The organism is Rheinheimera sp. KL1 (genome assembly GCF_001275035.1).
In the GTDB taxonomy this organism is placed as follows: Bacteria; Pseudomonadota; Gammaproteobacteria; order Enterobacterales; family Alteromonadaceae; genus Pararheinheimera; species Pararheinheimera tangshanensis.
Genome location: NZ_LAMX01000010.1, coordinates 57,672 through 115,342, shown reverse-complemented (window position 1 = coordinate 115,342; position 57,671 = coordinate 57,672). Strand labels below are relative to the sequence as shown.

Genomic DNA, 57,671 nt, shown 5'->3' with positions numbered 1-57,671 from the left:
CTGAGACCATTGAACAGATCAATTTCGAAAAAGAATGGATCAAAGTAGGACACGTTCAATTTCAAACCGAACTGGCTCTGACCCCAGAACAGCGCGCCCGTGGTCTGATGTATCGCGATAGCGCAGAAAACGGCATGTTATTCGTGTACGATGAAGCCCGAGTGCTGTCGTTCTGGATGCGTAACACCAAAGTGCCCTTAGATATAGCCTATATCAAAGCTGACTGGACTATAGAGCCGGTACAGTTTTTGTATCCTTACGATGAAAAAGGCAAAGCTTCACAAGGGCCAGTAATAGGCGCTTTGGAGATGCCGCAAGGCTGGTTTAAAGCCCAGGGGTTAGCGGCAGGTACAAAGATTATCCGTTGTGGTAAGAAGTGTGAGTGAGAGCAACTGCTGATGACCCCCTAAAGAGCCATAGACTCAGAGATTAAAAGGTTCCTGATCATCCCGCAGCAGCAGAATTTCGCTAAAACCCATCTTTACAAAAGCGTTTTTGCGATAGTCTTTGAGCGCACCTGTGCCTTTGGATGTCATCGCCACTTGCTGCTCCATCTTGCGAAATGCGGTTAAGTCTATGCCTTCGGCTGCGGCTACAGCTTCGAAGCTATCGGCGTATTTGTCGTAGCTGAATGGAATTTTTTTCCACTCCCCTTTGTATTTATAACTGATATGCCGTGCCATCTTCCAGCTCCTTATGTTGTGTAAACTGCTGTTCTTGCTGAGCTAAGGTCTGCTGTTGTTTCAGCGCTGGTGCCGCATACATTTGCTCTACATAAGGGCGTAGCTCTTCAGGCAAAGACGCCATTTTGGTTTGATACCACAGGCTTTCTTCTCCAGGGTCCAGCTCCATATCCATTTGCGCTGCTAAATAATTGACCGGATATAAACGATAGCCAGCCCAGATCTGCCGATCTATTTCCGCCGCTAGCATTTGAGGGTTCTGGAAAGTGGTCTGAATAGCTTCACCAAAATGCACATGCACCCGGCCTTTTTGGCCCACTATGCCCTGCACTATGCTTTGGATATCTTCCATCTCCGACTTTTTGTATTCACCTGTACTTGCTAATTGATGCAGCTCGTTGGCTTTAGCCTGATCCAGCGGGTCAAATTCATAGGATAAACACACTGGCACAATATTAAGCGACTGCATATAAGTCGCAAAATCCAGACCACGTTTTTTCCCTTCGATATAAAACATTTTTAAGATAGCTTCATCGGTTTGATCCAGGCCATCTTTAGCCCGGCCCTCTTTTTGCGCTATCCAGATCGAATGGCCTGTTTCGAGTGAGTCTTTGATATACGCCGACAAATGCCCCAAGGCTTTGAGCATCTCGCGTGGGGCTTTGATCGAACGTTTGACGATAAAACTTTTATTAAGCTTCATCAGTTCTGTAGCACAAGGCATTTTCAGCAGGTTATCGCCAATAGCAATACGTACAGTGTCCATGCCTTTTTGATGTAAACACCAATTGACCAGCGCCGGATCCATAGCGATATCTCTGTGATTCGAGATAAATAAATAGGATTGTTTTGGATCCAGATGTTCAAGACCACTGACGCTGACGCCAGCAGAGCTGTTGTGCAGACTTTGCTGCAAAAAGTCCGCCACCATATGCTGCACATCAGACACGGTGCGCAAACCTTTGGCTTTACGCGCCAGTAACCAACGCAGTACAGGGGTAAACAAATAGCGGATAGTTTTAGGCCAGCTGGCCAGGCGGTAATTTAAAATGGCATGCAAAAAATCGGCGTCGTCTAATAAACGACGAATCGCATCCGGTACTTCATGGTCAAAATAAGGGCGAATATCCTTGAACGGATCCGTTTGATTTGGCACAGCTTTTAAATCCCAGCTTGAAAATGTGCACTATTCTACCTGTTGCCTGAAGGATCACCAGTCTAATCTGGCCCGATCTCTTGAGAGTTGTTTGTTTATTAGGCAATTTTCTTTACATCAAGCCGTCAGGGCATAAAGTGGTGCAAATTGCAGCGGCATCAGGCGGTTTTGTTGCACCCGCACTAACTGACCGGCCGATAATTGCTTACCATTTAATAGCTCCATAGGCTCCAGCAACAGACAATCCACCATAGGATCGGCTTTCGCAACTAGCAGCACTTTTGCACGGCTTAAACCCTCTAGTTTGGCGATACTCATTAAGTGGCTACTGCATTCTATGCTGGAGAAATTAAACAGGTGACTTTTTTGTACCGGAGCTTTGACAAAATTTAAAGCAGCAACAGCGCGCGTTGCGACTGTCAGTAGCTCACTGTCAGGCAATAGACCTTCCAGTGCTTCGGCAAAATCCATCAACAGCTGAGCTTGCTCCATACACAAACTTTGCTGTTCTGGTTTTGACAGCAGCTCTTTGGCACTGAAGGCAGTTTGAATATGATGGCTGTTTGATAACTGTAACAGCAAACGGTCTTGCTCGTCGCAATACTGCCAGCACCAGTCAGGGCATAAAGACAACATAATCAATCCTTATGAATTCAAGATGTTGCCTTTCTACACCTGTTTATAAGCCCTGTTAAAGATTATTTTGGACTAAATATCAGGGATCCAAAATTGATCGGCATATGAGTTATTTCAGGCTCTCGACGATCTCTTTGATCAAGCTTGGGCCTTGATAAATAAAGTTGGAATAGATCTGGACCAGATTGGCACCAGCATCCATTTTATCCTGTGCCGCTTTGGCAGAGTCTATGCCACCGACCCCAATAATTGGCATCTTTGGACCAAGAGCTGCACGGAACTGCCGAATAATTTCGGTACTTTTTTGTTGCACAGGCAATCCACTCAAACCACCCATTTCATTGCCATATTTCAGATGTTGCACCGCACTTTTATCCAGAGTGGTGTTGGTGGCTATGACACCATCCATTTTGCTACGCAGCAATGTTTCCGCCACTTGCTGCACTGCTACTTCGTCCATATCAGGCGCAATTTTGACAAAAACTGGCACATATTTATCTTGCTGTGCCTGCAGATCCAATTGCTCGTTTTTTACCGCCTGCAGTAAATCAAATAAGGCATCGCCAAATTGCAGGTCCCGCAAACCCGGTGTATTGGGTGAGGAAATATTTACTGTAATGTAACTGGCATGCGCATACACCTTACGCATACATTCAATGTAATCGTCTTTGCCCTGCTCGTTCGGTGTGTCTTTGTTTTTGCCGATATTGATACCCAGCACGCCTTTGTAGCTGGACTTTTTAACGTTCTCGACCAGGTAATCCGCGCCTTTATTATTAAAACCCATACGATTAATAATGGCGCTCGCTTCAGGTAAACGGAATAAACGGGGTTTATCATTTCCAGCCTGAGGACGTGGCGTAACAGTACCTACTTCAATAAAACCAAAACCCATCTGACCAAAAGCATCAATGCAATCAGCGTTTTTATCTAAACCCGCCGCCAAACCCACAGGATTATCAAAATGAATACCTGCAACAGTCACTGGCTTTTTCGGTAAATCCTGGCGCCACAGCAAGGATGCCGGGGTATTTTTCAAATGCTTTAAGCTGCCAAGGGCCAGGTGATGTGAAAACTCAGCATCAGTACAAAACATCAAAGAACGCGCCAGTGAATAGAACATAACAACCTGCTTTTAATAATGAATAGTTAGAAACTCTCTGCAAAAAATCGTCTGGAACGATTTTTAACAGCTTTAGCTGGCCCGAAGGGTGCTCTGCAGGATAGCAGAGCATAAAAAGCACCGGCTCTGAAAAGAGCCGGTGTATTCTAGCTGGAAGCTGAATTATTTCACAGGGTCACAGTGATGACTGAGTAACATCAACTCACGCAATGCCACTGAGAATTTGGCAAACTCATGGCTCTTCGTGGTTTTGAACTCAGCCAGCATTTGACGCCAGCGCGCCAGTACCGGCTCATGCTCAGTGATCCAACTGCCGATGACCGCTTCTGCATCACAAGCACCACCACAACCACGAACGACCACTGCAGACAAGGCACGTTGTTGCCAATCCAGCTCTTCACGGTACGAAGCACGAGCCAGCGCCTGCCAATGGTTCGCTACCGGTTGTTGAGTAATTTGCTCCAGGAACCAGTGCAGATCTAACCGATCGCCCAATTTGAAGTAAATTTCCGCTGTTAACAGCAGAGAGTTTTTCTCTGCATCTGCCACCTGAGCAATATCCATCACAGAGAAGCAGGTACTCAGCTGAGCCAAATAACGAGCGACATCTGCAGGTACGCCTTGTTCAATGAAGCTTTGCTCATTGGCGGCCAGTTGTTCAGCTTCGCCCGGAGCCAGTAATTTTTGCAGGTTATTGCTGATTTCAACAAAAGCAGGTTTGAAGAAATCTATCGTCTGCTGAATATCCAGCGCCTTGTTACGATGACGTAAGAACCAGCGTGTCGTACGGCGCATAGTGCGGCGCAACTGGTGGAATAACTTGATCTGCAGCTCTGCAGGGATCACGTTATCCAACTCTTCCAGCTTGTTCCATACCGTCTCCACATCAAACAGATCGCGGGCTATGGTGTAACACACCGCCACTTCAGCAATAGAAGAACCTGTTTCTTCCATCATACGCTGGGCGAAGTTAGCGCCCATGTCGTTGACAATAAGGTTAGCCAGTTTGGTGGCAATGATCTCAGCCTTTAACGGGTGAGTTTCCATCTCTTTGGCATAACTTTGTTGCAGCACTTTCGGGAAAGCTGTAAACAGATGACGTTTAAAGTAACTGTTTTCATAAATTTCAGGCAACACCAGCCACTCTTTCATCACCATCTTGCCATAAGCGGTCAGAATGGCTAGCTCAGGACGGGTTAACCCCTGACCTTTAGCTGTGCGTTCAGCCAAGGCGTCATCTGAAGGTAAAAACTCCAGTTCGCGGTTTAACTTACCGTCTTTTTCCAGCGAATGAATAAAGCGGGTGTATTCCTTCATCTGTTCTGCGCCCAGCACAGAAGAGACAGAAATACTTTGGGTCTGGCGGTAACAATCGTTAATTACTATATCTGCCACATCATTGGTCATAGCCGCTAACAGCTCGTTACGCTGCTTCAGCGTCATATCACCGCTGGCAACCAGAGCGTTTAACAGAATTTTGATGTTCACTTCGTTATCTGAACAGTCCACACCGCCGACGTTATCGATAAAGTCGGTGTTGATGCGGCCACCGTTGGCTGCATATTCAATACGGCCACGTTGAGTAGTACCTAAGTTACCACCCTCACCTATGATTTTAGCTTTAACGTCTTTACCGTTAACACGCAAAGCTTCAGAACCACGGTCACCGACTTCTGCATGAGTTTCATCTGTGGCTTTGACGTAAGTGCCGATACCACCGTTCCAGATCAGATCCACATCCATCATCAGAGCCGCACGAATAAATTCGTTAGGTGTCAGGCTGACTGCATTAGTGCCTAACATCTGCTGCATTTGTGCTGTCAGTTTGATCGATTTCGCACTACGCAGGAATATACCACCGCCTTCTGAGATCAGTGACTTATCAAAATCATCCCAGGTTGAGGTGGGCAGATTAAACATACGCTCACGTTCAACAAAGGTCTTAGCTGCATCCGGATTCGGGTCAACAAAAATATGCATGTGGTTGAATGCAACCTGCAGACGAATATGTTTGGATAACAGCATGCCGTTACCAAACACATCACCGGCCATATCGCCTATACCGACACAGGTGAAATCTGTGGTCTGACAGTCAATACCTACTTCACGGAAGTGACGTTTCACTGACTCCCAACCGCCACGGGCAGTGATCCCCATGCCTTTATGGTCGTAACCGTTTGAACCACCTGAAGCAAAAGCATCACCCAACCAGTGGTTGTATTCCAGTGAAATGCTGTTGGCAATATCAGAGAAAGTCGCCGTGCCTTTATCAGCAGCCACCACCAGATACGGGTCATCTTCATCTAAACGCACCACTTGTTTTGGTGGCACAATCTGGCCTTGCAAAATATTATCAGTCACATCCAGTAAACCGCGGATAAAAGTGCGGTAACAAGCTTTACCTTCGTTTAACCAGGCTTCACGACCACCGGATTCTGGCAGCTTCTTACAAACGAAACCACCTTTGGCGCCCACAGGCACGATCACAGTGTTTTTCACTTGTTGTGCTTTCACCAGGCCCAGAACTTCGGTGCGGAAATCTTCACGACGATCGGACCAACGCAGACCACCCCGTGCCACTTTACCGAAACGTAAATGCACCCCTTCTACTTTAGGTGAATACACAAAAATTTCGAAGAAAGGCAGTGGCAGTGGCATATCCGGGATCAGAGCCGGACGCACTTTAAAGGAAATATAAGGTTTGTCGCTACCATCTTCCGCTTGCTGGAAGTAGTTGGTGCGCACAATGGCCTGAATGATAGCGAGGAAACGACGGATAATACGGTCATCATCCAGGTTCGCTACGTTTTCCAGTTGCGCCAGGATTTCTGTATGCAGAGTCTCAGCATCGGCCTGATTGGTGTCCTCCAATGCAAACTTGGCATTAAAGAGTTTCACCAGCAGATTCGCCAATAGCGGATAACGACCAAAAGTCGATTCAACATAAGCCTGACTGAAAGTCCCGCCGATTTGGCGTTTATATTTAGCAAAAGCACGTAATAACGAAGCTTCGCGGCCTGTTAAACCAGCACCTAAAATTAAACGGTTAAAACCATCGTCTTCCAGATCGCCTTTCCATACTTTGGCAAAAGAGTCCTGAAATGACAGCTGAGCCTGTTCAAAGTCAGCTGGCATAGTGCCGTTAACTTCCATCGCGAAGTTTAAGATCCAGCTGACAGAACCATCAGGGCAACGCACGGCATAAGGGGTTTCACCAATCACACGTAAACCGAAGTTTTCCAGTATTGGCAGCACATCGGATAGATAAATCGGATGATCTTTATGGAACAGGTTTAAACGCACCGCTTTGCTATCGTTGCGGTCTTCCTGCGGACGATAAAACAGCATGTCCAGGCGATGTTCATCGTTCAGTGATTCAATCTTTTCAATGTCGACCAGCGCATCGTTAGGTAACATTTCATCTTTGTACGATGAAGGGAAAGCCGTTAAATACTTGCGGGCCAACTCACGGCCACGGGCTTCGCCATAATGGCCAACCAGCGCAGCTTCCAGCTTATCTTCCCAGGTGCGGGCCGCTTCTACTAGATTACGTTCAATTTCTTTCACATTAAACTCGATATTGTTATCGTTGATACGAACGAAATAATGGGTACGAGCCAATACAGATTCAGAGAAGTAAGTGGTAAATTCCACAGCTTCAGTGCTGCCCAGCGACTGAGCTAAAATCTGTTGCGTATCTTTACGCAGCTGAGTGTTGTAGCGTTCACGCGGCACATAGACCATAGCAGAGACAAAACGTCCAAAGGCGTCTTTGCGCACGAACAGACGGGTCATATCACGTTCCTGCATTTGCAGTACGCCAGTTGATACATCCAGCAACTCATCTGTCGTGGCCTGAATTAACTCATCCCGTGGGTAAGTTTCCAGAATATTTAATAGGGCTTTGTAGGCATGAGTACCGTGGGCAAAACCAGATTTTGCCATCACTTTAGCTAACTTGGTTTTCAGCAATGGAATATCAGCCGCACTGTTGTTGTACAACGAAGATGAGTACAAACCAATAAAGCGGTCTTCACCTATCACATGGCCTTTGTCGTCAAAACGTTTAATACCGACATAGTCGATATAAGCCGGACGATGCACACGGGATTTATTATTAGTTTTGGTCAGGATCAGCAACGACGAACTTAATGCCTGCTTGCGCGCCTGTTCAGGTAAATCAGATAACATTAAATCGCGCGAGGTAGAACGGCGCATTAAACCTAAAGCGCTGTCGTTCACCCCTTCAATTTTATGATCGCCTTCTACCGCTTTGATGCGGTACTCACGATAACCCAACAAAGTGAAGTTATCTTTAGCCATCCAGTTTAAAAATTCTGTGGCTTGCTCCAATTCAGTTGAATTGATAGACCCTGCTTGTTTTGGTAAGTCAGCAATAACCTGCAGCAGTTTAGCCCGGGTTGGTTTCCAGTCCTGCACAGCCAAAGACACATCTTCCATCACAGATTGCAGTTCAGAGGTTAAGGCCTCTACTGCAGTTTTATCCGTCATGCGGTCAATTTCGATATGGAACACGGTTTGTTCCGTACTGGCTTGCTCCACAGTACCCAGCTTAAAAAAGTCCGTGATGTCGTTTTTATCGTTACGGAGCGTTTGCAATGGGTAATGTAATAACAAATGAGCAGTAATGGATTGGCGGCTTAATGCCATCCTTACGGAGTCGACTAAAAACGGGCTGTCTTTCACTACGATTTCAACAATAGTGTGTTTAGATTCCCAACCGTGTTTAGCGATCTCTGGGTTAAATACGCGAATTAAGGCCTTAGCATCGGTATGCCCATTAAAGCTTTGCCATAAGCTAAGGGCAGCGCCATATAAATCGCTGTCGTTGCGGCCAAACAAATCTTCGTGGGACATATTGCCATACAGAGTGTGGGCAAATTTTTCGACCAGTTCGACCTGATCTTTGACTTTAGAGCGAATAAGCTTACTTACATTTTGTAGTAGTACAGAAGGTTGACCGTCTATCAGTGCCATTTTTGTATCCTTTTTTGAAACCTTTGTCTGCAAAGACTTGGTTTACTTACATACAGAGCGTGTCAGGTGCGAAGTTTATTGAGTATTGACGGGCTTTTCGAGCTTTATTTATGTCTTTGTCACTGGTTGTACCAGAAGGGAGATCGATGATTTGACAAGTTATTCACCCGCTGTAAATAGAAAATGGCCTTACGGCCATTTTCTTGTTTAAACATGCAGTTATTTACATAAATAGCGACTAGTTGTTTTTTCGCCAGAAAAAGGCCGCCAGTGCGGGTAACACCAAAATAGCGCCGAGCATATTTACTAAAAACATAAAGGTCAGCAGTATGCCCATATCGACCTGGAACTTCAGTGCTGAGAACACCCAAGTGCTGACGCCTATAGCTAGCGTGATACCGGTAAATAACACTGCACTCCCCGTCTCTTTTAACGCAGTGAAATACGCCTGACGCAGCGGGGTTCCATCACGCAGTAATTGCGTCATGTTCGACAGAATATAAATACCATAGTCGACCCCTATGCCAACCCCAAGCGCTATCACAGGTAAAGTCGATACGGTTAAACCAATTTCCAGTTTAGTCATCAAAGCAGTCGCCAGAATAGACACCACATAAAGCGGCACTATCACGGCCACTGTGGCTTTGATGGAACGGAAGCTGATCAAACACAACACTATCACAGCACCATAGACATACCACATCATAGGGGTTTGGGCTGCGTCCACTGCTTCATTAGTCGCCGCCATTACACCCACAGGACCAGAAGCTAATTTAAACTTCACTTCATCCGTGCTGAGTTCTGCACCCGCTTTTTTAGCAGCAGCCACCACAGTTTCAATAGTCTCAGCTTTGTGGTCGTTTAAGAACAGAATCACCGGCATCACAGAGCAGTCACTATTGAGTAAACCTGTGCTGGTTTCTACTCTGCTCGATGCTTGCACTAAGCTTTCTGTGGTACGCGGTAATACTTTCCATTTGACATTGCCTTCATTAAAGGCTGCGTTGATAGATTTAGACACAGAGGCCAGCGACACGGCAGACTGCACACCAGGTACGTTCTCCATTTGCCACTGGAACTGGTCAATTCGGTTCATCACATCGTGGAAAGTACAACCATTGGCTGGAGTTTCCACCATCACATTGATGTAATCGACAGAAATAGCATAACGGTCTGTGATCAGAAAAGTATCCTGGTTATACACAGAGTCTTCATGCAAGGCCGGAGCCCCCGGATGCAAATCACCAATTTTCAAATAAGCGCTTTGCTGCCACCCTAAAGCAAATAACGCCGCTGTCGCTATTAAAATAACCACAGCATACTTAGGAGTCGCAAAAGCTGACAAGTTATACCAAAACTTCTCAATACGTGGGTGTGGTGTCTGAACCTTCTGCTTGTACTTGTCGCTGAATTTCACATAAGACATCAACACAGGCAATAAAATCAGGTTGGTCAGGATAATGATACCCACACCTAAACTGGCGGTAATGGCAAGCTCACGGATCACTCCAATCTCAATAATCAACAGTGTGATAAAACCCACAGTATCAGACAAAAGAGCAATACCACCGGGGATCAATAGCTTACGGAAGCTTGCCTGAGCCGCAGTTTTAGCATCCATACCCAAAGCTACATTTTTACCTGTCGCATTGATCATCTGGACACCATGGCTGACGCCTATCGCAAAGACCAGAAATGGCACCAGAATAGACATCGGGTCGATACCAAAACCCAATACGGTCAGCATGCCCATCTGCCAGATCACCGCAATCAGAGAACAGGCGATAGGTAACAAAGTCAGCATCACAGAACCGCTGAACAGATAAACCATTATGGCGGTAATGACGATAGCGACAGCAAAAAAAGCCAAAACACCTTTAGCTCCGTCTGCCACATCACCGACCATCTTGGCAAAACCAATGATATGCACAGTCAGATTTTCATTCTGATACTGACCTCGAACTTGCTCTTCAAGCTCTGCAGCGAATTTAATGGTGTCGAGTTTCTGTTGGGTATCAGGATCGACCTCTAACAATTGTGCTGTCACCATGGCACAGCTGAAATCGTCAGCCACCATGCGGCCTACAACACCCGCTTTTTCCACGTTAGATTTAACTACAGCCAAACCTTCAGCTGTTGGGGCAAAGTCGGCCGGGATCACCGGACCACCAGCAAAACCATCTTCGACCACTTCAACAAAACGGGTGCTGGGGCTGTACAGAGATTTCACCAGACTGCGGTCTACACCAGGCAGGTAATAAATCTGATCATGAATTTTCTTAAAAGATGCAAAAAAATCCGGGTTAAAAATATCGCCTTTAGCATCACAAACCGATACCAGAATATTATTGGCTCCCCCAAAATCTTTGGCGTGCTGCATGTAGGTTTGCATGTATTCATGCTTCAGCGGGATATTTTTTGTAAAAGCCGCATCCAGTTTAATTTGGCTGGCTTTGAATAATAAAAACAAAGTAGCGAGTACAAAAAGTACGATGACAGCGATACGATGACGGAATAACACCGTCTCACAGCTGGTTACTATTCGATTCAGACTCATGTTATTCCGGCTTCTTGATTGCTAAGGTTCGAATTCCAGCTTCGGTCACTAATACCAGCTGATCCTTGACTGCGACGGCATTCAAAATGGCTTTACTGTCTTGTGTTGGCATTGCACTAAAGCTGACGCCATCATCCTGACTGACTAATAAAGTACCGGCATTCCCTGTCAGGTAAAGATGCCCTGCAGAGTCTGTCAGTACGCTATTCAATGTTGCGGTTTGAGCCAGTTGTATCTGCTGCCAGCTTTGGCCTAAATCTGTGCTTCTGAACACATGACCACGTAAACCTACGGCAATCAGGCTATTTTTTGGCGTCATCGTCAAACCAAATAAAGAACCGTTATAAAATTCCGGATGACGAGTCCAGCTTTTGCCAAAATCTGTACTGGTAGCAAAAAAACCTGCTTCACCAATCAGATACAACACATTATTGTGCTGATAAATACGGTTGAAATGTGGCAGTACCGAAGCTCTTTCGTCTAGATAAGCCTCAGGGTCTGACTCTTGCAACTCTTTTAAATACTCCTGATCTTCGCTGCCCACCAACTCCAGATGAAATTCATCCAACCAGGTTTTACCACCGTCTGTAGTGCGGTAAAACATACCATAAGCACCAAGCGCTATGCCGTTATTGGCATCAGCAAACAAAATATCAAACAGCGGCTTATCGGTTTCAGGTTTGAATTGCTGTAACTGCCAGCTTTGCCCACCGTCTTGTGTGGCAATGATAGTGGCATCATGCCCTACTGCCCAACCGTGTTTTTCATCCGAAAAATACACTGAGGTAAACAGGCTTTGCACTGGGGTCTGCACTTGTGTCCAGCTTGTGCTGTCTTTACTTAACAGCAAATGGCCTCGATCACCTACTGCAACATACAGCTGATCGTTCACCTGAATTAAATCTGTCAGTACAGCCTTTTCCGCCAAAGGCATCAAATAAGATGGCGTCGGCGCAACGGCTGACTCTGCCTGAATATGAGTTGTCAGCAGCAGAGCTGCGACAGAAGATAAAAGTTTAACCATCATTAGAGTTTTCACTCAGCTTCAATTTAAAAACAAAAACGGTTGGCATCAAGCCAACCGTTTATTAGATGTCTACAGCTTAACGGGTACCTTCACGGCGTAAAGCCGCAGGTGTAAAGTCGTTGTCTGTTAACGGCACAGAGAAGTCATACATCTTGTCTTCGTTGTCTAAACCGATCGCAATATAACGACGGGTATTCAGATCGTGGAAAACTTCCAGCGTACTCCAGTGTGTTGGCACTTCGTAGTAGTTCAGACCGTGAGCTACAGCAACACGATACAACTCGCCTCTGTTGTCATAAAGGTCAGCTACATGAATTTGCCAGCTATCTTCATCAATAAAGAACACACGTTTGCCATAGACATGGCTGGTACCACTTTTCAGGTTGGCTTCTACCACCCAGACGCGGTGTTTTTCCCAGCGTACATAGTCAGGATTAATGTGGCCTGGTTTGATCAGATCCGCATATTTCACATCTTTGCTATGTAATTTATAACTGTTGTAAGGGATAAACAGCTCTTGTTTACCCACTAACTTCCAGTCATAACGGTTTGGTGAACCGTTAAACATATCAAAGTCATCTGTAGTACGCAGACCATCAGAGGCTGTACCCGGAGCATCATAAGCGACGTTAGGCGCACGACGTACACGACGTTGACCTGTATTGTAAGTCCACGCCTGACGAGGTGTTTTCACCTGATCCATGGTTTCATGCACTAACAGCGCAGTACCGGCCAGACGAGCTGGAGTGGTGACAGCCTGCTTAAAACGGAACAGAATGTTTTCTTTTTGTAACGCATCCACAGTGGCATCAGGGGCTGAATACTTGAACATGATTTGTTCATCAAAGCCGATAGTCACATAATCGCCTGACGCTGTAGGTGCAACCTGGCCACCGTTACGGCTGGCCGCTACACCACGAAAGCGTAAGGTGTGGTTCCAAATAGCTTCTAAACCGTTCGAAGGAATTGGAAACGGGATACCAATGGCTGCATTGACAATACCGTTACCGCCTTCAACCAGCTCAGCACTTCCTGCAATTTTCTTTGTCGCATCATAGACATACTGTGGGTAAGACGCAGTACGACGAGTCTGATATACATTCATTTTGTAGCTGTCCGGATAAGCTTCAAACAGCTTGATCTGACCAGGACTTAGCATATTTTTGTATTGCGCCAGATTGGACTTATCAATAGTAAATAGTACTTTATCGCCAGCGAACGGATCGGGGTGGTGATCACCTGGCTTATAACCAGCTGGAGCAGACTGGATACCACCTTCCCACGCTGGAATACTACCATCGGCATTACCGGCTTTTTCCGCGCCGAGCGGCGTCAAATCAGCACCCAAACGGGCAACCTGATCCGGGGTTAACTTCGCAATAGCACCACAGCTAACAACTAGCGCAATAGTGGATGCAATCAGGGTGAGTTTTTTCATAATGGTTCTCGCCTCGTCCCTTAAATAGAGTATTTAATGTTAAAAGATACAAAATCACGGTCAGCTGTATTGTTGGTTGTGCCTACACCACCCCAAAAGGCGTTATAAGAAAACTCAGAAGACCAGCGGTTCAGATAATCAAAAGCCACAGTGTAACCTACAGACTTTTTGTCCTTAGAGAACATAAACAATGGATCCGGTGTAATACCGTTCACGTCATGTGAAAACACCACACGATGCGACATATTGATACCAGCGAACACGTCGTTGAAATCTGCTTTTGCTAATAAACGGTAACCCCAGGCTGATGCGGTCGGGAATGGGTTGGTTTCAGCACCATTGGATAAGGCTGTATGTACACCGTCTTTATTCACAAATGGGCCATTGTTGATCGTGCCCAATAGAGGACCGCCGCTACGGTCTGTATTTGGACCATTTAGACGTAATACAGATTGATCTGGCATATCATTAATTTTGATACCACCCACTTCAGCTAACATAGAGAAGTTATCTGCAATCCACATTGGGCCAAACAAGTGAGTCACAGTGATCTGAGCTTGGGTGGTGTCAGACAGAATATAACCCTGAGCGAATTGGCCCGGACCAACTTTACGACCGTCGTAACGACCAATCTGACTGATCCCTTCCAGTTCAGGACGTAAGCCTGCAATAGCTAACTGCTCTGGCATGCCCGCATACAGAATTTCCACATCATCAATTTGCAGTGGTTCGTCCTGACGGTAAGACAATTCACCCGCAACAGAGGTGCCCTCTACAGTGGTGTTGAAGCTAAAACCATAAAGCTTAATATCTTCCGGATACTGAATTAAACCTTTGGAGAACACATCCAGCTCATTGATGTTTTCTTTATTGATATTTCCTTGGTTTGCAGCCAGATAAGCCAAAGACTGGATCACTCCCAGAGGCTGACCATTGGCATCCACACCTAGACGAAAATCAGAAGCGATACCCGAAATCAGCGGAGTACGGCTATGGTAATTCATGTGATAAACCGCAAATTCAGTGTCGTTCAGTTCAGGAGAAAAATACTCCAGCTTGATACCATACTGACCACCGTCTTCTGGCTCAATTTCACCTGCAGCACCTTGAGGTCTTAAGGTGACTTTAGTGGAATAGGCCAGCATAGCATTCACAGCAGCTGAGCGTTGTGCAGCAGTTGACGCCGGATTAGTCAGGGCAGCCAATAAAGCTGGGGCATTTTGCGACAGCAGGTTCATTTCAGACACTAAGAAATCCAGATCAATGTCCGGGTTACCAGCAAAACCTAACTGAATATTCTGGTTGTATCCACCTTCGCCAGCAAAATCATTGGTAGAAAAATAGGAACCTGGCACTGGTAGATAGCTATTTTTCCAATCGTACTGATAAAACACTTCAGCCGTTAAGTTCTCAGTAACGCCTAAAGAGGCCCAAGCCATACCTACCGGAATATATGCTTCTTTTAATTCAGCACCAGGACTACGGGCTACACCGACGTCGATTGGCGTAATATTGATACCGTGCTGGATAAAGGTGCTTTCACCCCAGCTTAGTACCTGATTACCTACCCGGATAGACAGAGGGTTAGCGCCATCGTTTAACGCGAAGTTGCCATAGACATAAGCATCCAGTACACGGATATCACGACAGGCCAGTTCCTTCGCTTCGTCGTCAGCACAAGGGTCAACTCTGTTTTTGGACAATGGATTGGTGTAAGCCACCTCATGGTCCATTAAGGCTGAATCATAGAAATAAGTGAAGCGACCAAAAAAGCCGATGTCATCTTTGGCAATAGATAATTCGTGCGTACCACGGAAAACTTCCGAGAATACATCACCTTGGTCGTAATTCAGGTTGCCTGCATCACCGTTGCTGGAATAAGCACCTGGCTGAGACCAAATCTGAGAACCTGTATAAATTGGATTGGTAAAAGCGCTGTAATTGGTCCAGTCAAAACGCGGATGGTTGACCTTACTGATGGTATCCCAGTCACGGTCTTCCGCCCGCCAACTGGCACCGTAGGAGAACGTAGAGTCAAACACTACTTCTACGTCATCAAAATTAAAAGTAGCGGCCTGAGCACTGGTGGCCGACAAGGCCAATAGTGCAGAAGCAACACCCATAGCTAAAGTACTTCTGACGAAGGCACCCGGCTTAGTATTCATTCGTTATCTCCCCCCCTGTCCCTGCAGGTATTTTGTTATTTTTTATTTTGAGCCAACCAACTGCTCGGAGGTCAGCTTGTATCGAAGAAATCATTACATCATTTTGATCGGGGCGCAAGGCTTGCGATCAGTCAAATCTGTTGATTTTTATTCAGTTTTTTCCCTTTCTCCCTGTGAAATGCTACTGCTGATACCTGATCCGGTTTGACCAGTTGAATGAAGATCACCTAACTAAATGAAAATAATAGCTAAAGTAGAAGAATTTGCTTGTTTTGTTTTAAGTTGCCGTTTTAAGTAATAACTCTAATTTATTTTCTCTAAAGTCTGGAACTTACCCTGATCGGTCAAGGTTAATACAAAGCGCGCATTGACTCCGGTATGGCTGATGTAAGGCCGAAAATGACGCAGAGGCAATTGCACTGTCTGGCCATTTTCAGCCTGTACCACCACATCGGTGTACAAGCCCTGATAAAAAGCCAGACATTGCTCTACATCAAGCACCAGTCTGAATTTATACTGTCGCATCAGCTTAAACTCTTGCTCACTTTTTCATACAAATCATTACTCAGCTCTTTGCTCAGCATAGTCTGTAACACAGCTTTTAACTGCTGTTGACGAACAGGTTGATAGCGTTTCCATGACAATAAAGGTGTCACTAAACGGGATGCAACCTGAGGATTAATTGCATCCATTTTCAACACTACATCAGCCAATACCTGATAACCTCTGCCGTCTTCTGCATGGAACATGGCCGGATTTTGCTGATAAAAAGCACCAAACACAGCTCGTACCCGATTCGGATTTTGCCAACTGAATTGTGGGTGAGCAGTCAACTGCTCCAAAGTCACAAAAACAGAAGATGTCGGATAAGAGGCACTGAGGTTAAACCATTTATCCAAAACCAATACATCATCACGCCAGCGCTGCTCAAAATCATGCATCAGTGAGGCAAATAATGGGTGAGCTGCGCTTCGACAAGCACGCAAGACAGCTAACTGATCGGTCATATTGTCGCTATGCTGGTATTGCTGGGTTAATAAATCGTCTTTGCCAGCAATAAAGGCCAGGTAATGTAGACAGACCGATCGTAAAGCGCGCTTGGCAACCTGTTGCTCTTGATACTGATAGGCTTCACTACGCAATGACTGATAACAGTTATGCCACTGATCCGCTAATTCTTCCGCCAGTTGTTGCACGAAGCTCTGTAATACCCATACTAACTCCTGTATTGGTATCTCCTCGAACTGCTCTGCCACCATGTCATAAGCTGGTACTGTCAATAACTCAGCAGTAAAAGCTAAATCATCCAGCGGCTGAATTAATAGCTGTCGATAAAACTCAAGTAAGGCAGCCGGTAACTGATAGGTTGTACCCACGTTTTTAGCTTCGATAGCAGCTTTCACCTGACTTTGCCACAACTGCTGTATCGCATCCCAGCGCGCCACACCATCTTTCGCATCGCGGGCTATTTGCAACAGCTCATCCATACTGTACTGATACTGTAATTTCACTGGCGCCGAAAAATCAGCTAAAAGCACAGGTACTGGTTTTTGGCTGACCGCAAAACTAAACTCCTGCTGAGCTTCCGTCATTTCGAGCAGATAAGACTGACTTATTCCATCTGAAAGCAACTCAACCCGCACAGGTAGCAACAGAGGCTGTTTTTCTGCCTGATCGGCAGTGGCCGGAGTGTGCTGTTGCATCAGTAGTTTAAATTCACGTTTTTTCGCATCAAACTGGCTGTATATTTTTAACTCTGGTGTGCCAGATTGTTGATACCAGCGCCTGAACAGGCTTAAATCACGGCCATTGGCATCCTGCATTGCATTGACAAAGTCATCACAGGTCACGGCTTGACCATCATGGCGTTTAAAGTACAAATCCATACCTTTTCTAAAACCGTCCTGTCCCAGTAAGGTATGCAACATACGAATAACCTCAGCACCTTTGTCATAGACTGTGACGGTATAAAAGTTATTCATTTCAAGTACTTGTTGTGGCCGGATCGGATGTGCCATAGGACCGGCATCTTCAGCAAACTGCGCGGTACGAATGGTTTTCACCGCATCGATACGGTTTAAAGTCGCTGATCCCATATCAGCGCTGAATTGCTGATCGCGAAATACCGTCAAGCCTTCTTTTAAACTCAGCTGAAACCAGTCGCGGCAAGTGACCCTGTTGCCGGTCCAGTTATGGAAATACTCGTGACCAATAATGGATTCGATATTAAAAAAATCAGTGTCCGTGGCTGAGGCTTGATCGGCCAGCACATATTTGCTGTTAAAAATATTTAAGCCTTTATTTTCCATCGCGCCCATATTAAAAAAGTCGACCGCAACGACCATGTAAATATCCAGGTCATACTCCAGACCAAAAGTCTGTTCGTCCCACAACATGGCGCGTTTTAGCGACTCCAACGCAAACTGTGCCCGATTTTTATTGCCTTTATCGACATAAAATTCCAACGCCACTTCGCGGCCAGAGCCTGTGGTGTAGCTGCCCTTTAAACAATCAAAGTCCCCTGCCACCAAGGCAAATAAATAGCTTGGTTTTGGAAATGGATCGACCCAGGTGACATGACGACGGCCATCCGCCAGCACTGTGGAACTGACCAGATTGCCGTTACTTAACAGCGCAGGATAAGCCTTATCGTCGGCGATAATATGAGTGGTAAAACGGGCCAATACATCGGGTCTGTCGAGGTAGTAACTGATTCGGCGAAACCCTTCAGCTTCGCACTGAGTGCAATAAGCGCCATTGGACAAATACAAACCTTCCAGCGCTGTATTGGCTTTTGGATTGAGTTCAATCTTAAGCTCAAGTTGTGCTTTGGCTGGTATACCAGGCAAGATCAGTTGCTCAGGCGTGACCTGATAGGCATCTGCATGCAATAACTGGCCATCCACAGAAACAGCTAATAACTTCAGCTCTTGTCCATCCAGAATTAGCGTACCTGCTTTGTCACTTATTGATGCCACCTGATAAACGGCGGTCAGCACCGTCGCTTCCGGATTTAATTCGAAACTAAGCTCCACGTCGGTAATAGTAAATTCTGGGGCTTTGTAGTCACTTAGTTTTTTTGCCTGACGGTTCGATATCTGACTCATCACAAAATTCTCTTTTAATATCTGAAAACAACAAGGCCAGTTAACAACTGGCCTTTTTTTATTATTTACCCTGAACGGCCGCTGTGATTGGCGTGTCCGGTGGTGTTAGTTTTAATACTTTGATGCCCATGTAGGCATAAATCACCGCCAGTACCGGGTTAATCAAATTAAAAAACGCATACATCGCATAATCCAGCGGATTGACATTGAGCACCCCATGCATATAAGCACCACAGGTATTCCATGGGATCAGCGGACTGGTGATAGTGCCGCCGTCTTCTAAAGTGCGGGATAAATTCACCGGAGCTAAACCACGACGTTCGTATTCTTCTTTAAACATCCGACCAGGCATCACTATCGACATATACTGATCTGCAGTCAAAATATTAGTCGCGATACAAGTGGCGATAGTGCTGGTAATTAACGAACCAGTGCTATGGGCTTTATGCAAAATAGCTTCGACAAATTTACGCAATAAACCTATATGCTCCAGCACAGCACCAAACATCATGGCAGAAAAAATTAACCAGCAGGTGTTGAGCATTTTTACCATACCACCACCGTTTAGCAGTTTATCTAATTCTGCATTTTGAGTTTCAATGACAAAACCACCATGCAAGGTAGTCCATACCACTTTTAAGGTGGCAAGCACGCCGTTTAGCTGCGGATCAGCCATTTTAGCAACCAGTTCCGGCTGGAATAACACAGCCCAAATGCCGCCTAACAAAGCACCGATAAATACAGTAGGAAATGCCGGAACTTTTTTAACGGCCATAGCCATCAACACCAATAAAGGCACTAACATCAGAGGACTGATAGAAAAGTGCTGCTGTAAAGCGTCGCTGATTGCCCGGATTTGAGAATCGTCCGCCGCAGCATCGGCGTTAAATCCCATCACAGCAAAAATAATAAGCGCCATCACCAAACTTGGGATAGTAGTCCAGGTCATATGCCGGATGTGATCGAATAAATTTGAGCCAGCAACAGCAGGAGCAAGATTCGTTGTTTCACTGACAGGTGACATTTTATCACCAAAATAGGCACCAGAGACTATAGCCCCAGCCGTAACAGCCGGAGACATCCCAAGCCCGGAAGCCACACCAATCAGCGCTACACCTATAGTAGCGGCCGTGGTCCAGCTACTACCAATACTGATAGCAACCACAGCGCAAAGCAAACAGCTGGCCGCATAAAACCAGGACGGATCCAATAGCTGCAGACCGTAATAAATCAATGAAGGCACAGTGCCGGCCAGCAACCAGGTACCTATTAAAGCTCCCACCGAAAAAAGTATCAGCAACGCCCCCAAGGACAACGAAATACCTTTGACCATCGCCTGCTCTATCTCAGCCCAGCCATAGCCATTTTTTAGCCCTATCACCACGCCAACAAAGGCTGCCACAAATAACGCAATTTGGTTGGCACCATAAGATGAATCGCTACCATATAAAAACACGGAGAGACTCAATAAAAATACCAGTACAAGCAGCGGAATGCTGGCATCCAAAAAGCTAGGTGCCTTGATCTGGCGCGGTGTGGTTTGTAGTTCCATGGAATTGTTCTCTTCTCGATTGGTTAACACCAATTCTGTTGTTATAAAAAGGGGTCAGAGCCAATGACCGCTTGTGCGACTCATTGGCTCTGACCCCTTGGCTTCGTTTATTCTGCGCGTTTTGCCAGATGCCCCAGACTTAACATATCTGCTGTGATCTGAGCTGTCTCTTCAAGCAACGGATCCAATTTTTCTAACACTTCAGGTAAGTCATCCAGGTTTTTCACCGCTGGCAACTTCAATCGTGCTAAACGCTCGTTGACTCGTTTTAAATCACGGGCAGTATTTTCATCTTTTTTCTTCAGGCGTTCCTGCTCATTTAATGAAATGGTTTTTTCATCTTTTTCTTTGTTGTACAGAGCGATATCATCCATCAGATACTTGTATTCAGTTTCTTTACTAAAACGTTCCTGATGTTTTTTCTGTAGCACAGGCAGCGCTTTTTTAATCTCGTCTGATGCAGTGTACTGCGCCGCTGGAATACTATCCCAAGGCAGAGCATTTTCTTCTTTACTCTCACCCCACTCACCCGGTTCTATCGGCGAAGGGAACAAAATATCAGGGATCACCCCTTTATGCTGAGTACTGCCACCATCGATACGGTAGAACTTGGCAATAGTAAACTGCACTGAGCCCAGAGATTCTTCGAACATGTCATAGACGCGGCCTAAACCTCGGTGCTGCTGCACTGTGCCTTTACCAAAGGTATGCTCACCTACAATTAAGGCCCGGCCGTAGTCTTGCATCGCCGCAGCGAATATCTCAGAGGCTGAGGCACTATAACGATCTACCATCACAGTCAGCGGACCATCATAAAACACACTACCGTCCTGATCCTGACTAATGCCAATACGATTACCCGCTTCACGGATCTGTACTACAGGGCCTTTATCAATAAATAAACCTGTTAAAGACACAGCTTCAGGTAGTGAACCACCACCGTTGCCACGTAAGTCAACGATAATTCCGTCGACATTCTGTTGTTTTAAGCTGGCAATTTCTTTTTTTACATCTTCTGTCAGGTTGTTGTAAAAACTTGGAATATTAATCACGCCAATTTTTTTACCCAGCGGACTAAGTTTAGGCTCCAGTACCTCGGCTTTGGCAGCCCGGTCCTCTAGACGGATTTTATCCCGCACTATAGAAATCTGAGTTGGCACGCCTTTGGACGCATCGCCACCTACCAATACCTGCAGACGCACAGTCGAGCCTTTTGGACCTTTGATCAGGTCAACGACATCATCTAAACGCCAGCCGACTACATCAACAAATTCCTCATCCCCCTGAGCGACACCAATAATCTTGTCTTTGGGTTTGATCTTTTTGGTCATATCCGCAGGGCCACCGGGCACCAGACTCATGATGACGGTAAAATCATCATCACTCTGCAGCACTGCGCCAATGCCTTCCAAGGACAGGTTCATTTCCTGCTGGAAACGTTCAGCGTTGCGAGGCGACAAATAAGACGTATGAGCTTCAATACTGCGGGCATAAGAATTCATCACGATTTGGAAAACGTCTTCACTCTCAGTTTGTAATAAACGTTTTTTCGCGTTTTCGTAGCGTTTTTTCAGCAGTTTAGTGGTTTCTTCTGCTGTTTTACCCGCCAGTTTCAGATTCAGCGCATCAAATTTCACTTTCTGGCGCCACAGCTCATTTAACTGCGCAACATCAGCCGCCCATGGCGCGTCTTCGCGTTCAAATTCGTAGCTGTCTTGTTTAGTAAAATCAAAAGGTTTATCCAGCAAGCTAATAGCATAATCGTAACGTTCTAATCGGCGTGTCATGCTCAAGTTGAACATTTGATAAGCAAAGTCAAACTGACCTTTCGCCAAACCATTATCAAATTCGTTGCGGTACTGCTCAAAGCTGTCGACGTCTGATTTCAACAAAACATTACGGAAAAAATCCAGACTTTTTAAATAGCGGTCAAAAACTTTTGACGACAACTCGTCGTCAATACGCAAGCCTAAATAGTGCTCCCGGGTAAAGAAATTGGTAATTCGTTTACTGGCCGTTGCATGTTGCGGTTCCTGCGCCAGATTGGGCACAGGAGAAATAAGCGGCGCAGCTATCACACCACTGCCGATCACCAGAAAAAATGCCGCTAAGCTGGAAATTTTTTTCATTGAACACTCATCTCTGTTAAGCCTGGAACAGCTTATCCCCTTGGGTTTTGATCACCATACCTGAGGCAAGCTGCACCACAACATCATTTTTAACTACTTCAAGTACAGTTGCAGGCACAGGTTTTAACCCTACTTTTAACTGCACCACACTGCCAACTTTTAATGTGGCTGTATTTAACGCAATAAGTTCAACCGCTTGCTCTTGCACCACTTTTTCTGTGGTTTGAGGCTTAGAGTTCAGTTTGGCTGCTTTTGCGGCGACTGAGGCCTTATTTGTTGGAGACTTTTTGTAAGCAGCTTTGTCAGAAGGTGCCGCTTTAGCTTGATCTTTTTGCTGTTCTTTATGCTTAGCTCGTTCTGCCGCCGCTTTGGCTTTGCGCACTTCAGCTGCTTTGGCTTTGCTTTGCTCTAATGTTTCAGCCGCATGCGCAGCTTGTTGTTCATCAATCAGATCACCGGCCTGACCATCCAGGTCAACACGGGCGACACCCACTTTGACACCTGCTAGATAACGCCAACTGGATGTGTATAGACGCAACGCATGACGAATTTGGGTTTTGCTAATGCCATCTTCTTCAGACAACCGCTGTGCTAAGTCCTGAAAAATACCGATTTTCAGAGGTTTAGCTTCACCGCTTTGGCTAAAACACAGTGGAAACTTCTCGCTAAGTTCGGCGAGGATTTGTTTCACATCTTTGCCTGCAGGTTGAGCTTGGATTTGTTCAGTTGGGGTTGTCATGCAAAATTACTCTTCTTCATCAGCGGCATCGTCTAAAGTAATGCCTTCTTCTAATTGGTTATTAACGTAGCAGATAGCCCAATCGACCAGTTCATCTTCATCTGCTTCTAACAAAACTAAACTACCTCGTAGCTCGTTCCAAATCGCGATAAGTAAATGGTCTATTTCATCTGCTGAAAGATCATCCGGCAAACGGCGCCAGACGGCGTGGTAAATGGCGTTGATCCGATCGGCGACGATCTCTTCTTCACCTTCCCAATCGCCTACATCGGCGACTTGGAATAAATAGTCCTGAATATTGACTAAATCTTTCATAAAGTCCGTGCCAAATGCTGTTCAAATAACTGAACCAGCCCGGCTAAACCTTGTTGATCGTCTACATCGAAACGAGCCAGACTTGGGCTATCAATATCCAGTACAGCAATGATCTTGCCATTGTGACGCACAGGTAAAACAATTTCTGAGTTACTGGCGGCATCGCAGGCAATATGACCTGGAAACTCATGGACATCTTTGACCAACTGGATTTCTCCAGTGGCTACTGCTGTACCGCAGACACCTTTGCCTACAGGAATACGCACACAAGCCACTTTGCCCTGAAAAGGTCCTAAAACCAAAACGTCATCTCTTAAAATATAAAAGCCTGACCAATTAAGATCAGGCATTTCATTAAAGAGCAACGCACTCAAGTTTGCCATATTGGCAATCAGGTCTGTTTCGTCTTCGATCAGAGACAGAGCTTGCTGTTGCAGCAGCTGATAAAATTCTGATTTTTGCTCACGCATGAAATATAGGTTCTACCATAACTACGAAGGTCCCTACATTACTTGTTTTGTCGCGAAATTTAAACCTCTGCCACAAAAAGATTTAGCTACCTTTGTTCAATAAATCATCAATAACTGTTCATTTCAAACTCAACCGACACTTCTGCTCTGATATCGGTCTGACCAAAGCTGACTTCAGCGCCATCGGCCATAGCACGAGCCATCTTCATCACAGGAGCCGGCGCGTACCCTTGTTCATTGATTTTTTGGGCAGAACCCAGTTTTAAACCGTTCGCTTTTGCTAACAAAGCAGCCTTAGTTTTGGCATGCTCAAACGCCTGCTGCAGCGCTTTTTGATACAGTTCATCGGACTCACTGACTAAAAATTCAGCCTGATTCATTTGAGTTACCCCTAAATCAGCCGCTTGTTGTAGCACTGTGCTGTACAGGGACAAATCATTTAATGACACAGTGATGTCACGACTGACCAGATAGCGCTGGGGCAACTTGCGCTCTGGATCATGCTGATAATCCGGTTGAATACGCAAAGGCGCATTGTTCAGTTGTTCTTCCTTCACCCCCAGCTTACGCAGGGCTTTGGTTAAAGCAGCTACTTGCTCATCCACCTTTTGTTTGGCATCCGCAACTTTCTCAGAAGTCTGCTGAATTTGCATACTTAAACGCACTGCATCTGGTTTGGCTTGCATCACAGCAGAGCCGGATACTGTGACAGTTTTAACTGCGGCCGTATCGGCTAAAGCAACAAAACTAAGACTACAAACCAATAAGGCGACTACTTTTGCTTTCATTTCTTAATCCTTTTATAAACAGATATCACGGAGTGTACGCCTCTTGGCTGAACGGCTACTTAAAAACTAATTAAGCTTCAGTACCTTATCAACAGCAGACTGAGTTAGAGGATGATAGCCGGCCCGGGCTTGCTGATAAACAGCTTTGGCCCAGCCCAGAGTTTCCGGGCTTTGACTTAACTGCTGATACAAAGGCACCACAAACTTACGCCGTCCTACCCTGACTAAAAACTGCTGCAACGCAGGTTGAGCTTGTGTGTAATTTTTTGCCAGCGCCACTTTAAACCAGGCTGTCGCCACTTCCGCATTCTGACTTCGACTTAAACCAAAGCCCTGATCCAGCTGTTGTAGCTGGGCAATATCGACAGTAGCAGCCAATTGGCCGATAAAATGTAACCAATGGTGAATAGTCCAGCTGTTTGTCTGTAAATCAGTCAACTTGCCGCTTTTTTGCCATAACGCCCTTTGTTGGTCAACCTGTGTAAAGGCGTCAGATACCGGCGCTACAAAAGTGCTGGCTAATGCCGGTTGATACAGCCATTCCAGTATTTCGCCCATAGATACAATGTCCGGATCGTTCAGCAAAGTTTTACGCAGATAGCGCAGGAACTTTTCCGTATCCATAGTTTGAAAGGCAAAAGTCTGAAAATAGTTTTTTAAAAAAGGATCAAAAGCAGCGCGCCCCACTCTTTGCTCTAAAAACTGCAGGAATAACATGCCTTTGACATAAGGCACCTGAGTAAAGGCATCGTCTGGGTCTCGTCCTGTGTAGTCGGTGACTAATAAAGTATCTTTTGGGTCAAGCTGGTCCAGATCGTTTTCCAAATCCTGGACCGACAGCTGACGCTCCAACAAAGCACGTTCAGGCCCGTACACCTGCTCCATAATGCGGTTCTCCACATAGTTGGTAAACCCCTCATTCAGCCACAGTTCGTGCCAGCTTGCATTGGTGACTAAATTGCCTGACCAGGAATGCGCCAGCTCATGCGCTATTAAACTAACCAGGCTTTTGTCCCCTGCAATCACCGTGGGCGTAATAAAAGATAAACGTGGATTTTCCATACCACCAAAAGGAAAACTGGCCGGTAAAATCAGTAAGTCATAACGACCCCAGGGATAGTCGCCATACGACGTGCTTGCGACCTGCATCATCTGCTCTGTATCCGAAAACTCGGCCACGGCTTTGTCCAGCCAGACTTTTTCGGCATAAACCCCAGTACGCTCTGACATGGCTTTAAATTCTAAGTCCCCTATCGCCAGCGCTATCAGATAAGCCGGAATAGCCTGCGGCATACGGAAAAAATAATCGCCGTCTTTGTCGGTATTGGCACTGTTATCCGCACCCATCACGGCCAGTAATTCTTTAGGCGTATGAATACGGGCCTGATAATTCAGCCGCACCGCTGGCGTGTCTTGCAACGGGATCCAACTGCGGGCATGAATAGACTGCGACTGGCTGTACATAAACGGCTGCTGCTTTTCGCTGGTTTGCTCCTTAGTCAGCCACTGCAAGCCTGAGGCTTGTGGGCTGGTATGGTAATAAATACGCACCTTAGGAAATTGCTCTGGAAATTCAATCCGTAGCGCCTGGCCATGAGTGGGTGATTTCTCACCTAAACTGTGGCTCAGCTTCACCCACTTGCCATTAGCTGATTGCCCCATGACGTTTTCAATACTCAGGTCGCGACTATCTAAAATCAGCTCGCGCACATCAGGATGATGCCAGTCCAGTTGCAGCTCAACAAAACCTGAGAGTTGCTGTTTATCAAAATCAGCTGTTAAATCTAAGCTAAGTTGCGGATGACTCACCAGAGCAAAGTTGCTGAAACTATGAGGATCAGCAGCCTGAACTTTAGCCGCCAGGATAAACAACAACAGCACAACAACACGCATTTTATTCTCCGAAACTAATTCTTACGGTAATTCATAGGATTGGCAGGATAATAACAAAGTTCCTGCTGACTCTGGTGACTGAAATGTCGGGTATCTTTGTGTGGAAGTTTCATAAAACCACCAACCCCTTCACCACTGATTAAAGGTACTTTTGAGAGAATACTTTGCAGCAAAGCCGCAAACTGCGCTTCAGCAGCAGGTTCAAGCAAACGGTAATAGTTGTGTATTTTCATATACAAAGGCGTGACTTCAAAAATAATGCACCCCGTATGGCGGATTAAATTCAGTGCAGCCAAATCATCCATAATACCGTCTGGCAATACCAGTTGCTCATCAGGGTCTTTGCCATCTTCAAAATAACTATGCTGGGCGCTGCGATCGTCCAGCTGGCTCTGGCCCAGCTCGTATTTAAGGGCAGTACCTTCTGGCACGACAAAAGGCTGGTCTGTGCTGTCGCGCGCTATATGGATGGTCTGACGGGCATCAAATAAACAGGCTTTGAAAATACCGACTTTGGCGATAGAGCGCGCCAGTTGCACCACATTATTCACCGCCACTGCAAAAGCCTTGTACAGACTTTCGTCAAACAAATTCAGGCTGGAGTCGATATACACCCCGGAGCTTTGCCAATGAATAGCAATACCACCGACCACAGGATAACGGCCTAAACGGCTGACGGCTGCGACAAAAGCTTTTTCAGTCTCGCCCATGCCCTCCAGGTAGTTTTTGTAATAACGTTCCAGTTGCACGTCATCTATGTACTGAATGCCTTCTTCGTCGCTATGTTCACGCAAAAAGGATTTGCGCGATGAATAAACCACAGTATCCAGCTCCTGCGCTTTATCGCTAATCCAGACCGGCAATACTGGCTCTGTGCTTAACAGCGGCAGATCAGGGGTCACCAGATGAGATAAACGTGGCATGGCTTTTAAGAAATAATCACCAGCTTGCTGCCGTAGCAGTAAATCGTCCGACAACATACTATCGAGCATAGTGGCAAATTCCATTGGCAAGCCCAAACTTCTTGCGGGGATCGCTTTACGGCCAAAACGACAGGACTGGCCGGACGCCAGCGCATACAAAGTGCTGGCTACACCTTGCTCATCAAAGCGTGGGCTGGATAAAGCACCAGTTCGCTGCTCTGGGCCAATAAAATATACATCCCCTAAACGGGCATTGGAGGTTTGTAAATCCGACGACATCAACTGCATTACATTGGTAGCTATGTAATGACCTTCACTATCGAGCTGGGCGAAGACTGAAGATCCCCAATCCACCAGACTGATTTGATTGGAGCTATCGTCGTAGACAATATTCGAAGGCTTAATATCGCCATGCACTATAGGTGCGCTTTCGCCGTCTTTTTTATGTTGCCGTAAAGCCTGCAATAAACTGGCGAGCTGAGTGGCAATATCCAGCAATAACCGCACCGGTACCCGGCCATGTTTCAGGCTGTAGTGCTCCAGATCCACACCTTTGGCGCGCCCCATCATTAAAATGCCCTGCTTTTTTACCAACTGATAAGTAAAAAACGGCGGTACATTCGAGTGAGCAGCCTGTGACAACATATAGCCTTCGTCGGCTAGGCGCTCCTGTATATGAGGTGGTAAATTAATGCGGGAGAACTTAAACACCACATCCTGCTGCTTTTGATCAAGGCCAGCAAAGACAAAACCATAAGCGCCCTTACCCACCAGCTCAATTTGTCGGTAACCCAGTTTCTCCAGCTCAGAGATACAAAGCGCCACCCAGTCTTTGAGCTTTTTAGCGTCATTGGCGTTTAGCAGGTAAACCGACTGCTCTTCGGGGATATAGAAGTTACGAAGCTGATGTTTATCCATATATACCCAAGTGACCTCAATATGCGAGTTTCAGAGCCGCTGGGCGCTTGCAATGCAAGGCAGCCTGGCGAAGCAATGTCGACTACCTTGTGAGACAGGCTAACACCGCAGTGCAATCGCCCAGCGACTCCCGAAGGGTGGGTCTAAAAGCGCTTTATGCGGCGTTAACTGTTGTCGCTTTAGAACCACTAAAGCTTTCAACAGCTGCCTTGCCTAAAGCGCTTTTATCTCCCGCTGAATTCTGCATCTTGAAGTCACTTGGGTATAATTACCCTTCGTACTTGAAACTGCCGCTTTGTTGCCTGCGTGCTTTCGCCCCAATCACATAGTGAACTATGTTCATGGGGACTCAATTACTTGTCGCCTCGCTGCAGCTCCAATTACTTTGGGTAAACCCTCCGAACCTAAACTGCCGCTTTGCTGCTTGCGTGCTTTCGCCCTTTAAAAACAAAACCCGGAGGATCTTCTGATCATCCGGGTTTTGTAGCAAAGAACGAAGCCAATGACCAGCTATTTAACAATAGCTTAAACCATCGACAGCAACATGGATGACGGTTGTTCCAGATAGCTTTTCCACAAGTTGGTGAAACGGGCTATGGTGCCGCCGTCGATGACGCGGTGATCGCCAGACCAGCTGATTTGCATCAGAGAGCGGCCTTCTACTTCACCTTTGGCATTAAAACGTGGCAACAACTGGGTTTTACCCAGCGCTACTATCGCCACTTCCGGCTTATTGATGATAGGAGTGGCCACAGTGCCACCAATGGCGCCAATGTTGGAGATGGTGATAGTGCCACCTTTGAGCTCAGCCGGACTGACACGGCCTTCACGGGCGGCGTCTGTTAATTTCGTCAGCTCTTGGGCAATTTGAACGATCGACTTGTTTTGACAACCTTTGATATTCGGCACCAGTAAACCCACTTTGGAGTCGACCGCTATACCAATATTGTGATCATCAAAATACGTCAGCTCTGAACAGTCGCTGTTGACCTGGCTATTCATAATTGGGAACTGCTTGATGGCCAGCGACATGGCTTTCATAAAAAACGGCATCAGAGTCAGCTTAATACCCTGCTTGGCGTATTGATCTTTCAGCTGGCTGCGAAGTGCAATCAGCTCTGTTAAATCAATTTCTTCACAGTAGGTAAAATGCGGAATGGTCGATACAGAATCCTGCATCTGACGCGCCATCGCTGCTTTAATGCCTTTGATAGGCTCAACCCGGCTGCCGCCTGAGCTACTCACTACAGGAGCAACAACTGCAGTGACTGGTGCTTTGGCTGGAGCTGTCACAGCTTTAGCACCACCATTGGCATAAGCTTTGACATCGTCTTTATAAACCCGGCCCTTATCGCCAGAACCTGGCACCAAAGATAAATCAATGCTGAGTTCACGGGCTAAACGACGCACTGCCGGGCTGGCTAAAGCTTTGCCATTGCCAGCAGGAGCTACAGTTGAAGCTGCGGCAACAACGGCTGATTTAGCAGCACAAACCGGGGCAGCAACTGGCGCTGCAACAACAGCCGCAGCAGAAGTCGAAGTACCAGCAATTTCCTGCTGAAACAGCGGGCTATGTACTTTGGCAATTTCACCTTTGGCGTAATGCAGCTTGACCACTTTACCTGCGTATTTGGCAGGGATTTGCACCAGGGCTTTGTCGGTCATCACATCACAAACAGGCTGATCTTCGGCTAATACATCGCCTTCTTTGATCAGCCACTCGACAATTTCACATTCAACAATACCTTCGCCTATATCAGGCAGAATAAAGTCTTCCAGCTGTTTGCCTGTGGCCACAGCGGCTGGAGTTTGAACTGGAGCAGATGAAGCTGCAACAGCAGGCGCAGCGCCCTCTGTGTCCATTTCAAACAAAGGCGCATGCACTTTGGCGATATCGCCTTTGGCGTAATACAGCTTAGTCACCACACCGTCGTACACAGCAGGGATTTGCACTAAAGCTTTGTCAGTCATCACATCACAAACCGGCTGATCTTCAGTGATCCGATCACCTTCTTTCACCAGCCATTCAACGATTTCACACTCAACTATGCCTTCGCCAATGTCCGGCAGAATAAAATCTTTTTTCATCTGGTTATCCTTAGAAGTTCACCGAGCGTTTTATCGCTTCGTAAGTTTTCAGATGATCGGGCACATATTCTTTTTCCAGTGCCAGCGGGTATGGAATATCCAGACCACAAACCCGTTCAATCGGGCTTTCCAGATGCAGGAAGCATTTTTTCTGGATAGTGGATGCGATTTCAGCGGCAAAACCACCTGTTAATGGCGCTTCATGGTTAATGACTAAACGGCCTGTTTTCATCACCGACTCTGCCACAGTATCGACATCCCAGGGCTGAATGCTACGAAGGTCAATCACTTCACAGGAAATACCTTCAGCTTGCGCCATATCCACAGCCTTTTGGATAATCTCCATCTGCGCGCCCCAGGCTAATACAGTGACGTCTTTGCCTTGTTGCAGCACTTCGGCTTTGCCTAATGGAATTTCGTAATAGTCTTCCGACACTTCGCCAACTGAGGCGCGGTACAGTTTCTTCGGTTCAAAGAAAATCACCGGATCCGGGCAGTTGATAGACGCCAATAACAGACCTTTAGCCTGAGCCGGGTCGCGTGGCACCACAATTTTTAAACCTGGGGTATGGGCAAAATACGCTTCAGGCGACTGGCTATGATAATGACCACCCGCAATACCACCGCCGTATGGCGTGCGGAATACTAAACCACCGACGTTAAACTCGTTGCCTGAGCGGTAACGGAACTTAGCAGTTTCATTCACAATCTGGTCAAAGGCTGGGAAGATGTAATCAGCAAACTGAATTTCAGCCACAGGTTTCATGCCCTGAGCCGCCATACCGTTAGCAAAACCCGCTATACCTTGCTCAGTTAAAGGCGTGTTGAAACAACGGGCTTTGCCGTATTTTTCCTGCAACTTGCTGGTCGCGCGGAATACACCACCAAAGTGACCGACGTCTTCACCAAAACAAACCACACCATCGTCTTTGGCCATGGCTAAATCTAAGGCGTTGTTGATCGCCTGCAACATATTCATCTTAGCCATTATTCAAATCTCCCCGCCGTCACCGGATAAGCTTCCGGGTACTTTCTGATATGTGCTTTTAGTTCTTCTAATTGTTCGTTCAACAGTGGAATTGGCGTTTCGTACACATCACTCATCAGATGCTCGATACCAGGCTTGGCCACTTTTTCAGCCACTTTTAATGCATCCAGAATTTCCTGACGCAGCGCATCAGATTTCGCTTTGTCAGCTTCTTCATCCAGCCAGCCTTGTTTTACCAGCCATAAACGGAAACGGGATATCGGGTCGTTTTTACGCCACAGCTCTTCTTCTTCTTTCGAGCGATAACCGCTTGGGTCATCAGAGGAAGAATGCGCGCCCAAACGGTAAGCTATAGATTCAATTAAAATCGGCTCTTCGTGCTCAAGCGCATACTCGCGCGCCATTTGGGTGGCTTTGTACACGGCCAGAATATCAGCACCGTCGACACGAATAGCTTTGATGCCGTAACCCACACCACGACAGGCAATACCATCACCTTTAAACTGCTCGTTGGCAGGCGTTGAAATGGCATAGCCGTTGTTACGGCAGAAGAAAATAACCGGCGCTTTATGCACAGCTGCCATATTTAAACCGGCGTGGAAGTCACCTTCAGAGGCGGCACCTTCACCAAAATAACAAATGGTGGTGTTTTTCAGTCCGCGTAACTTTTGCGCATACGCATAACCACTGGCCTGAGGAATTTGTGTACCCAGCGGTGAGGAAATGGTCATGTAATAAATGTCTTTGCTGCCGTAATGCACTGGCATCTGGCGGCCTTTGCCTAAATCTTTTTCGTTGGAAAACAGCTGATTCATAAACTGTTCCAGACTAAAACCGCGATAACGTAAGGCGCCTTGCTCACGGTACTGCGCCATAATCATGTCTTTATCATCCAGCGCAGCAGCGCTGCCAACAGTGGCGGCTTCTTCGCCTAAACACTGCATGTAAAAACTGATACGGCCCTGACGCTGAGCGGCCAGCATACGCTCGTCCAGTATGCGAATAAACTGCATGCTGTCGTACATTTTAAGGGCTGTGGCTTTATCAAGCTCTGGAGCTTCAGCTCCTGGGTACAAAGAGCCGTCATCCTGCAGGATACGCAGCGTAGGAATTTGTAACGCGTGACCGCTGGTAAACTCAGCTGTGTGCACTGTAGAGATGGTTGCGTTATTGGGGTTAGTCATAGGTGTCTCTTTTGGTTGTATCCGTCAGACTGTGACAAAAAGTTAAACGCATGGTGGCTTGGTGACCACTCTTGGTAACTGAATTGCGTTTCCCCGTTTGCCCTGACCATTATTTTTGTTTTACGTGTTTTAATCAGTATGGCTATTTTCTTCTATTTTTCGGCCGCAACTTTACCTTTACGTAAACTGCATTGCAACCAGAGGCACAAATAAAAACAGCTGGTCCATGCACTAAAGCAGGGCCAGCTGTCAGATATTTTGTACTCTGCTATGCCATGAACCTAAGGCTTAACTCACTTTTCCAGCTACAGAAACAGGTTTTACCATCAGCATGGCGCGCTGACCAATGGCCACTTTAGGGTTAGGGAAAATAATAGCTTCACCCTCCACTTCTACCTTGTATTCCACACCTTCATCACTGGCCAGCACAGTACCGACATCAAAGGTGGTGAAATTTTCAATACTGTCGGCAAAATGCAGTGCAAAGGCTTCGGTAGTTTTGTTGATCGCACGACGTACTTCATAGAGGTTAAAGTCGGCTTCGTTAAACTCCTTTGTGTTCAGCTCGCTGCCTGAAATCAACGCTCTTAACGCAGTAGCGGCTTCAGCAAAACGACTCATATCATTTTGACCAAAAGGCCGTGCCTTACCCAGTTCGATGGTAAAGCCATGCGCCTTGCAGCTTTGGGCGGCAAAATAACTGAAGGTACTGGCCGGAGTTTGCATCAAAAGCACCGTATTGGCACCACAAGCATTGAGGAACTCAAACTGTTGTTTACTCCAGTTTTGGCCATGTAAAAATGGATAAACGGCAAACTTCTCAAAACGTGAGCCACGAATAGCGGTATGCAAATCATATAGTTTACGTTCACGTAAACCTTGCGGAGCCTCTTCATAAAACTTCAACACATAGCCTTCTAGCTTTTTCGCCCGCTCACGCTCCGCACTCTGTATGCCCGGCTCTTCGCTGTGATGACCAGAGAATAATCGGTTTAAATTATCCTGAATCTCCCGTACTCCCGCATTCATCGCCGCTGGGTTACCAAATAAAAACAGCACCCGCTCTGTCAGCAGTAGTTTGCCAGCCAATACGTCGTTTAACAGTGTGGAACAAAGCTCGATAGGCGCAGTTTCATTACCATGCATGCCGCTGCTGAGCACTATGTCTTGCTGGCCACACTGCTTGGGCTGACAATAGATAACCCCTGTATCCCAGATTTGGATTTCCGTGCCGTTTTGAAGTGAATAGCGAACAAAAGGTAAAAAATCGGGATAGGCTAAGGTGAGTTTTAAAAAATCAGGGTTTTGCTGCAGTTGCTGCAACAGAGTTTCAGGCTTCATAGATGCTCCATAGACTAGCGCTTAAACGCTTTTTTAAGTTTGGCTCATTCTAGCTCGGCCCCTGACACACTCCAAGCTGCTTTTGCTTGCAAAAGCAGCTTGGTGCAACTCTACCCGTTAAAGACCACAACTTGCGCCATAAATCGATTGAGCCCATTGTGGGTTATCAATAAAGGGATTGCGGTTTTGTTGCCATTCGTAAATACGGTTGTTGCGACGACTTTCAAAACTATCGACCGGATCCTGGATATGCCATTGCAGCAATACACAAAGTTTTCCCATCTCTGGCGCTGAACTGCCAGTTGGAGCAAAATTGCGTAATATCAGGTCTGGCGTACTGGTTTCATCGCCGCCTTCGTAGCGCACATCCATATAAAACATCATACGGGCCACGTCACCTTTGACGGCATTACGGGGCTCAAAGCTGTCGCTGTCGGTTTTATTTTCCGGGGCTTCAGCCAAAGCTGTGCCGCCCAGATCAAAGTCTTTATTGCCACGGCTGGAATTAATAGACATATCGGCAGGTCGCAAATGATGGATATCGGTATAGGCATATTTGCTTTCACTGGGAAAACCATGGCTTTTTGCCCAGACATGTTCCCGATTCCAGGCATCCAAAGAATTGGTCTGGCCGGCGCGGAAAGTTTTAGCCTCAGAACGGCCAGCATAAAGCAATATCACGTTATTGGTATTATTTGGGTCTTCATCCGTATAGGAAAGTGCATCCCAGACCTGACTATAGGTTAAACGTACGTGGCCGCGCAAAATGCTATTGAGCGCGGCTTTGAGCTCGCTACCAGATTTGCCAACTGCGGCCGCGTAATAGGTGGGCAAGTTAACAACAGGATCAGTACCACCTCCGGTATCGCCACCGCCACTGCAGGTTGCAGTAAATACGCCGATGCCAGGGTTACCATAATTGGCAGACACCACCCAATCTGAGGCCAGATTGCTGTCTGTGGTTTTATTGCGGCTAATGGATTTATCAACAGCATTGATGGACCAACCGGATAAGCCATTTTCCCAGCCGACTGCATCCACTTCCGTGCTGCCATTTTTTAATTTGACGTAATCACCGCTATTGCCAAACGCCAGAGTTAAACCAGCCAGTTGTGGTGTTTTGCCATACAAACTTTGCAGAGCTGCACTGTTTTTTACTATCAGAAAATAGCTGCGTGGCGCCACAGTGCCAGATAAATTAAAGCTACCGCCGTTATCCTGCAGACTATAGCCTTGCAGGTTAATGGCGGTGCAGCTGTTGTTGTAGAGTTCGACAAATTCTTCAGTGCTGTCATTGTTTGGAGCGTCATACAACACTTCAGTGATCAGCAGATTGGCAAAGCTGGCACTGCTGTACAACGCTGCTGCGAGCAATGATAAGGTTGTGATCTGTTTCATTATAAATCCTGTCAGTTCTTGTTGTTGTTTGAGGATCTGCATCCTGCCCCCAGAATTGCTTCGCTTCTCCATCAGAGCACTACAAGATTAACTTAGATTTATGACAAATCGCTTAAATAAAAAACATTTTATTTACTTATCAACTCAAAACTAAGCCCACATCACCAGCACTGCCGCAAGCACGATCAGAGTCAACCCCAGCAGGTCCTGACGTTTGAGTTTTTCTTTGAGTACCAAAACTGAAATCAGCAGCGTAAATAACACTTCCACCTGCCCCAGCGTTTTAACATAAGCCACAGCCTGTAAACTCATCGCGGTAAACCAACCTAAAGAGCCCAAACAACTGGTGAAACTGGTGGCTAACGTCAGTTGTGGCCTTTGCCATAACTTCACTAAGGTCGTTTTGTCGTTCAGCGCAAGATAAACTAACAAAACAATAGTTTGAGTGGTGATCACAAAAAACAGCACCCAGGCCGCTGCAGGTAAAAATGGCAAGCCCAGAGTCAGGCTGGCCTCACGGACCCACAAGGATGTCAATGCAAAGGCCAAACCACTGCCTAAACCTAAGGCCAGAGTTTTGACTGATAACGATTGAATACTGGTGGCTCCTGTTAATAAAAACACAGCTATGCCACCAATAAAAACTCCAACCCAGCCTAATGGGCTGATGTAAGTACCAAAAAACATCACACCTACAATAGCAGCCAGAATAGCCTCGCTTTTGGCAAGACCCACCCCTATTGCATAATTTTTTAACCGAAACAACACCACCATCAAGGCAGTAGCCAGAATTTGCATAGCAGAAGCAGCTAGCACGTAAAACAAAAACCAGAGGCTAAACTGTGGAATGGCATAATCCTGCCATTGGTAAAGTCCGAGTAAATACAAAAGCGCTAAAGGCCCGGCGTAAATGAAGCGGGCTAAGGTCACGCCCATCACAGGCACATCTTTACTTAGTTGTTTTTGTAGCGCATTGCGCATCGCCTGCATAAATGCAGCCAGCAATGTAAAAGGGATCCATAAAGACATACAGACTTCCAAAACTCATAAAACAAAATGATGCCTTGTTAAGAGCCGGAAGGCAAAGTTTTTACCCGCTGTTTAGCTAAAATACTGATCTAACGCCGCAATATCCTCCACCACCCACTGAGCTTCAATACAATCTGTCAGATGCTGTGCAATAAACTGCACAAGACGCTTGGCTGAAGCACTTAACCTTTTGTCTTTTCTCGCCACCAGATACCAATGGCTATTCAAGGGAAAGCCTTTTACTTTCAGTACTTTAAATTGGTCATTGCTTTGCGCCAAAGTGTAAGTGGATAACACTGCCAGCCCCAGACCACTGGCAACGCTAAGTCGGATAGCTTCATTGCTTTCAATTTGCATCGTCTTTGACAGCTCAACCCCCTGGCTGCTCAACCAGGATTCAAACTGCATACGAGTGGCCGAACCCGGTTCCCGCATTAAAAATCGCTCATTTTTTAACTGAGCAAAATCAAGCTCCCCACCTTGTTCACAATAACGAGTCGCCCAATGATCCGCTGGCGCCAGTAATTGCAGCGGGTTTTTGATAATACGACAGGCCTGAACCTGCTCGCCGCTGGGTGGCTGACTAAACAGATACAAGTCATCATCCTGATGAGCAAACCGGTTTAAAATATGAGCTCTGTTGCCAACATTTAATGTCACATCAATTTTGGGATTCATTTTGTCAAAAGCTCCCAGGATAGTCGGCATTACATATTTTGCGGTAGTCACTATGCCTAAGCTTAAAGTACCACTGCGTCCACCTTTGGCTTCTTCTAATAAGGCGGAAAAGTCATCAAAACGACTAAGCACATCAGACGCCGCCTGAAATAATGCATCGCCAACATAAGTAGTGTGTACTTTACCTTCACGGTATTCGAGCAGAGGCTGTCCCACTTCCTCTGCTAATTTTTTTAGCTGTAAGGACACTGTAGGCTGAGTTAAATGCAACAGCCGTGCAGCCGCAGAGACTGAAGCTAAACGCACCACCTGCACATACACCTGCAATAATCTAAAACTTAAATGCCGCACATCCATAGATAATCATAAATACCAAAGTTACAAACAATTAATTATCCAATATACCCAAAGACAGGCAGAATCGCCACCCAATAACAGCTACGGAGTAAAGTCATGCCTGATATTGTGATCGCATTTTTCGCCTTTGGCCTGCTGGCAGGTTTATTAAAGTCAGATTTAAAAGTTCCTCAGTCCATTTACGAAACCTTATCCATCCTGCTGATGCTGGTCCTGGGGCTCAAAGGCGGCTTGGCTTTGCATGGGCAGGCCCACAGCGGCATGATCCCGGATCTGTTAGCCGTTGCGGCTTTAGGTTTGATAATTCCGCTGCTGGCTTATCCAGTATTACGTTACCTGATCAAACTCACTAACTCAGATAGCGTAAGTATTGCTGCTCACTATGGCTCCGTCAGCGCCGGTACCTTTGCGGTTGTTTTGGCTTATGCCGAAAAATCAGGTTTGCCACTGCTCCCCGAAACTACCCTCTATTTAGTGATGCTGGAACTCCCTGCCATCGTTATTATGCTGGGCTTATATGGTGCGCTTAAAGGCCAGGGCAATCAGGCTCATATCTGGCGAGAAGCCCTAACCAGTCGCGGCGTGCTGTTATTAGGTGGTGGTGTTCTGATAGGTTATTTATACGGACCTGAAGGGCTGGAGCCTTTAGCCCCTGCACTGATTGGTGGTTTTAAAACTATGCTGGCGCTGTTTTTGCTGGAAATGGGGCTGTGCACAGCGAAGGTCTGTAACCCATTGCCGATTAAACATTGGCGCTTGATGCTGTTTGCCGCCTTGGCTCCATTTGCCCTGGGCGCTTTAGGTCTGGCTTTTGGTTTACTGTTGGATTTACCTCAAGGCTCATTACTGGTTTTAACTACATTAGCAGCCAGTGCATCTTACATAGCAGCACCAGCTGCGGTGCGCGCCAGTATCCCGGATGCCAATATAGGTCTGGCAATGCTGGCCTCATTAGGTATTACTTTTCCGGTCAACGTGCTGCTGGCCATCCCCGTCTATCAACATTGGGTCGAACTGGCGCTTGGAAACTAAGCTGACACAGTCCAAAGCGAACAAAAAAAACGCAGTCAAACCAGCGGGCATTGCATTTATAAGTTAAAGCAGTAGTATAAGGCCCAACGTCGGTACGTAGCGCAGCTTGGTAGCGCACTTCGCTGGGGGTGAAGGGGTCGGAGGTTCAAATCCTCTCGTACCGACCATTAAATTAACCTGCTTTTAGAGCAGGTTTTTTTATGTCTATAAAAAGACGGTATGTTGAAAATGCAGGGGGTTATTTTCGAGGATTCAACAATTCATATCGCCCATCCAGCTGTCTGAGCGCTATTAATTCATTTGTGTTGTAAAAATTATTGGATTTTTTATAAACAGTTCGTGTACATTTGTTTTCTGATTTAGTGACAATGGTAAGGAACAGTTATGCAAATCAACTTAAATACTCCGGGCACAGCGGCTACATCAACAATACAAACTGTTGCTCCTGCTGCTCAGGCTAAAACCACCACTACAACAGCACCCTCTACTGCAGACACTGTCACCTTATCTGCTGAAGCAAAGGCGAAGCTGGCTGCAGAGCAGCAAGAATCTAAAGCAATAAATCCAACACTGACTACATTAGGCAGTGGTTGGGGTAACGAACCGCCAAAATAATAATTAGGGAACAAATTAAGGGGCATAGTTTTGGGACATTTTATAATCAGTCTCGCTGAATACCTTTGGATCGCGTGTTTACTAAGTTTGGTTATATCTGTATTCGTTCCAGTGGTTCAGTCATCGAGGGCAGCAGCAGTTACTTGGGTTATCATGGGATTAATGATGGACAAGGTAGCGCCAGAACTGATGGCCCTGTCTGCATGGAGTGCGGAAATTGCTCGCCATGCTTGGTATTTATCCTGGGTGATGCTTAATACTATCACTGTGCTCATTATATTTGGTATGCACAAACGTTTTGCTTGGCAATATTCTAAGTTGAGTCAATACATTACTCTTTCCTGTGTATCTATGGTCATTCTGCAGACAGCACGACTAATGGATAGACTTTTATTTAATACGGATGTACTGCCGTCCGTTTACAAATATGGTGTGCCATCCATTAATATCGCCGTTGCTTCAGCAATAGTCATTTGGCTGATCTCTAGCGTGATTAATATGAGAAGAGGAATTCAAGTCTTATGCTAGCTCTGCTTTCTTGTACATTATCAGTGGCTTGTACCATATGCTGCATCTTGATTTACAAACATATTGCATCATCTCCTACGGTCAGACAGATTGAAAGCACTGTTGCAAAGGAAATGAAAGGAAGAGCTCATTGCCTTTGCCTGCAGGCTTATGACGCGGAGAGAATTGCCAATCCGTTTGAACGAAAAAAGGCAACTGAGAAGTTTCAGGACGACTTGCATTTGTATCTTGAAGATTATCAGGCAGAAGTGGCATTACGAATAAAAGAATACAAAGTTCGCAGTATCTCAGCTTATGGCTATATTAGGCTGATGAAATAAAATAACAAAACTGGTTATAAAGTAATTCTTAAAATCTGAAGATCAAACGACTCAAATGGTGGCCTTTCAAAGCCACCACAACTAGTTAGCCCACTGCTTCTCATAGTGATACACGCCAGCTTTGGCCACCTTTAGATTTGACTGATGCTGCTTGTTAAGAAAATTCTGAATATCTTGCTGAACCTGATGCACAGCATCCAGTAATTGGGCTAAAGCAAACTCCTCGGCATGAAACACAAAGGTTTTACTGGCAGGTTCAAGCCAGCAAAACATGGCTTCATTATCCATCCAGGTGATCACCTGATTAAAACCGGTTAAATGATGCGCTTGATAACGACGCAGTGCAGTATTATCCCGCACTGAATGATCCAGCTCATCTGCATGACGCCATAACGCCTCATTCCGCAGTGGATGGTTTAGATCAGGCAGGTTTATTTCACTGCGCAGTGCCATGGCTCTGTGACACAAATCCAGCCCCAGTTCTCCGCAACACTTGGCGGGCCAGAAAATCCGGGATAATTGATAGCTATGGATCAGAATTAAATGCACGGCATCGTACATATCTTCACAAGCCCGACGCTGACAATCCCAATCTTCAGACCAGTCATGTAATTGTTTGATGGCTCTGTCCAGTTGCTGACCAGCCTCAACGACTAACTCAGCTTGCAGTTCTGCCTGCTTCATGTAGACCAATAATTCTTTGGCATCCATTTCAACACTCCTGTAAGACGAGACAACACCCTGATTCGGGTACTCTGTATTTTCAGTGTAGAAAGCAAAAAGTCCTTTGCAAGCTGATAAAACAGAAGCTAAGTTATAGATTTTCCAGTTATTACCTATTAATGGTCCTCAAATAAATCTAAGCTGCTGAGTTCACGTGATATAGCATCTTTTGGATTTTTCAGATTTTTTTGTATTTATTTTCAACAATCTGCTGTTCTATTCAGCAAAAAAGCATGTCACAAGCCATCGGTAATCAAATAAGGTAGCCGCTCAAAACCGGGCTTTCATCAAATAGTTACATCTGTTTTTTAAACTTTGACGTACAATAACCGCCTTTTTCGTTGCTGCTGAGGAATTTTATGCTGGGCTTTTTTGAACGCTTAACCAACCCTTTCCCTGATAAAGAGCCAACTCAGCCACCTCAAGGCCTGTTTGCATTTTGTTTGCATTACAGTCAAGGCATGGTGTTGCCTCTGATCCTGATGTCTATTACGACAGCCTTACTGGCTGCCCTAGAGGTATCTTTATTCGGTTATATGGGACAATTAGTCGATTGGCTGGTAACGAAGAATCCGGCAACCTTCTGGCAGGAAGAGCGGGATACCTTGATCACTATGGCCATAGTGATGTTGCTGGTGTTGCCTGGTTTGGTATTTTTCCACTCAGCCCTGATCCACCAGACCATATTGGGTAACTACCCTATGTCAATCCGCTGGCTGGCGCATCGCTATTTGCTAAAACAAAGTTTAGGTTTCTACCAGAATGAATTCGCTGGTCGCATCGCCACTAAAGTGATGCAAACGGCTTTGGCTGTACGGGAAACTGCCACCAAACTGCTGGATGTCATGGTGTATGTGGTGGTGTATTTTGGCTCTATGTTGTATCTGATCGCCGATGCAGATTGGCGTCTCGTGCTGCCGATGATTGCCTGGTTAGTCATTTACACCGGCTTGCAGTTTTATTTTGTGCCACGGCTGAAACAAGTTGCAACAGAACAAGCCGACGCCCGTTCAGAAATGACGGGTCGTATTGTCGACAGCTACACCAATATCAGCACTATTAAACTGTTTTCACACACGGCTCGTGAGTCAGAATACGCCCGCGATAGCATGCAGCTGTTCTTAGTACCTGTGTACAGACAAATGCGACTGGCTACCTGGCTCAATATTTGTGTGCAAGGTCTGAACTATCTGTTGGTGTTCTCTATTGCCACGCTGGCAATATGGCTTTGGTCTGTGAATGCGGTCACCGTAGGCTCTATTGCCATCGCAGTCAGTCTGGCACTGCGTTTAAATGGTATGTCACAGTGGATCATGTGGGAAGTCAGTGCACTGTTTGAAAACATAGGTACTGTGGCTGATGGTATTGCTACCTTGTCTCAGCCTCAGCAAATCATCGACACAGCTGATGCGAAGCCGCTTGAAGTGCCACAAGGTCAGATTGAGTTTAAGCAACTGAACTTTAACTACGGCAAAGCAGCAGGTGAACATGGCCCTGTGATTGATGGTCTGGACTTGTCGATTAAACCCGGTGAAAAAGTAGGTTTAGTCGGCCGTTCTGGTGCTGGTAAATCCACCTTGGTGAACTTACTGCTGCGTTTTTATGATGTCAATTCAGGCAAGATTTTAATAGACGGCCAGGACATCAAAACCGTATCCCAGGAAAGCCTTCGCGCTCACATCGCTATGGTGACCCAAGATACCTCCTTACTACACCGCACTGTGCGGGAAAATATTTTATATGGTCGTCCTGGCGCTACCGAAGCGGAAATGATCGAAGCAGCCTGTCTAGCCGAAGCCGATGCTTTTATTCAGGAGCTTACCGACCCTAAAGGGAACAGTGGCTACGACGCTCAGGTGGGCGAACGTGGAGTCAAGCTTTCTGGTGGTCAACGTCAACGTATTGCAATAGCACGGGTTTTACTGAAAAACGCCCCTATTCTGATTTTGGATGAAGCCACCTCAGCGCTGGACTCCGAAGTAGAATCAGCTATTCAGCAAAGTCTGACCCAGTTGATGATAGGCAAAACGGTTATAGCCATTGCACACCGTTTATCTACCATAGCAGCTATGGACAGGCTGATCGTTCTGGATCAAGGCCGTATTGTGGAGCAAGGCAGTCATCAGGAACTGATCGCCAAAGGCGGTATTTACGCTCAATTATGGGCGCATCAAACCGGCGGCTTTATTGGTGTGGAATAAATAATAAAGGTCAGAGTCTTGGCTCTGACCTGTTGTTTTTAGCTCAAACGCGGGTCGGTTTCAGCCACCATCGGCTGGTTTAAATGCTCATTTCTGAACTGTAATAATACAGGGAAAGGTTTTAAGTCGACTAAATCGCGGAACAATATCCAGTCGATTAAAGTGAACAGACTGATACTCGGATAGTCCCAGTGCCCAAAATGCCCTGCCCTGATTTGTTGCTCAAGTGCCTCTAGTGTCGCCTGAATTCGCTCATGCTGCAGATTAAAAAACAATTTGTCTTCAGTCACGTCAAAACCTGAGCGCTTACAAAGCAGTAATTCAACCAACGAGTCTGTACAGGCATTAATAGTAGTCAGGCCATTTTCCTGATCCCAGCTCAATGGTGTTAATTTCAGTTTCGAAGCCAAATAACGATAAATTACGCCTGAATCAAAAATAACCTGCTCTCCATCCACTAACACAGGCACTTTGCGTGCCGGATTGTGTTGTACCAACACTGAACGGCCTTCAGACTCAAAAATATTAAGCGCTACAAACTGATAAGGTTGCCCTGCCAGTACTAAACGTAAACGACGAACAAAAGGGGAAGCCACTGAACCTAATAACTGCATAACCTACTCCAATTTCAGATCATGACTTTAGTGTACAACCAGAGCCATCGGCTTAGATAGTGCTGATAGTCAGTTAATTTGGGCTCAGAGCAGAAAGCTTTTTCAATTCAAACTGGTACGCAGCCTGAGCAACTTGCGCAATGATAGCTTCATTGGTTCGGGTTGACTCGGCTGAGTCTTTTACAAAAACTGCAACCAGCAACGACCGTCCATCAGGCAACAGAATGATACCTATATCATTAGTGGCCGCAGTTTTTCCGGCTTTGATACCCGAATAACCAGTTTTATGTGCGACCACAGTACCAGCTGGTAACAAGCCTTTTAACCGCTCTGGTCCTGTGGTGGTTTCGACCATCCACTTCCATAGCAAAGCCTGCGAGGATGCAGACAGCTGTGTTTTTTGCTCAAACTTTTTCAGGATCTCTGCGGCCCCCTTCATCGAGGTCCAGTTTTGATACTGCACCTGATCATCCGCGTGCATCTGCGCTTCATTTGCGACCACAGCGGTCTCCTTTATACCCATAGACTGGATATAGTCATGCAAAGCAGCTGGTCCACCAATCAGTTCAAATAACAAATCACAGGCCACGTTATCGCTGTGCGAGACCGAGTATTGCAGCAGTTGCTGCACTGGAACACTAAACTCGTCTCCCTGATACGCTTTCATTATCGGAGCCCAGGCATTCTGTAAAACCTTAGCCCTGTTTACGATAACGGTCTGATTTAAATCCAGCTTTCCCTGATCAACCTGATGCAGTACCAACATAGCTAAATGCAATTTAAATACACTTTGCATTGGGAATTTTTCAAAAGGATTAATCAGTAAAGGTTCCAGATCGTCAGGCCCCCACACTGCAACGCCTACAGTGGCTTTTTTTTCAATGACTATGGATTCAATTTGCTCTTTTAACAGTGGGGATTGCGCTGAGATTTTGAATGGACTAAATGCCACCATCAGTAGCGTCGAAGCAGTAACTACAGCGTTTATAATGACATTCATTGGTCTGTCCTTGTGATAAGTAGAGATGAATTATACAAAAGGCAGCCAACGCTGCCTTTTTTAAGTCTGATAAAGACTGTTATTCGATTTGCCGACGACCTTCACCACCACGCATCTCCCTGCTTTGCGCACGAGGCTGCTCCATCCTGGGTTGCTGTACCCTTGGTTGTTGATAACTACGCTCTACTCTGGGCGACTCAACACGAGGCTGTTGATAGCTGCGTTCGATACGCGGCTGTTCAACACGGGGCTGCTGATAGCTTCGTTCAATTTTAGGTTGCTCAAATCTGGGCTGTTCAATACGAGGCGTCTGGTAACTCCGCTCTGGTCGCACCGTATCCACTCGTGGTTGTTGCACAGGACGCTCAAATTTCGCTTGTTCAGTCCTTTGGGTCTGGTAAGTGCGCTGAGGGCGGATCATTTCTGCTCCTGGTTGCCTTACGATACGGTCTGGCTCGAGTTCCTGACGCTTGTTATTTTTCAGCTCCTGACGCAACAGCTGTTGCCTGTCCTTCAACTCGCGGGAATTTGTCGGCTCCACCTGAGCGCGTGGACCTTCTTCTTTCGCACGACGCATCAGGTCATCGCCTTTTTTATTGCGTTCAAATTGACGGTCTTTTTCTGCAAAGCGCTGCTCTTTCTGAGTATTCACTTTTCGATCCGGAGCATAACCTTTATTTTCGCGGGTCTGGGCGGCCCATTCTCTTTGCTGTTCTCTATTCTGATAACTGCGCTGACCACTGAACTCACGTGTTGGCTGATAACCCGCGTGGTAGCTCACACCACGCCTGTGGTGCGGGTTATGACGCCAATGATGAGAATTCTTATGGTGAATAATCTGATGACTGCGATAGTAGTAAGGTTCGCGCCAATGATGGTGATGATCGATCACCACAATCTGACGACGTGGCCAGTGGAAACTGCTGAAATAAAAACCAGGGGCGATCTGAATACCCACACCCCAGGAAAATCCGCGATGTACGGCATAACCTACTGGGACATGCCAGTAAACGGGTTGATAACTGCGCCACCACCAGGGTCCGTACACGACGTAAGGGTCGTAATAAGGAATATAAACAACTTGCGGAGAGGCAGGTTCAATGATGATAGTTTTTTCTTGCCTGACCACTTTAATATGTTCTTGCTTATCCAGATTACCTGAAGCATAAGCTTTATTACGCAAAGTCTGGATACTGGTCATCACTTGCGCTTCCTGACCTAAAAAGGCGTCGCCTAAGCGCTGAGTCCAGTCAATATCGTCGCTCATACGTTCCAGCAACTGCGGGAAAGGCACCAAAGCTTTTACGCTTGGGTCCCAATCTTCATCTTCAACTTCCTCCAACGCTTCTTCAGCACTGTAGTTGGGTGTTCTTCCACCCACCTGTTGGCTTTAATGATTTCCAGCGGGTAAGTCGAGGCAATCAGCACATGCGACAATACTGTATCCGGGTACAAAGCAATGGGTGCAAGCATAGCGTCCAGCTCAGCCTGACTAAAACTTTGCACAGTGCTACCGGCACTGGCGGTTTGTTGTGCTGCTACTGGGGCAACCAACAAGGCTGGGAATAAAGCCGCTGAAAGCAAAGGTAAGCATTTCATCAGGGCACGCATTGTAAGCTCCTGCCACTTTTGTGGCCGCTAAAACCCGGATCTAAAAGTAAAAGTGTCGCGAGATCCGACGCCACACTCTAAAAATTTCATCGACTGATGGATTTATCACCAGCTTGCATCAGGTTATAGCAAGTATTGTCTGAACAGCTTCTGAATACTGGCTACAGTTTAGGCTTTGACTTTAAAAAGCGCTGAAGGTTTAAAGCCTGTGACTAACGAAGTGCCCGTAATGACTACAGCCACTCCAACAAAAGTATGCCAGCCTAAAACCTCGTTTAAAAACACATGACCCCAAAATACGCCAAAGACTGGAATTAAAAAGGTCACAGTTAATGCCGGCGTTGCCCCCTCGTCCTGAACTAAACGGAAATAGAGCAGATAAGCTACACCTGTACAGAGTACACCCAGAGCCAGAACTGCAGCAGCTACATTCAGACTGATATCCGTTTGCACCGGCATAAACAACATCACAGGAGCCAGCATCAGGGTTGAGGTCCACATACTGCCCTGGGCATTAGTGTAAGGTGCGACCGATTTTGCTAAACGCGTGTAATGAGTAGCGATGCCATAACAAAAAGCAGCGCCTGCCGCACAACACAGGGCCACTAGAGCTCCGGGTTCCAGCACTACAGGGTCAAAACCCACCAATATGGCTACACCACTGATGCCAAGCACTAAGCCTGTTGCAATTCGTAAAGTTAAAGCTTGCCGGAACACCACTATACCTATCAAAGCCCCCCAGATAGGAGCTGTGGCATTGAGTACAGATAAAACTGACGCTGTTAAAGTTTGCGCTGCATAGGCAAATAACAAAAACGGTAAAGCTGAGTTAAAAAAGCCGAGGATAAAAAAATGCTTCCAATTATTTTTTAAATCCAATTGATGCTTTTTCAACAACCAGCCCATCAACCCCAGAAACAACGCCGCAAACAACACCCGGCCCGTCATTAAGGCTGCAGGCCCTAAACTGCCAACAGCAATACGCATAAACAAAAACGATGAGCCCCAGATAGCAGCCAAGCTAAAAAGACGGATAAAACTGGCAGCTTGCATTAAAAACTCCTGTACGCAATCAAATCTGAGGTTGCTGTTTGAATTAGCCTGACAACTCTTTGGATAAATTCTGTTTTTTTAACTAAGTATTCAGTGAATGCGACAGGAATTGCTAAAAAAATGAAAAAATCTAAAAAAGCCGGGTTGCGAAGCTATGCAAATATATTGCATAATTACCCCGCTTCATTTTTGCTTTATTGCTTCAGCCCATACCACTTTTGTATGGGCTTTTTCATTTCTACGGCGATTGGCGCCGTTAACAACGCCACAGCCTCAAATACGAAGCAGTTTTTTAACTCTGATCGTCCTGACTGATACGACTTGCTACCGCACCTGTTTGCTGTTGGTATTTCGCATCCACTCTTTTGTTGTATGGCCGCGCAGCTTCACCTGTCATAGTTTCAAAGTTCAGCGCACCAATTTTCATATTGGGTCTAAGCGCCAGCGGTAAACGACCACTGTTGTAAAATTCCAGTACTATATTGCCAGACCAACCCGGATCGATGCGGTGTGCAGTGACATGCACCATTAACCCCAAACGAGCTAATGACGAACGACCATCCAACCAACCCACTATGTCGGCAGGTAAAGTGACGGATTCCAGTGTAATAGCCAACGCCAATTCACCTGGATGCAGGAAAAAAGCTTCGTCGTCTGTTAAGACAATTTCATCGCTCATCACTGAATTCAGCGCTAAATCCACTTCTTCACGTGGGCCACTTAAATCAATAAAAGGTGCAGCATAAGCACGAAAAGTACGGAATTTATGGCCTAAACGAATATCCACGCTGACACCGCTGATCATATCCGGTGTTGGCCGTGGCGTAATTTGGATCTTGCCTGCTTCGATGTAGGCTTCAATGTCGCGGTCACACAATCTCATGGTTAATCATCCGTAAAAATAATGTCGGGTTGCTGCGCTTGCTGATGTTGGGAGTTCCAATATAAAGCAAAGCTCAGTTGTCGTGCTATAGCCCGGTAAAAACCAGTACCGCTTTCGGCTGAGTTCAGCACGAACGGCGTTCCGGCATCACAAGACTGGCGTATTTGTTTTTGTAAGGGTAACTGCCCCAGCACAGGCACCTGATAACGTTCAGCTAATTCTAAGCCGCCATTGGTACCAAAAATATCGTCGATTTCACCGCAGTGACTGCACTGGTAAAAACTCATATTTTCCACCAGTCCAAGTACAGGAATATTCACGCTGCGGAACATAGAGATGGCTTTTTGTGCATCAGCCAAGGCCACATCCTGCGGTGTTGTGACTATTAAAGCTCCGGTCACCGGCAGTTTTTGCGACATAGTGAGCTGAATATCGCCTGTGCCAGGTGGCATATCGACAATTAAATAATCTAAATCCGGCCACAAAGTTTCATTTAATAGCTGCAGCAACGCCTGACTGGCCATAGGGCCACGCCAGACCGAGGCTTGTTCCGGGTCGACTAAAAAACCGATCGACTGCAGATAAATACCAGCAGCTTGTTTAGGCAATAAATGCTTATCGTCCGGTGACTCCGCTTTGGCATTTTTTAAACCCAACATAGTCGGAATAGAAGGACCATAAATATCCGCATCCAAAAGACCCGTTTTGGCGCCTTCTAAGCCTAACGCCACCGCCAGATTGACCGCAGTGGTGCTTTTACCCACACCACCTTTGCCCGATGCCACCAAAATCACTTGTTTGATAGTGCGGTAGACCGGTTCTGCGGTATTTTCGCTTCGAAGTTCCAATGTCAAACCAGGCTGCACCTGCTGCAGTACAGGTAATAATTCATCAGCCAAAGAGGACCATGGAAACTTCAGCGTTAAGCTAAGGCTATTCTGTTTCGAATTAAAACTGGCCTGCTGGATCAAGCTATCCAGCGGCATAGGAAATTCACTGCTTTGAAATTCAGCCAAAGTTTTGGCTAAGAGTTCTGGCATGCCATCGGCTGAAGATGACTGTTCTGCCGCTTTTTTAAACCATTTAAACCACATCGTCTCACTCAATTTGTGTTGCTGAACGGGTTCAATTCCTGTGAACTGTCTTTTGCGCACACTTTACCAGCTTTTCAGCGTTTTGCTGCTGTTGAACTGGTGCGCTTTAACGCGCGCTATTGTATCATTAAGCCACTTTTTTCAGTGATATATCTATGAGTTATCGATGACACAACGCAAAATTTTGATCACCAGTGCTTTACCTTATGCCAATGGCCCCATTCACTTAGGTCATATGCTGGAATATATTCAGACTGATATCTGGTCCCGTTTCCAAAAAGCCCGTGGTCATCAGTGTTATTACGTCTGCGCCGACGATGCTCATGGCACCCCTATTATGCTCAAAGCTCAGCAACTGGGTATTACCCCAGAGCAGATGATTGCGCAAACCTCGCAAGAACATCAGGCAGACTTTGCTGAATTTTTAATAGGTTTTGATAACTATCACAGCACGCACAGCGAAGAAAACAAGCAGTTTGCCAGCGAGATCTACACCAAACTGGATCAAGGTGGTTATATCAAACGCAAAACCATCAGCCAGTTGTTTGACCCTGAAAAACAAATGTTCCTGCCGGACCGTTTTGTCAAAGGTGACTGCCCTAAATGTGGTGCTTTGGATCAAAACGGCGACAGCTGCGATTCGTGCGGCGCAACCTATAGTCCAACTGAGCTTAAAAATCCACGTTCAGTGGTGTCAGGCGCAACTCCGGTTTTAAAAGACAGCGAACATTATTTCTTCGACCTGCCTGCCTTTGAGCAAATGCTTAAAGACTGGACCCGCAGTGGTTCATTGCAGGACGAAATGGCGAACAAACTGCAGGAATGGTTTACTGAAGGCCTGCAGCAATGGGATATCAGCCGCGACGCACCTTATTTTGGTTTTGAAATTCCAGGCGCACCCGGCAAGTTTTTCTATGTCTGGCTCGACGCGCCGATCGGCTACTTAGCCAGCTTTAAAAACTACTGTGATAAAACCGGCGTCAACTTTGACCAGTTCTGGCAAAAAGACTCAGATGCTGAGATTTACCACTTTATCGGCAAAGACATTATCTATTTCCACAGCTTGTTCTGGCCAGCTATGTTAGATGGCGCAGGTTACCGTAAACCTACGTCTGTCTATGCGCATGGGTTTGTGACTGTGAACGGCGCCAAAATGTCTAAGTCTCGTGGCACCTTTATCAAAGCCCGTACTTATCTGCAGCATTTAAACCCAGAGTATCTGCGTTATTACTTTGCATCTAAGCTGACCAGCAATATCACCGACCTGGATTTAAATCTGGAAGATTTTGCGCAAAAAGTGAATGCAGATTTAGTAGGTAAAGTGGTGAATATCGCCAGTCGCTGCGCCAGCTTTATCAGCAAAAAATTCGATGGCACCTTAACAGCTGAGATTGCCGAACCGGCTTTATTGGCTGAGTTCACAGCCGCAGGCGAAAGCATTGCTGAAAGCTTTGAGAAACGTGAATTTGCCCGCGCTATCCGTGAAATTATGGCGCTGGCTGATAAAGCCAACCAATACATTGATGCCAAAGCGCCTTGGGTACTGGCAAAAAATGAAGCGACCTTAACCGAAGCGCATTTAGTCTGTTCTATGGGGATTAACCTGTTCCGCGTACTGATGCATTACTTAAAACCAGTACTGCCAGCTATGGCCAAAGAAGTGGAACTGTTTTTAAACGACGAATTAAGCTGGTCGACTTATCAGACCGCGTTAACCAATCACAGCATCAACGTATTTAAGCCTCTGATGCAACGTGTCGAAATGACCAAGGTAGAAGCTATGATCGAAGGCTCAAAAGAAAACTTACAGCCTACCGCTGCCGTTGCTGCACCAAAAGCTGCGGAAACAAAAGCAGCTCCTGCGGCTGTATCTTCAGACGCCGCTATTGAGCCTATTGGTGAAACCATTAGCATTGATGACTTTGCTAAGCTGGATTTACGGGTTGCCCGCATTATTAATGCCGAACACGTTGAAGGTGCGGACAAGCTGGTGAAACTGCAACTGGATTTAGGCAATGAGCAACGTCAGGTGTTTGCTGGTATCAAATCCGCGTATCAGCCAGAGCAGTTAATTGGCCGTCTGACGGTGATGGTGGCGAACTTAGCGCCACGTAAAATGCGTTTTGGCATGTCCGAAGGTATGGTGATGGCCGCAGGCCCTGGTGGCAGTGATATTTTCCTGTTAACACCAGATGATGGTGCGACGCCAGGAATGCGCGTGAAATAGATCTACCCGTCGTTCTTGAAGCTGCAGCTTTGTTGACTACGCAACCTCGCCCCAGTCACATAGGTGAACTATGCTCCTGGGGTCTCGATCGCTTGTCGCCTCGCTGCAACTCCAATTACTTAGGGTAGCCGGTTGACTACCCTTTTTAGTGACAAGGAAAAGCATGTCTAACATTCTGCGTTCGTTTTCTTCGTTGTATTTTGCCACTTTATTGATGGTACTCGCCTCTGGGGTACTGACCACCTATTTAGGTTTGCGCCTTGCAGCAGACTCTGCAGCCCAAATCTGGATAGGCGGCATGATGTCGGCTTATTATCTGGGGTTAGTCGCAGGTTCCAAAATAGGTCACCGTTTAATAGCACGGGTCGGTCATATCCGTGCTTTTGTTGCCAGTGCCGGCATTACCACAGCCAGTGCTTTGGGCCATGCCTTAATAGACGATTTAGCCATCTGGCTGGTGCTGCGTCTGATGGTTGGTATGGGCATGATGTGCATGTATATGGTGCTGGAAAGCTGGCTGAACGAGCAGGCAGACAGTAAAAACCGCGGCACCGTCTTTGCCAGTTATATGATTGTCTCGTATTTAGGCTTAGTGCTGGGCCAATTAGCGATTAGCTTAAACCCGGAATTAACCCTAAAACCTCTGCTGATTGTTGCTATGTGTTTTGCGCTTTGTATTGTGCCTTTGGCCTTAACCCGTCGTATTCACCCTGCACCTTTACAACCAGCACCACTTAAAATCAAAATGTTTTGGCAAAAAGTGCCACAATCGCTGACCACCATTGCAATGGCTGGTGTCATAGTTGGCTCTTTTTATGGTCTGGCCCCAGCTTATATCGCCCATAGCGGCGCCAGCACTGAACAAGTAGCGGCTTATATGGCCACTACCGTGATTGCGGGCTTATTAGCGCAGTGGCCTATGGGCCGTTTGTCCGACAAAATTCGTCGCAGCCGTTTAATTCGTATCAATACAGTGCTGCTCGGTGGCGTGGTGCTTTGTATTGCCATTTTGCCTTTAAGTGGCATTTTTGCACTTATCTTCACTTTTGCTTTTGGTATTCTGGCTTTTACTTTGTACCCGTTGGCCACAGCGCTGGCGAATCAGAATGTCGAGCAAGAACATAGAGTGGCTTTATCCGCTACTATTTTGCTGACCTTTGGTATGGGTGCTTGTATAGGACCATTAATTGCCTCAGCCTTTATGCAATTAGTCGGCAACAGCATGTTGTATGGGTTTATGGCGCTTTGTACTTTGGTGCTGTTTTTACGTTTAACTCAGGTTAATTATCAGCAAAAACAACAGGATAAAGAAGTGTCGCAAGATTATGTGATGGCATCCGGCGATTTAGTGTCTTCGCCTTTAGCCGCGGCTTTAGATCCTCGGGTGGACGAACAAATGGTGCAAGAGCAAATGGTGCATCCACATCATCCGGATGCCGACCTGCCTACAGCGGATCAAGAGCTAAGCAGTATGGATGTGGAACCAGAAGCTGCTGTAAACACTGAAACTGTTGAAGCGGTGGATGAAGCAGATAAACACCAAATATCAAATCACAACAAACCGGCTTAAGCCGGTTTGTTGTTTTTAAAGCATGACAGACGAAGAAATCAAAACAGAGTGAGCACCAGTTTTCCTACCACAGCATTCGAAGCCAATAACTGATGCGCCCGCTCCGCTTCAGTCCAGTCGATACTCTGTGCCAGTACAGCTTTTATTTTTCTTTCTGCCAAAGCCATTCCAAACTGCTGATTAAAATCGCTGATTAACGCCGCTTTGTAGCCATCCGTTCGATTTCGAAGTGTGGAGCATAAAAGCTGGCCGCGTTTTTTCAGCATCAAACCTAAATCCAGTTGTGGTGTGATACGGCCACCGAGCATAGAAAGCACGACAATCTGGCCATCCAGTGCCAACAGCTGAATATCTTTGGTTATATAGTCCCCCGCTACAGGATCGATAATTAAATCAAAGCCTTGAGGGCGCACTGCTTTTAATTCAGTAACAAAATCCTGAGTTTTATAATTGACAGCCACATCAGCGCCTAAGGCTAAACAAGCTTTGGCTTTGTCATCTGAACCTACAGTGACAGCAACAAAACAACCCAAAGCTTTACCTAACTGAATAGCTGCAGTACCAACACCACTGGCTCCGGCATGCACCAACAATGCCCCTTGATCCGGTAAACTCCCGACAACACGCATCGCCTGAAATGCAGTTAAAAACACCTCCGCACAAGCTGCCGCTTCGCTCATGCCTAAAGACGCAGGTTTTTTGATTAAATGCTCAGCTGGCAACGCCACATACTGCGCGTAACCACCACCCGGTACTAAACCAAACACAGCCTCGCCAAGCCATTCTGATGACACATCTGCAGCCACAGCCACTACAGTGCCAGCGACCTCTAAACCTAATATATCCGACTCCCCTGCTGGTGGCGGATAAAGTCCGGAGCGCTGCAATAAGTCTGCTCTATTAACGCCGGCAGCTGCGACTTTCAGCAACACCTGCCCGGCTTTTAACGCTGGGACAGCCATTGTGGTTTGCTGCAACTGGCTTTGATTACCTGGGTTAATCACCTCAATAGCAATCATCTGATTGGGTACAACATAGTTTTGCGTCACGTTAGCCGATCCTTTTCTTTGTTTTGCACTAGTTTTGCTTTAGCTTTTGCGCGCTCTTCACTAAAATAGCGCCCCTTGCCCATCTACAGAGTTGACCTATGTCTCACAGTATCATTTTACAACCCGAACGTGAAAAATCCTTAAGACGCCGCCACCCTTGGGTATTTTCTAAAGCGGTGCTGCAGGTCAAAGGCAAACCAGTGTCGGGCGAAACTGTAGACGTACTGACCCACGATGGCAAATGGTTGTGTCGTGGTGCTTATTCTGCCGACTCGCAAATTCGGGTACGCGCCTGGACCTTCAACGAAAAAGAACAGATTGATCAGGCCTTTTTCACCCGCCGTATTCAGCGTGCCTGGTCTGTGCGCCAGGATATGTACGATTTAAACCACACTAATGGTTTACGTGTTGTGGCGGCTGAATCTGATGGTTTACCAGGTGTCACTATCGATTTATATGCCGATGTGCTGGTGTGTCAGCTGTTGTCTGCCGGCGCCGATGCCAACCGCGAGTTGATTGTCGAAGCCTTAAAGCAAATCTTCCCTGACTACAGCATTTACGAGCGTTCAGATGTGGATGTACGTAAAAAAGAAGGCTTAAAACCTGTCACTGGCTGGTTGCATTTGCCACGGGATAGCGGCGAAGTGGTGATTTTAGAAAATGGCATGAAAATTCTGGTCGATGTGATCAACGGCCACAAAACAGGTTTTTATCTGGATCAACGTGATTCACGTGCTGCTGCAGGTCGCTTAGCCAAAGGTAAAACCGTACTGAACTGCTTTAGCTACACCGGCACTTTTGCGCTGTCCTGTTTACAAGGTGGTGCTGAACATGTCACCAACGTCGATATGTCGGATTTAGCCTTAAAAACCGCAGAACGCAATTTAGCCTTAAATAACATTGAACTGGACAAGTCCAACAACGTCAAACAGGACGTATTTAAGTTGCTGCGCGAATACAAAGAGCAAGGCAAGTTGTTTGACATGGTGATTTTAGACCCACCAAAATTTGCCGACAGCAAAGCCCAGTTGATGCAAGCCGCCCGCGGGTACAAAGATATCAATCGTGTCGCTATGCAGTTGGTCAAACCAGGTGGTTTATTACTGACCTTCAGCTGCTCTGGCTTAATGGAAGACATGCTGTTTCAGAAAATAGTGGCCGACGCTGCACTGGATGCGAACAAAGATTGCTTGTTTATCGAAAAACTCAGTCAGTCCAGCGACCACCCTATTGCCAGCTTCTACCCTGAAGGTCATTATCTGAAAGGTTTAGTTTGTAAGGTATTCTAAGCAGAGGTTATTACCTTTGCCCATCCACTAAGGAGTGTTCGATGACGATGAAAAAATTAGCTTTAGTAGTGGCCGCAGCCTTAAGTTTTTCTGCCGCCGCCGACTGGTCTGTCAACAGTGCGCAATCCAGCCTGAACTTTGTTTCTGTGAAAAATGATGTTGTGGCCGAAACCCATAGCTTTAAAGACTTAACCGGCAGCTTAACTGAAGCAGGCGAATTTGCAGTGACTATTCCTGCAATGAGTATCGACACTATCATTCCAATTCGTAACGAACGTATTCTGGAACATGTATTAGCAGCCAAACAATACGGCACGATCAACGCCAAAGGCAAAGTCGACAGCAAAGTTCTGGCTGGTTTAAAAACCGGTGACAGCCTTGTTGTGGATCAAGCCTTAGATTTGACCTTACTGACTAAAACCCAAAGCCTGACGGCCAAAGTAAAAGTGACCAAAGTGTCAGACAGCCAATTAGTAGTCACGACCATTGCGCCAATTATGCTGGACGTGACTAAATTCGACTTAGGCGCAGGCGTAGAAAAACTACGTGAACTGGCTGGCCTGAAAGCCATCAGCCCAATGGTACCCACCACTTTTAGCTTGGTGCTGACGAAGTAGGTTTTTGGATTAGTTTGATTTGTAAAACAGCCACCTTTTTGGTGGCTGTTTTGTTTCCTCAGATTTAATTAAATATGGAGAACGAATTGAGGCATCAGTACTTATGGATTCCTAATCTGTGAATTCATAGTACTGTTGAACATCATGTTGCCCCTTCATCTCTTTTGAGTAAGGAAACAAATTCGCTCTTTACAGATGCTAATTCTGCAATTTTTTCTTTATTCCAATAATCATTTGACTCGCATCTAGATTCGATAACACTATCGTTTATCGAAATTGAGAACTCGTCAATTCTAAGCAAATATCCCCAATACACGGGTTTAGGTATAAAAGCTGAAGGTTCAAAATGTAAGACTGACAACTTTAGGTCAAGCTTTGCATTTATCATGTCTCGACCAACCACCGAACGTATTAGCGATTTCTGTTCAGATGTCAGATCAATGTGGATTGATGGAGTTCGTTCTTCAAAAATTTGTTCTAGCCATGAACGGTCTTTATAAGCCAGATACTTAGACGGATGCTGATCAAATACCATTAGTGCATACCTGCCATTTTGTCTGATATAACCCGGTAACTCTTCCGGCAGAATACATAATCTAATTAAATCTTTAATTATCCTGCCTACATTTTGTGTGGTGGGGCTCGAACTACCTTTAGAAAAAAAACTCTTGGCCTCAAGCCATTGCATCTCTTTAAAACCATATTGTGTAAGACGGGCAAGCCCAGGTAGGCTGCCTCTAGAGTCGAAAAACAAATCTGCTCTAAATACAGACCCCGTTCTACTCTGGTTGGGATATGGCTTTTCGACGGTAATATGGTTGTAGGCAAATGGTACCGATCTAGAATTAAGCTCCATTTGTAAACCAGTAGCAAGATAATTGACGACCATCGCTTCGACATTACCTCCATGTGTATAGCTCGACAGCATTAACTCAGGAAGCTTAAGAAATGCACTTTCAATTAACATACCACGACACCAAACCTTAACGGGCAGATTTTTATTTTTGCCATATAAACATCAATTTTAGTACTTAAAATACAGCGTTCAAAGCTAACCGTAAAGAATGTAAAACTAACTATGACTCCCAATCCCTTAGCCGCAAGCCGTTCAAAAATGGGTGGCCAAGGTTTTAAGACGAGGAGTGTCTGAGCGAGGAGCGGTAGCGACGAACGAGTTGCCGAGTCGCCTTGGACGCACTTTTTTGAGCGGGCTTTCGCAGCGGCCAGGGTCGCCTTTTCTTTGCGCCACTTTCTTTTGGCGACGCAAAGAAAGTAGCTCGCCAACGGCGAAAGCGTTTAAATAACAAAGTATCAAACCAACACAAATCCTAATATTTTCCACAACCAGCCTTGAAGTCCTTACTACGCTGTATTGCTAACTAGCAGCTCGCTCATTTGCAGCCTTGACACAATTTCTGCCTGCGGCTTTGGCCTGATACAAGGCTTTATCTGCGGCTATCAACAAACTTTGCGCCGTATCCTCATTATGCTGCAAGCTCGCCAAACCTATACTGGCGGTTACACTCAAAACCTGCCCTTGATGCTCAAACCGGGCGTCCTGAATA

General features: G+C 46.2%; 45 protein-coding genes, 1 tRNA gene and 1 pseudogene (2 of these 47 cut by a window edge). 11 read left to right on the top strand and 36 right to left on the bottom strand.

All coding sequences use genetic code 11. From position 1 onward, the window contains the following. Window positions 1–386, top strand: the 3' portion of a protein-coding gene (locus tag WH43_RS04775; RefSeq protein WP_082335685.1) for a DUF192 domain-containing protein. 52 nt of this gene lie to the left of the window's left edge; the window shows 386 of its 438 coding nt (coding positions 53–438); its start codon lies off the left edge, out of view; its stop codon occupies window positions 384–386. A gap of 36 nt (window positions 387–422) precedes the next feature. Here the strand turns inward: WH43_RS04775 and WH43_RS04770 are convergent, their stop codons facing one another. The 26 genes from WH43_RS04770 to WH43_RS04645 all read right to left on the bottom strand — a co-directional run bounded on the left by WH43_RS04770 (window position 423) and on the right by WH43_RS04645 (window position 37,680). Continuing rightward, window positions 423–683: a DUF2960 domain-containing protein gene (locus WH43_RS04770; RefSeq protein WP_053423505.1), complete on the bottom strand. Its 261-nt coding sequence runs from the start codon at window positions 681–683 to the stop codon at window positions 423–425. After that, window positions 661–1,839, bottom strand: coding sequence for a 1-acyl-sn-glycerol-3-phosphate acyltransferase (locus tag WH43_RS04765; RefSeq protein ID WP_053423504.1), 1,179 nt, complete (start codon window positions 1,837–1,839; stop codon window positions 661–663). The genes WH43_RS04770 and WH43_RS04765 overlap by 23 nt, the downstream gene beginning before the upstream one ends. A gap of 117 nt (window positions 1,840–1,956) precedes the next feature. Continuing rightward, complete coding sequence (locus tag WH43_RS04760; RefSeq protein ID WP_053423503.1) at window positions 1,957–2,475, bottom strand: cell division protein ZapC domain-containing protein; 519 nt, start codon at window positions 2,473–2,475, stop codon at window positions 1,957–1,959. Window positions 2,476–2,584: 109 nt separating this feature from the next. Further along, on the bottom strand, window positions 2,585–3,598 hold the full coding sequence (gene pyrD, locus WH43_RS04755) for a quinone-dependent dihydroorotate dehydrogenase (RefSeq protein WP_053423502.1): 1,014 nt from the start codon (window positions 3,596–3,598) through the stop codon (window positions 2,585–2,587). A 162-nt stretch (window positions 3,599–3,760) separates the two neighbouring features. Next, window positions 3,761–8,596: an NAD-glutamate dehydrogenase gene (locus tag WH43_RS04750; protein WP_053423501.1), complete on the bottom strand. Its 4,836-nt coding sequence runs from the start codon at window positions 8,594–8,596 to the stop codon at window positions 3,761–3,763. A gap of 238 nt (window positions 8,597–8,834) precedes the next feature. Further along, window positions 8,835–11,153, bottom strand: coding sequence for an efflux RND transporter permease subunit (locus WH43_RS04745; protein ID WP_082335684.1), 2,319 nt, complete (start codon window positions 11,151–11,153; stop codon window positions 8,835–8,837). Window position 11,154: 1 nt separating this feature from the next. Then, complete coding sequence (locus WH43_RS04740) at window positions 11,155–12,180, bottom strand: WD40/YVTN/BNR-like repeat-containing protein (protein ID WP_053423500.1); 1,026 nt, start codon at window positions 12,178–12,180, stop codon at window positions 11,155–11,157. A gap of 76 nt (window positions 12,181–12,256) precedes the next feature. Then, window positions 12,257–13,618, bottom strand: coding sequence for a DUF1329 domain-containing protein (locus WH43_RS04735; RefSeq protein ID WP_053423499.1), 1,362 nt, complete (start codon window positions 13,616–13,618; stop codon window positions 12,257–12,259). Between the two features lie 20 nt (window positions 13,619–13,638). Then, window positions 13,639–15,783 carry a DUF1302 domain-containing protein gene (locus WH43_RS04730; RefSeq protein WP_053423498.1) on the bottom strand — a complete coding sequence of 715 codons (2,145 nt, stop codon included), beginning with the start codon at window positions 15,781–15,783 and terminating at the stop codon, window positions 13,639–13,641. Window positions 15,784–16,086: 303 nt separating this feature from the next. Beyond that, window positions 16,087–16,308 carry a DUF2835 family protein gene (locus WH43_RS04725; RefSeq protein WP_053423497.1) on the bottom strand — a complete coding sequence of 74 codons (222 nt, stop codon included), beginning with the start codon at window positions 16,306–16,308 and terminating at the stop codon, window positions 16,087–16,089. Beyond that, a complete protein-coding gene (gene pepN, locus WH43_RS04720; protein ID WP_053423496.1) occupies window positions 16,308–18,890 on the bottom strand; it encodes an aminopeptidase N in 2,583 nt (860 codons plus the stop codon). Before pepN ends, WH43_RS04725 begins: the two co-directional genes overlap by 1 nt. 61 nt (window positions 18,891–18,951) lie before the next feature. After that, complete coding sequence (gene nhaC, locus WH43_RS04715; protein ID WP_053423495.1) at window positions 18,952–20,442, bottom strand: Na+/H+ antiporter NhaC; 1,491 nt, start codon at window positions 20,440–20,442, stop codon at window positions 18,952–18,954. A 107-nt stretch (window positions 20,443–20,549) separates the two neighbouring features. Then, window positions 20,550–22,571 carry a carboxy terminal-processing peptidase gene (prc, locus tag WH43_RS04710; protein WP_053423494.1) on the bottom strand — a complete coding sequence of 674 codons (2,022 nt, stop codon included), beginning with the start codon at window positions 22,569–22,571 and terminating at the stop codon, window positions 20,550–20,552. 16 nt (window positions 22,572–22,587) lie between these two features. Next, entirely contained in the window at window positions 22,588–23,310 is a 723-nt protein-coding gene (proQ, locus tag WH43_RS04705) for an RNA chaperone ProQ (protein WP_053423493.1), read from the bottom strand. 6 nt (window positions 23,311–23,316) lie between these two features. Further along, window positions 23,317–23,625 (bottom strand): hypothetical protein, encoded by a 309-nt coding sequence (locus WH43_RS04700; RefSeq protein WP_053423492.1) that lies wholly within the window; start codon window positions 23,623–23,625, stop codon window positions 23,317–23,319. Continuing rightward, a complete protein-coding gene (gene msrC, locus WH43_RS04695) occupies window positions 23,622–24,095 on the bottom strand; it encodes a free L-methionine (R)-S-oxide reductase MsrC (RefSeq protein WP_053423491.1) in 474 nt (157 codons plus the stop codon). Before msrC ends, WH43_RS04700 begins: the two co-directional genes overlap by 4 nt. A 107-nt stretch (window positions 24,096–24,202) precedes the next feature. Next, window positions 24,203–24,883 carry an SIMPL domain-containing protein gene (locus WH43_RS04690; protein ID WP_053423490.1) on the bottom strand — a complete coding sequence of 227 codons (681 nt, stop codon included), beginning with the start codon at window positions 24,881–24,883 and terminating at the stop codon, window positions 24,203–24,205. 66 nt (window positions 24,884–24,949) lie between these two features. Continuing rightward, on the bottom strand, window positions 24,950–26,776 hold the full coding sequence (locus WH43_RS04685) for a M1 family metallopeptidase (protein ID WP_053423489.1): 1,827 nt from the start codon (window positions 26,774–26,776) through the stop codon (window positions 24,950–24,952). A gap of 14 nt (window positions 26,777–26,790) precedes the next feature. Then, window positions 26,791–28,617: a protein kinase domain-containing protein gene (locus WH43_RS04680; protein ID WP_053423488.1), complete on the bottom strand. Its 1,827-nt coding sequence runs from the start codon at window positions 28,615–28,617 to the stop codon at window positions 26,791–26,793. Between the two features lie 525 nt (window positions 28,618–29,142). After that, window positions 29,143–30,705, bottom strand: a complete 1,563-nt coding sequence (locus WH43_RS04675; protein WP_053423487.1) for a dihydrolipoyllysine-residue acetyltransferase — start codon at window positions 30,703–30,705, stop codon at window positions 29,143–29,145. Between the two features lie 10 nt (window positions 30,706–30,715). Further along, window positions 30,716–31,693 (bottom strand): alpha-ketoacid dehydrogenase subunit beta, encoded by a 978-nt coding sequence (locus WH43_RS04670; RefSeq protein WP_053423486.1) that lies wholly within the window; start codon window positions 31,691–31,693, stop codon window positions 30,716–30,718. Next, window positions 31,693–32,877 (bottom strand): thiamine pyrophosphate-dependent dehydrogenase E1 component subunit alpha, encoded by a 1,185-nt coding sequence (locus tag WH43_RS04665; RefSeq protein ID WP_053423485.1) that lies wholly within the window; start codon window positions 32,875–32,877, stop codon window positions 31,693–31,695. The genes WH43_RS04670 and WH43_RS04665 overlap by 1 nt, the downstream gene beginning before the upstream one ends. A 288-nt stretch (window positions 32,878–33,165) precedes the next feature. Beyond that, window positions 33,166–34,218: a succinylglutamate desuccinylase gene (gene astE, locus WH43_RS04660; RefSeq protein WP_053423484.1), complete on the bottom strand. Its 1,053-nt coding sequence runs from the start codon at window positions 34,216–34,218 to the stop codon at window positions 33,166–33,168. A 117-nt stretch (window positions 34,219–34,335) separates the two neighbouring features. Next, on the bottom strand, window positions 34,336–35,616 hold the full coding sequence (locus WH43_RS04655; protein WP_053423547.1) for an endonuclease: 1,281 nt from the start codon (window positions 35,614–35,616) through the stop codon (window positions 34,336–34,338). A 150-nt stretch (window positions 35,617–35,766) separates the two neighbouring features. Beyond that, window positions 35,767–36,645 (bottom strand): EamA family transporter, encoded by an 879-nt coding sequence (locus WH43_RS04650; RefSeq protein ID WP_053423483.1) that lies wholly within the window; start codon window positions 36,643–36,645, stop codon window positions 35,767–35,769. A gap of 72 nt (window positions 36,646–36,717) precedes the next feature. Beyond that, window positions 36,718–37,680 (bottom strand): LysR family transcriptional regulator, encoded by a 963-nt coding sequence (locus WH43_RS04645; RefSeq protein ID WP_053423482.1) that lies wholly within the window; start codon window positions 37,678–37,680, stop codon window positions 36,718–36,720. Window positions 37,681–37,776: 96 nt separating this feature from the next. On the opposite strand from WH43_RS04645, the gene WH43_RS04640 reads away from it, so the two are divergent. The 5 genes from WH43_RS04640 to WH43_RS19995 all read left to right on the top strand — a co-directional run bounded on the left by WH43_RS04640 (window position 37,777) and on the right by WH43_RS19995 (window position 40,175). Beyond that, window positions 37,777–38,712 (top strand): sodium-dependent bicarbonate transport family permease, encoded by a 936-nt coding sequence (locus tag WH43_RS04640; RefSeq protein ID WP_053423481.1) that lies wholly within the window; start codon window positions 37,777–37,779, stop codon window positions 38,710–38,712. A gap of 90 nt (window positions 38,713–38,802) precedes the next feature. Then, window positions 38,803–38,879, top strand: a tRNA-Pro gene (locus WH43_RS04635). A 217-nt stretch (window positions 38,880–39,096) separates the two neighbouring features. After that, the gene (locus tag WH43_RS04630) at window positions 39,097–39,327 is read left to right on the top strand and encodes a hypothetical protein (RefSeq protein ID WP_053423480.1); all 231 of its coding nucleotides are present in this window, start codon (window positions 39,097–39,099) and stop codon (window positions 39,325–39,327) included. A 30-nt stretch (window positions 39,328–39,357) separates the two neighbouring features. Continuing rightward, window positions 39,358–39,855 (top strand): hypothetical protein, encoded by a 498-nt coding sequence (locus WH43_RS04625; protein WP_053423479.1) that lies wholly within the window; start codon window positions 39,358–39,360, stop codon window positions 39,853–39,855. A gap of 113 nt (window positions 39,856–39,968) precedes the next feature. Then, the gene (locus tag WH43_RS19995; protein ID WP_152342784.1) at window positions 39,969–40,175 is read left to right on the top strand and encodes a hypothetical protein; all 207 of its coding nucleotides are present in this window, start codon (window positions 39,969–39,971) and stop codon (window positions 40,173–40,175) included. Window positions 40,176–40,256: 81 nt separating this feature from the next. Here WH43_RS19995 and WH43_RS04615 read toward each other — a convergent pair whose 3' ends face one another. Next, window positions 40,257–40,886, bottom strand: a complete 630-nt coding sequence (locus WH43_RS04615; RefSeq protein WP_053423477.1) for a hypothetical protein — start codon at window positions 40,884–40,886, stop codon at window positions 40,257–40,259. A 371-nt stretch (window positions 40,887–41,257) separates the two neighbouring features. On the opposite strand from WH43_RS04615, the gene WH43_RS04610 reads away from it, so the two are divergent. Next, window positions 41,258–43,099 carry an ABC transporter ATP-binding protein gene (locus WH43_RS04610; RefSeq protein ID WP_053423476.1) on the top strand — a complete coding sequence of 614 codons (1,842 nt, stop codon included), beginning with the start codon at window positions 41,258–41,260 and terminating at the stop codon, window positions 43,097–43,099. Between the two features lie 38 nt (window positions 43,100–43,137). Here the strand turns inward: WH43_RS04610 and WH43_RS04605 are convergent, their stop codons facing one another. The 6 genes and pseudogenes from WH43_RS04605 to apbC form a co-directional block, all read right to left on the bottom strand. After that, window positions 43,138–43,713: a glutathione S-transferase family protein gene (locus WH43_RS04605; protein ID WP_053423475.1), complete on the bottom strand. Its 576-nt coding sequence runs from the start codon at window positions 43,711–43,713 to the stop codon at window positions 43,138–43,140. Window positions 43,714–43,786: 73 nt separating this feature from the next. Further along, entirely contained in the window at window positions 43,787–44,713 is a 927-nt protein-coding gene (gene blaPER / locus WH43_RS04600) for a PER family extended-spectrum class A beta-lactamase (protein ID WP_053423474.1), read from the bottom strand. Between the two features lie 79 nt (window positions 44,714–44,792). Continuing rightward, window positions 44,793–46,186: pseudogene (locus WH43_RS04595) on the bottom strand (DUF3300 domain-containing protein). A 306-nt stretch (window positions 46,187–46,492) separates the two neighbouring features. Beyond that, on the bottom strand, window positions 46,493–47,377 hold the full coding sequence (locus tag WH43_RS04585; protein ID WP_053423471.1) for a DMT family transporter: 885 nt from the start codon (window positions 47,375–47,377) through the stop codon (window positions 46,493–46,495). Window positions 47,378–47,669: 292 nt separating this feature from the next. Beyond that, a complete protein-coding gene (gene dcd / locus WH43_RS04580; protein WP_053423470.1) occupies window positions 47,670–48,260 on the bottom strand; it encodes a dCTP deaminase in 591 nt (196 codons plus the stop codon). Window positions 48,261–48,262: 2 nt separating this feature from the next. After that, entirely contained in the window at window positions 48,263–49,354 is a 1,092-nt protein-coding gene (gene apbC / locus WH43_RS04575; RefSeq protein WP_152342783.1) for an iron-sulfur cluster carrier protein ApbC, read from the bottom strand. A 166-nt stretch (window positions 49,355–49,520) separates the two neighbouring features. On the opposite strand from apbC, the gene metG reads away from it, so the two are divergent. Both metG and WH43_RS04565 read left to right on the top strand, forming a co-directional pair. Further along, window positions 49,521–51,581 carry a methionine--tRNA ligase gene (gene metG / locus WH43_RS04570; protein ID WP_053423469.1) on the top strand — a complete coding sequence of 687 codons (2,061 nt, stop codon included), beginning with the start codon at window positions 49,521–49,523 and terminating at the stop codon, window positions 51,579–51,581. Between the two features lie 163 nt (window positions 51,582–51,744). Beyond that, window positions 51,745–53,151, top strand: a complete 1,407-nt coding sequence (locus WH43_RS04565; RefSeq protein ID WP_053423468.1) for an MFS transporter — start codon at window positions 51,745–51,747, stop codon at window positions 53,149–53,151. Window positions 53,152–53,189: 38 nt separating this feature from the next. Here the strand turns inward: WH43_RS04565 and WH43_RS04560 are convergent, their stop codons facing one another. Beyond that, a complete protein-coding gene (locus tag WH43_RS04560; RefSeq protein ID WP_286049464.1) occupies window positions 53,190–54,200 on the bottom strand; it encodes an NAD(P)H-quinone oxidoreductase in 1,011 nt (336 codons plus the stop codon). Between the two features lie 98 nt (window positions 54,201–54,298). Between WH43_RS04560 and WH43_RS04555 the strand changes: the two genes are divergently transcribed. Then, window positions 54,299–55,489, top strand: a complete 1,191-nt coding sequence (locus WH43_RS04555) for a class I SAM-dependent rRNA methyltransferase (protein ID WP_053423467.1) — start codon at window positions 54,299–54,301, stop codon at window positions 55,487–55,489. Between the two features lie 41 nt (window positions 55,490–55,530). Further along, a complete protein-coding gene (locus tag WH43_RS04550; protein ID WP_082335682.1) occupies window positions 55,531–56,106 on the top strand; it encodes a YceI family protein in 576 nt (191 codons plus the stop codon). 142 nt (window positions 56,107–56,248) lie between these two features. Here WH43_RS04550 and WH43_RS04545 read toward each other — a convergent pair whose 3' ends face one another. Together WH43_RS04545 and WH43_RS04535 are read right to left on the bottom strand one after the other, a co-directional pair. After that, on the bottom strand, window positions 56,249–57,073 hold the full coding sequence (locus tag WH43_RS04545) for a hypothetical protein (protein ID WP_053423466.1): 825 nt from the start codon (window positions 57,071–57,073) through the stop codon (window positions 56,249–56,251). A gap of 408 nt (window positions 57,074–57,481) precedes the next feature. Beyond that, window positions 57,482–57,671, bottom strand: partial view of a sensor domain-containing diguanylate cyclase gene (locus WH43_RS04535; RefSeq protein WP_053423464.1) — the end only. Its footprint extends 1,184 nt past the window's final position; the window shows 190 of its 1,374 coding nt (coding positions 1,185–1,374); its start codon lies off the right edge, out of view — the gene reads right to left on this strand; its stop codon occupies window positions 57,482–57,484.

Excerpts from the sequence above, each read along its gene's own strand:
- WH43_RS04770 (WP_053423505.1), bottom strand. The coding sequence starts at position 683 with ATGGCACGGCATATCAGTTATAAATACAAAGGGGAGTGGAAAAAAATT.
- WH43_RS04760 (WP_053423503.1), bottom strand. The coding sequence starts at position 2,475 with ATGTTGTCTTTATGCCCTGACTGGTGCTGGCAGTATTGCGACGAGCAA.
- pyrD (WP_053423502.1), bottom strand. The coding sequence starts at position 3,598 with ATGTTCTATTCACTGGCGCGTTCTTTGATGTTTTGTACTGATGCTGAG.
- WH43_RS04750 (WP_053423501.1), bottom strand. The coding sequence starts at position 8,596 with ATGGCACTGATAGACGGTCAACCTTCTGTACTACTACAAAATGTAAGT.
- WH43_RS04745 (WP_082335684.1), bottom strand. The coding sequence starts at position 11,153 with ATGAGTCTGAATCGAATAGTAACCAGCTGTGAGACGGTGTTATTCCGT.
- WH43_RS04740 (WP_053423500.1), bottom strand. The coding sequence starts at position 12,180 with ATGATGGTTAAACTTTTATCTTCTGTCGCAGCTCTGCTGCTGACAACT.
- WH43_RS04735 (WP_053423499.1), bottom strand. The coding sequence starts at position 13,618 with ATGAAAAAACTCACCCTGATTGCATCCACTATTGCGCTAGTTGTTAGC.
- WH43_RS04730 (WP_053423498.1), bottom strand. The coding sequence starts at position 15,783 with ATGAATACTAAGCCGGGTGCCTTCGTCAGAAGTACTTTAGCTATGGGT.
- WH43_RS04725 (WP_053423497.1), bottom strand. The coding sequence starts at position 16,308 with ATGCGACAGTATAAATTCAGACTGGTGCTTGATGTAGAGCAATGTCTG.
- pepN (WP_053423496.1), bottom strand. The coding sequence starts at position 18,890 with ATGAGTCAGATATCGAACCGTCAGGCAAAAAAACTAAGTGACTACAAA.
- nhaC (WP_053423495.1), bottom strand. The coding sequence starts at position 20,442 with ATGGAACTACAAACCACACCGCGCCAGATCAAGGCACCTAGCTTTTTG.
- prc (WP_053423494.1), bottom strand. The coding sequence starts at position 22,571 with ATGAAAAAAATTTCCAGCTTAGCGGCATTTTTTCTGGTGATCGGCAGT.
- proQ (WP_053423493.1), bottom strand. The coding sequence starts at position 23,310 with ATGACAACCCCAACTGAACAAATCCAAGCTCAACCTGCAGGCAAAGAT.
- WH43_RS04700 (WP_053423492.1), bottom strand. The coding sequence starts at position 23,625 with ATGAAAGATTTAGTCAATATTCAGGACTATTTATTCCAAGTCGCCGAT.
- msrC (WP_053423491.1), bottom strand. The coding sequence starts at position 24,095 with ATGCGTGAGCAAAAATCAGAATTTTATCAGCTGCTGCAACAGCAAGCT.
- WH43_RS04690 (WP_053423490.1), bottom strand. The coding sequence starts at position 24,883 with ATGAAAGCAAAAGTAGTCGCCTTATTGGTTTGTAGTCTTAGTTTTGTT.
- WH43_RS04685 (WP_053423489.1), bottom strand. The coding sequence starts at position 26,776 with ATGCGTGTTGTTGTGCTGTTGTTGTTTATCCTGGCGGCTAAAGTTCAG.
- WH43_RS04680 (WP_053423488.1), bottom strand. The coding sequence starts at position 28,617 with ATGGATAAACATCAGCTTCGTAACTTCTATATCCCCGAAGAGCAGTCG.
- WH43_RS04675 (WP_053423487.1), bottom strand. The coding sequence starts at position 30,705 with ATGAAAAAAGATTTTATTCTGCCGGACATTGGCGAAGGCATAGTTGAG.
- WH43_RS04670 (WP_053423486.1), bottom strand. The coding sequence starts at position 31,693 with ATGGCTAAGATGAATATGTTGCAGGCGATCAACAACGCCTTAGATTTA.
- WH43_RS04665 (WP_053423485.1), bottom strand. The coding sequence starts at position 32,877 with ATGACTAACCCCAATAACGCAACCATCTCTACAGTGCACACAGCTGAG.
- astE (WP_053423484.1), bottom strand. The coding sequence starts at position 34,218 with ATGAAGCCTGAAACTCTGTTGCAGCAACTGCAGCAAAACCCTGATTTT.
- WH43_RS04655 (WP_053423547.1), bottom strand. The coding sequence starts at position 35,616 with ATGAAACAGATCACAACCTTATCATTGCTCGCAGCAGCGTTGTACAGC.
- WH43_RS04650 (WP_053423483.1), bottom strand. The coding sequence starts at position 36,645 with ATGTCTTTATGGATCCCTTTTACATTGCTGGCTGCATTTATGCAGGCG.
- WH43_RS04645 (WP_053423482.1), bottom strand. The coding sequence starts at position 37,680 with ATGGATGTGCGGCATTTAAGTTTTAGATTATTGCAGGTGTATGTGCAG.
- WH43_RS04640 (WP_053423481.1), top strand. The coding sequence starts at position 37,777 with ATGCCTGATATTGTGATCGCATTTTTCGCCTTTGGCCTGCTGGCAGGT.
- WH43_RS04630 (WP_053423480.1), top strand. The coding sequence starts at position 39,097 with ATGCAAATCAACTTAAATACTCCGGGCACAGCGGCTACATCAACAATA.
- WH43_RS19995 (WP_152342784.1), top strand. The coding sequence starts at position 39,969 with ATGAAAGGAAGAGCTCATTGCCTTTGCCTGCAGGCTTATGACGCGGAG.
- WH43_RS04615 (WP_053423477.1), bottom strand. The coding sequence starts at position 40,886 with ATGGATGCCAAAGAATTATTGGTCTACATGAAGCAGGCAGAACTGCAA.
- WH43_RS04610 (WP_053423476.1), top strand. The coding sequence starts at position 41,258 with ATGCTGGGCTTTTTTGAACGCTTAACCAACCCTTTCCCTGATAAAGAG.
- WH43_RS04605 (WP_053423475.1), bottom strand. The coding sequence starts at position 43,713 with ATGCAGTTATTAGGTTCAGTGGCTTCCCCTTTTGTTCGTCGTTTACGT.
- blaPER (WP_053423474.1), bottom strand. The coding sequence starts at position 44,713 with ATGAATGTCATTATAAACGCTGTAGTTACTGCTTCGACGCTACTGATG.
- WH43_RS04585 (WP_053423471.1), bottom strand. The coding sequence starts at position 47,377 with ATGCAAGCTGCCAGTTTTATCCGTCTTTTTAGCTTGGCTGCTATCTGG.
- dcd (WP_053423470.1), bottom strand. The coding sequence starts at position 48,260 with ATGAGATTGTGTGACCGCGACATTGAAGCCTACATCGAAGCAGGCAAG.
- apbC (WP_152342783.1), bottom strand. The coding sequence starts at position 49,354 with ATGTGGTTTAAATGGTTTAAAAAAGCGGCAGAACAGTCATCTTCAGCC.
- metG (WP_053423469.1), top strand. The coding sequence starts at position 49,521 with ATGACACAACGCAAAATTTTGATCACCAGTGCTTTACCTTATGCCAAT.
- WH43_RS04565 (WP_053423468.1), top strand. The coding sequence starts at position 51,745 with ATGTCTAACATTCTGCGTTCGTTTTCTTCGTTGTATTTTGCCACTTTA.
- WH43_RS04555 (WP_053423467.1), top strand. The coding sequence starts at position 54,299 with ATGTCTCACAGTATCATTTTACAACCCGAACGTGAAAAATCCTTAAGA.
- WH43_RS04550 (WP_082335682.1), top strand. The coding sequence starts at position 55,531 with ATGACGATGAAAAAATTAGCTTTAGTAGTGGCCGCAGCCTTAAGTTTT.
- WH43_RS04545 (WP_053423466.1), bottom strand. The coding sequence starts at position 57,073 with ATGTTAATTGAAAGTGCATTTCTTAAGCTTCCTGAGTTAATGCTGTCG.